The 48,261-nt window shown below is 63.4% G+C and carries 35 protein-coding genes; 14 read left to right on the top strand and 21 right to left on the bottom strand.

Translation table 11 applies throughout. From position 1 onward, the window contains the following. Positions 1-353 precede the first annotated feature (353 nt). Positions 354-1,130 (top strand): VOC family protein, encoded by a 777-nt coding sequence (locus ASD64_RS16950; protein ID WP_056107612.1) that lies wholly within the window; start codon positions 354-356, stop codon positions 1,128-1,130. 177 nt (positions 1,131-1,307) lie between these two features. Next, positions 1,308-1,898 carry a hypothetical protein gene (locus tag ASD64_RS16945; RefSeq protein ID WP_056107287.1) on the top strand — a complete coding sequence of 197 codons (591 nt, stop codon included), beginning with the start codon at positions 1,308-1,310 and terminating at the stop codon, positions 1,896-1,898. 89 nt (positions 1,899-1,987) lie between these two features. Here the strand turns inward: ASD64_RS16945 and ASD64_RS16940 are convergent, their stop codons facing one another. From ASD64_RS16940 to ASD64_RS16915, 6 genes are all read right to left on the bottom strand, one after another. After that, complete coding sequence (locus ASD64_RS16940; RefSeq protein ID WP_082550029.1) at positions 1,988-4,381, bottom strand: ABC transporter ATP-binding protein; 2,394 nt, start codon at positions 4,379-4,381, stop codon at positions 1,988-1,990. A 12-nt stretch (positions 4,382-4,393) separates the two neighbouring features. Continuing rightward, a complete protein-coding gene (locus tag ASD64_RS16935; RefSeq protein WP_056107284.1) occupies positions 4,394-5,551 on the bottom strand; it encodes an ABC transporter permease in 1,158 nt (385 codons plus the stop codon). 12 nt (positions 5,552-5,563) lie between these two features. After that, complete coding sequence (locus tag ASD64_RS16930) at positions 5,564-6,565, bottom strand: ABC transporter permease (protein WP_056107281.1); 1,002 nt, start codon at positions 6,563-6,565, stop codon at positions 5,564-5,566. Positions 6,566-6,677: 112 nt separating this feature from the next. Then, positions 6,678-8,330 carry an ABC transporter substrate-binding protein gene (locus ASD64_RS16925; protein WP_056107278.1) on the bottom strand — a complete coding sequence of 551 codons (1,653 nt, stop codon included), beginning with the start codon at positions 8,328-8,330 and terminating at the stop codon, positions 6,678-6,680. Positions 8,331-8,777: 447 nt separating this feature from the next. After that, complete coding sequence (locus tag ASD64_RS16920; RefSeq protein WP_056107274.1) at positions 8,778-12,953, bottom strand: translocation/assembly module TamB domain-containing protein; 4,176 nt, start codon at positions 12,951-12,953, stop codon at positions 8,778-8,780. A 20-nt stretch (positions 12,954-12,973) separates the two neighbouring features. Next, positions 12,974-14,902, bottom strand: a complete 1,929-nt coding sequence (locus tag ASD64_RS16915; protein WP_156460197.1) for an autotransporter assembly complex protein TamA — start codon at positions 14,900-14,902, stop codon at positions 12,974-12,976. Between the two features lie 269 nt (positions 14,903-15,171). Between ASD64_RS16915 and ASD64_RS16910 the strand changes: the two genes are divergently transcribed. From ASD64_RS16910 to ASD64_RS16875, 8 genes are all read left to right on the top strand, one after another. After that, positions 15,172-20,640 (top strand): alpha-2-macroglobulin family protein, encoded by a 5,469-nt coding sequence (locus tag ASD64_RS16910; protein ID WP_056107268.1) that lies wholly within the window; start codon positions 15,172-15,174, stop codon positions 20,638-20,640. Positions 20,641-20,697: 57 nt separating this feature from the next. Continuing rightward, positions 20,698-22,779: a penicillin-binding protein 1C gene (gene pbpC, locus ASD64_RS16905; protein WP_056107265.1), complete on the top strand. Its 2,082-nt coding sequence runs from the start codon at positions 20,698-20,700 to the stop codon at positions 22,777-22,779. Positions 22,780-23,041: 262 nt separating this feature from the next. Next, positions 23,042-24,070 (top strand): sulfate ABC transporter substrate-binding protein, encoded by a 1,029-nt coding sequence (locus tag ASD64_RS16900; RefSeq protein ID WP_056107263.1) that lies wholly within the window; start codon positions 23,042-23,044, stop codon positions 24,068-24,070. Positions 24,071-24,097: 27 nt separating this feature from the next. Then, positions 24,098-24,949, top strand: a complete 852-nt coding sequence (cysT, locus tag ASD64_RS16895; protein ID WP_056107260.1) for a sulfate ABC transporter permease subunit CysT — start codon at positions 24,098-24,100, stop codon at positions 24,947-24,949. Beyond that, a complete protein-coding gene (gene cysW / locus ASD64_RS16890; protein WP_056107257.1) occupies positions 24,942-25,823 on the top strand; it encodes a sulfate ABC transporter permease subunit CysW in 882 nt (293 codons plus the stop codon). The genes cysT and cysW overlap by 8 nt, the downstream gene beginning before the upstream one ends. A 12-nt stretch (positions 25,824-25,835) precedes the next feature. Beyond that, the gene (locus ASD64_RS16885; protein WP_056107251.1) at positions 25,836-26,882 is read left to right on the top strand and encodes a sulfate/molybdate ABC transporter ATP-binding protein; all 1,047 of its coding nucleotides are present in this window, start codon (positions 25,836-25,838) and stop codon (positions 26,880-26,882) included. A gap of 144 nt (positions 26,883-27,026) precedes the next feature. Beyond that, on the top strand, positions 27,027-28,013 hold the full coding sequence (cysP, locus tag ASD64_RS16880; protein WP_056107249.1) for a thiosulfate ABC transporter substrate-binding protein CysP: 987 nt from the start codon (positions 27,027-27,029) through the stop codon (positions 28,011-28,013). A gap of 246 nt (positions 28,014-28,259) precedes the next feature. Further along, the gene (locus tag ASD64_RS16875) at positions 28,260-28,721 is read left to right on the top strand and encodes an RrF2 family transcriptional regulator (RefSeq protein WP_056107247.1); all 462 of its coding nucleotides are present in this window, start codon (positions 28,260-28,262) and stop codon (positions 28,719-28,721) included. A gap of 26 nt (positions 28,722-28,747) precedes the next feature. Here the strand turns inward: ASD64_RS16875 and ASD64_RS16870 are convergent, their stop codons facing one another. The 3 genes from ASD64_RS16870 to ASD64_RS16860 form a co-directional block, all read right to left on the bottom strand. Further along, positions 28,748-29,899 (bottom strand): MFS transporter, encoded by a 1,152-nt coding sequence (locus tag ASD64_RS16870; RefSeq protein WP_244480837.1) that lies wholly within the window; start codon positions 29,897-29,899, stop codon positions 28,748-28,750. 213 nt (positions 29,900-30,112) lie between these two features. Next, complete coding sequence (locus ASD64_RS16865) at positions 30,113-31,663, bottom strand: alkaline phosphatase family protein (RefSeq protein WP_056107241.1); 1,551 nt, start codon at positions 31,661-31,663, stop codon at positions 30,113-30,115. A 54-nt stretch (positions 31,664-31,717) separates the two neighbouring features. Continuing rightward, the gene (locus ASD64_RS16860) at positions 31,718-32,731 is read right to left on the bottom strand and encodes a sugar-binding transcriptional regulator (protein ID WP_056107238.1); all 1,014 of its coding nucleotides are present in this window, start codon (positions 32,729-32,731) and stop codon (positions 31,718-31,720) included. Positions 32,732-32,887: 156 nt separating this feature from the next. Between ASD64_RS16860 and ASD64_RS16855 the strand changes: the two genes are divergently transcribed. Next, positions 32,888-33,694 carry a hypothetical protein gene (locus tag ASD64_RS16855; protein WP_056107235.1) on the top strand — a complete coding sequence of 269 codons (807 nt, stop codon included), beginning with the start codon at positions 32,888-32,890 and terminating at the stop codon, positions 33,692-33,694. A gap of 101 nt (positions 33,695-33,795) precedes the next feature. On the opposite strand, the gene ptsP is transcribed toward ASD64_RS16855, so the two are convergent. From ptsP to ASD64_RS16830, 5 genes are read right to left on the bottom strand one after another with little or no spacing between them, the layout of a single operon-like run. Next, positions 33,796-35,790: a phosphoenolpyruvate--protein phosphotransferase gene (gene ptsP, locus ASD64_RS16850; protein WP_056107232.1), complete on the bottom strand. Its 1,995-nt coding sequence runs from the start codon at positions 35,788-35,790 to the stop codon at positions 33,796-33,798. 32 nt (positions 35,791-35,822) lie between these two features. Then, a complete protein-coding gene (locus tag ASD64_RS16845; protein ID WP_056107230.1) occupies positions 35,823-36,203 on the bottom strand; it encodes a PTS glucitol/sorbitol transporter subunit IIA in 381 nt (126 codons plus the stop codon). Between the two features lie 22 nt (positions 36,204-36,225). Further along, positions 36,226-37,233, bottom strand: a complete 1,008-nt coding sequence (locus ASD64_RS16840; protein ID WP_056107227.1) for a PTS glucitol/sorbitol transporter subunit IIB — start codon at positions 37,231-37,233, stop codon at positions 36,226-36,228. Positions 37,234-37,250: 17 nt separating this feature from the next. After that, positions 37,251-38,012 (bottom strand): PTS glucitol/sorbitol transporter subunit IIC, encoded by a 762-nt coding sequence (locus ASD64_RS16835; protein WP_156460196.1) that lies wholly within the window; start codon positions 38,010-38,012, stop codon positions 37,251-37,253. A 54-nt stretch (positions 38,013-38,066) separates the two neighbouring features. Beyond that, positions 38,067-38,504: a transcriptional regulator GutM gene (locus tag ASD64_RS16830; RefSeq protein WP_056107222.1), complete on the bottom strand. Its 438-nt coding sequence runs from the start codon at positions 38,502-38,504 to the stop codon at positions 38,067-38,069. A gap of 161 nt (positions 38,505-38,665) precedes the next feature. Here ASD64_RS16830 and ASD64_RS16825 point away from each other — a divergent pair, with 161 nt between their 5' ends. After that, on the top strand, positions 38,666-39,316 hold the full coding sequence (locus ASD64_RS16825; RefSeq protein ID WP_056107219.1) for a hypothetical protein: 651 nt from the start codon (positions 38,666-38,668) through the stop codon (positions 39,314-39,316). Between the two features lie 76 nt (positions 39,317-39,392). After that, the gene (locus tag ASD64_RS16820) at positions 39,393-40,067 is read left to right on the top strand and encodes an HAD family hydrolase (RefSeq protein WP_056107216.1); all 675 of its coding nucleotides are present in this window, start codon (positions 39,393-39,395) and stop codon (positions 40,065-40,067) included. Positions 40,068-40,082: 15 nt separating this feature from the next. On the opposite strand, the gene ASD64_RS16815 is transcribed toward ASD64_RS16820, so the two are convergent. The 5 genes from ASD64_RS16815 to ASD64_RS16795 form a co-directional block, all read right to left on the bottom strand. Continuing rightward, complete coding sequence (locus tag ASD64_RS16815; protein ID WP_056107213.1) at positions 40,083-40,820, bottom strand: 5'/3'-nucleotidase SurE; 738 nt, start codon at positions 40,818-40,820, stop codon at positions 40,083-40,085. After that, positions 40,817-41,986 carry an MBL fold metallo-hydrolase gene (locus tag ASD64_RS16810; RefSeq protein ID WP_320410201.1) on the bottom strand — a complete coding sequence of 390 codons (1,170 nt, stop codon included), beginning with the start codon at positions 41,984-41,986 and terminating at the stop codon, positions 40,817-40,819. Before ASD64_RS16810 ends, ASD64_RS16815 begins: the two co-directional genes overlap by 4 nt. Continuing rightward, complete coding sequence (locus tag ASD64_RS16805; protein WP_056107210.1) at positions 41,983-43,062, bottom strand: ABC transporter ATP-binding protein; 1,080 nt, start codon at positions 43,060-43,062, stop codon at positions 41,983-41,985. The genes ASD64_RS16810 and ASD64_RS16805 overlap by 4 nt, the downstream gene beginning before the upstream one ends. Continuing rightward, complete coding sequence (locus tag ASD64_RS16800; protein ID WP_056107207.1) at positions 43,050-44,753, bottom strand: ABC transporter permease; 1,704 nt, start codon at positions 44,751-44,753, stop codon at positions 43,050-43,052. The genes ASD64_RS16805 and ASD64_RS16800 overlap by 13 nt, the downstream gene beginning before the upstream one ends. Before the next feature lie 154 nt (positions 44,754-44,907). Next, on the bottom strand, positions 44,908-45,894 hold the full coding sequence (locus ASD64_RS16795) for an ABC transporter substrate-binding protein (protein WP_056107204.1): 987 nt from the start codon (positions 45,892-45,894) through the stop codon (positions 44,908-44,910). Positions 45,895-46,126: 232 nt separating this feature from the next. On the opposite strand from ASD64_RS16795, the gene ASD64_RS16790 reads away from it, so the two are divergent. Next, the gene (locus tag ASD64_RS16790) at positions 46,127-47,098 is read left to right on the top strand and encodes a sugar-binding transcriptional regulator (RefSeq protein ID WP_056107202.1); all 972 of its coding nucleotides are present in this window, start codon (positions 46,127-46,129) and stop codon (positions 47,096-47,098) included. Here ASD64_RS16790 and ASD64_RS16785 read toward each other — a convergent pair. Together ASD64_RS16785 and ASD64_RS16780 are read right to left on the bottom strand one after the other, a co-directional pair. Then, positions 47,095-47,463, bottom strand: coding sequence for a hypothetical protein (locus ASD64_RS16785; protein WP_056107189.1), 369 nt, complete (start codon positions 47,461-47,463; stop codon positions 47,095-47,097). The genes ASD64_RS16790 and ASD64_RS16785 overlap by 4 nt on opposite strands. Before the next feature lie 149 nt (positions 47,464-47,612). Then, the coding region (locus tag ASD64_RS16780; protein WP_200957843.1) for a 2-oxo acid dehydrogenase subunit E2 at positions 47,613-48,261 on the bottom strand (649 nt) is incomplete at its 5' end.

Genomic DNA, 48,261 nt, shown 5'->3' with positions numbered 1-48,261 from the left:
TCATGCGACCAATCCGGCACCGACGCTTCTCCTCGATACCCGGTGCGCACCGAGTTTCCCGCAGAAGCGATGGCACCGATTATGGAAGAGGTTGAGAGGGCGTGGACAAGAATATCGAGGGGTTCTTGTTGAAGTGACCGGAGTCAACGGCTTGGCAGAGCGAAGGAGGCCGTTTGATCCACGATTTCTTCTCGCCCGCCAGCGTCAGCGCGCTTGTTGCGGACGGGATCCCGATGAACAGACGCTCCCGAAAATACTCCCGGCCGTGCTGCAATGTCGGATTTCCGTCGCGATGATCGTCCTATGATGGGAACCGTGATCGATCCCGCACCCCAGCCATGGAGCACGTCATCATGCCAAGCGCAGCGAAATCCTTCTTCTGGTACGAGTTGATGACCACCGACGTGGACGCCGCCGAGGCGTTCTATACCAAAGTGATCGGCTGGAAGGCCGAGCCGTTCGACGGTGGGTCTGCGATGCAGCGATATGTCGTCGTGAAGGTCGGCGACAGGGGCGTCGGCGGGATCATGGCCTTGCCCGAAGAAGCCAGGAATATGGGCATGCCCCCGGCCTGGGTCGGTTACATTCAAGCCGACGATGCCGATGCCACGACCGATGCGGTCAAAAAGGCGGGCGGCAAGGTGCACCGCGAGCCATCCGACATTCCGGGCGTCGGCCGTTTCTCCGTCGTTTCAGACCCGCAAGGCGCGGTCTTCATGCTGTTGCAGCCGAACGGCCCCGACCAGCCGCCGGTCGCCATGGGTACGCCCGGCCATATCGGCTGGCGCGAACTTTACGCCAATGACTGGCCTTCGGCGCTGGAGTTCTATTCCGGCCAGTTCGGCTGGGAAAAAGACATGAGCGTCGACATGGAAGAGATGGGCATCTACCAATTGTTCTCGGTCAACGGCGAACAGAACGGCGGCATGATGAACCGGCCGCCTCATCTACCGGTGCCGGTGTGGCAGTTCTACTTCAACGTGCCCGCCATCGACGCTGCCGCCAAACGCGTGACCGACAATGGCGGCAAGGTGGTGTTCGGACCAATGGACGTGCCCGGCGGCCAGTGGGTAGTGAATTGCACCGACCCGCAAGGCGCGCATTTTGGCATGGTTGCGCCGATGCGGTAGGTCAGGATCGGGCGGCCAGGCGCAACTTCGTTCGGGCCCCGGAACTGCCATGTTCTCAATATGTTGCGCCGAAATTGAGAATCAGCACATCAGGATATTGGGCGGAGCGCTCGCTCCGCCCAATTCGTTAACATCCAGTGCAAGATTCCCTTTATCAATTGCGCCTAAAGCTGCAGCATGTCTGCGTACAGTTTTAGTCGAATTGTTCCTGTCCTTGCCCTGCTGGCGCTTGCCGCCTGCGCGACGCCGCCGCGCCACATCAACAATGTCTGCGCCGTCTTCGACCAGCGCGACGGCTTCATCGGCGACTGGCGCTCCGCCGCCGAACGCACCGAGCGCAAATATGGCGTGCCGGTGCCGGTGCTGATGGCGACGGTGCGCAAGGAATCCGGCTTCAAGGGCAATGCCAAGCCGCCCCGCACCAAACTGCTCGGCTTCATTCCGTGGAAACACCAGTCCAGCGCCTATGGCTACTCGCAGGCATTGGACGGCACATGGAACCAGTATCGCACCGAGACCGGCAACTTCGCGGCCCGCCGCAACAGCTTTGCCGACGCCATCGACTTCGTCGGCTGGTATCACGGCAAGACAGCCGACACGCTTGGCGTGGCGAAAAACGACACCTACAATCTCTATCTCGCCTATTATCTCGGCTGGAACGGCTACCGGCAGGGCGCGTGGCGCAGCAAGCCCGGCATCGTGAAATACGCCCGCGAAACGGACACCATGGCCCGCAATTACGCTGGGCAATTGCAGAACTGCGAGTAGTCGAGGCCGCCGCTACCGCCCCAAGTGTTTGTTTTCATGCATGTCGTTATCCCGAAACCGGTTCCCACTTTCGGGCGACATGCATCAAGCTACTTGTCTTTCGCTGGCTTTGGCTTGACCTTGCTGCTGCCTGCGGAACGTGACGCCTTTGACGTTGCCGGCTTCCCGTTTGCTTGACGCTCGGCGGTTTCATCCCGACGCTCGTGGGTGCGGGCGCGCGCCGTCGCCTTGCGCTCGATTGCCTTGCCTGCCGCCTTGCCGACCTCAGGTGCGACCCGCTTGCCGCGCGGCCGCTTCGGCGCATCGTGGGCCGCCGGTTCATCGGCCGGCCGGTCATCCAAATCCTTCGGCAGATCGCTGGCGGGCGCGGCCTTGTCGTCGCCGTTCTCAAAGCTGATCACCGGCTCCATTTTTGCCAGAACCTCATCGGACAGCCAGCACAGGCTCTTGTGGCCACCGCCGAGTTCCTTCACCGGCGGCACCTGCGTCTCGCACAGATTGTCCGGCACCAGGTGCTTGTAGCGGCAACGGGTCTGGAACGGACAGCCGCTCGGCGGGTTCATCGCGGAGGGGATGTCGCCTTCGAGCACGATGTGCTTCTTGACCACCGACGTGTCGGCGATCGGGATCGCGGACAAAAGCGCCTCGGTGTAGGGATGGTAGGGCGGCGAGAAGATCTGGTCGGTGGTGCCTTGCTCGACGATATAGCCCAGATACATGACGACGACGCGGTCAGCGATGTAGCGCACGACCGAAAGGTCGTGGCTGATGAACAGAAGCGTCGTCTTGTTCTTGCGCTGGATGTCCATCAACAGTTCGGTGACGGCGGCCTGCACCGACACGTCGAGGGCCGAGACGGGCTCGTCCGCCACCACCACCCTGGCATTGCCGGCAAAGGCGCGCGCCACGCCGATGCGCTGCTTTTGGCCGCCGGACAATTGGCGCGGCTTGCGCTCGGCGAAAGCGCGCGGAAGCTTCACGAGATCCAACAGTTCCAGCATGCGCTGCTTGCGATCGGCGACGGTGTTGCCGACGTGGAATTTCTCCAGCGTGCGGACGATCTGCGAACCGACGCTGTGGCTGGGGTTCAGCGTATCGAACGGGTTCTGGAACACCATCTGGATGGACGATACCGTTTCGACATCGCGCCTTTCGATGGATGTCGACTGGATCTCGGTGTTGCCCAGCGATACGTCGCCGTCGCTTGCCGTTTCCAGCCCGAGCAGGACCTTGGCCAGCGTCGACTTTCCACAGCCGGATTCACCGACGATGGCGACGGTTTCGGATTCGCGCGCCTCGAAGCTGATGGTTTCGTTGGCCTTGACGGTGCGCCCCTCCCCGCCGCCGAATATCCCGCCCGCGCCGACCTGGTAATATTTCCTGAGGTTGTCGACCTTGAGCACCGTGGCGCCGGGCTTGACCGGCTCGCTGGTCTTCTTGGCCCCCGGCGGGAGCGCTTCCCAGTCGATCTCGTTGAAGCGGACGCAGCGGCTGAAGTGGCCTTCGTGTCCCTCGACCTCGATCATCGGGATTTCGGCCGCGTTGCACACGCCTTCGACGAAGTGGTGGCAGCGCGGGCCGAAATTGCAGCCCTTCGGCCGCTCGTGCGGCAGCGGCAACTGGCCTGGAATGGCAATCAGCGGACGCGCATTCTTGTCGGCGCCCGGCAGCGGAATGGACCGGAAAAGCCCTTGCGTATAGGGGTGGCGCATCCGGTCGAACACGTCCTTGATGCGGCCGGTTTCGACCGCCTCGCCCGAATACATCACCGTGATCCTGTCGCACGTCTCCAAGATAAGGCCGAGATTGTGCGAGACGAAGATCATCGACGTGCCGAAGCGCTGGCCCAGCCCCTTGACCAGTTCGACGATGCCGGCCTCGACGGTGACGTCGAGCGCGGTGGTCGGCTCGTCGAGCAGAAGCAGCGCCGGGTTCGACAACAGCGCCATGGCGATGACGATGCGCTGCTGCTGGCCGCCTGAAAGCTGATGCGGGAAGGAGCGCATCATGCGCTCGGGGTCCGGCAATTTGACCGCCCGCACCATCTCCAGCGCACGGCTATGGGCCTCCTCCCTGGAAACCTTGTCGTGGATCAGCGGCACTTCCATCAGTTGCTGGCCGATCTTCATCGCCGGATTGAGGCTCGCCATCGGTTCCTGGTAGATCATGGCGATCTTGTTGCCGCGGATGGAGCGCAGTTCGTCTTCCGACAACTCGCCCATGTCGCGGCCCTGGAACTTGATGCGGCCGCCGACGATCCTGCCGACATTGGAAAGGTCGCGCATGATGCCGAGCGACACGGTGGACTTGCCGCAGCCGGATTCACCTACGATGCCCATCGCCTCGCCGGGCATGACGGTGCAGGAAAAGTCCATCACCGCTGGTATTTCGCCCTTGCGGGTGAAGAAGGAGATCGACAGGTTCTCGATCTCGATGATGGGCTTGGCATCGGCTGTGTTCGTGGCTTTGACGGCTTCGTTCATGGCTGACGCTCCTCAATCCTTCATCGACTGCTCGCGCAAGGAGTCGGCCAGGAGGTTGAGGCCGAGCACGAACGACATCAGGGCGATCGTCGGCGGCAGTGCCGGATGGATGGTCTGCCGCAGCAACCGGCTGGCGTCCTTGATCGCCGTGCCCCAGTCCGGGCTCTCCGGCGCCAGGCCAAGGCCGAAATAGCCCAATGTGCCGAGCAGGATGGTGGTGTAGCCGATGCGCAGGCAGGCATCGACGATGAGCGGCCCGCGCGCATTGGGCAGGATCTCCCACAGCATGATGTACCACGGGCTCTCGCCGCGCGTCTGGGCGGCGGCGACGTAGTCGCGCGTCTTGATGTCCATGACGAGGCCGCGCACGATGCGGAACACACCGGGCGAGGAAGCGAACACCACCGCCACGAAGATGTTCAACTGGTTCGGAGCGATGCTGACGATGTCCAGCGGGTCGGCGTCGAACACCAGCCCGGCATAGACCCAGCCGCCGATGACAAGCGTCAGCCCGAGCAGGATGTAGAGCCGGTCCGGCCTGTTCTTGTAGCGTGTCCAGAACAGGACGCTGAAAAAGACGATCGGGAACAGGAAGAACACGCCGGCCAGTCCGTAGGGAATGGGCGTGTCCATGATGCCCGGCGTCACCAGCAGGTAGAACAGGAGGATGACGGGGAAAGCCAGTACCAGGTTGGCCAGGAAGGACAGGATCGAATCGATCTTGCCGCCGTAATAACCGGCCGGCAGGCCGAGCGTGATGCCGACCATCAGCGCGAAGCCCGTTGCGGCAGGCGCGATGATCAGCACGATGCGGCTGCCAAATACCATGCGCGAGAAGACGTCGCGAGCAAGCTTGTCGCCGCCGAAGAGATAGACCTGGCCCGAATTCGCATCGATGGCCCCCGGCAAGGCATCCTTCATCACCGGTATCTGCGCCAGCGGATCGAAAGGCGAGACGGTGGCGGAAAAGACCGCCGTGAACAGCCAGAACAGGCAGATGCCGACGCCGGCGAGGCCGACGCCGCTGTCGTAGAGCTGGCCGTAGAGGCCGAGCCGCCGCCTGGCCACATAACTTGGCACCATCACCACGGCCAATGCCAGCCACACCGGCCAGAAGCGCACCAGCACCCCGACGATTATCTGGAAAGCGCCGACATATTCGATCTGCATCCTGAGTTCTCCCTATTGAACCCGGATACGCGGGTTGAGATAGGCGTAGCCCACGTCGGATATGAGTTGCGTTATCAAAACGATGAACACCGACACCAGCGAGCAGCCGAGCAGGAGGTCGATGTCGTTGTTGCTGGCCGCCTCAACCAAAGTGTAGCCGAAACCCTGGTAGCGGAACATCACCTCGACCACGACGACGCCGGTGAGCAGCCATGGAAACTGCAGCATGATGACCGTGAACGGCGCAATCAGCGCGTTGCGCAGGGCATGCTTCATGACCACCGCCGAGAAACTGAGGCCCTTCAGCCGCGCGGTGCGGATATATTGCTGCGTCATCACCTCCACCATGGAGGCCCGCGTCATGCGCGCGATGTAGCCGATGCCGTAAATGGCCAGCGTCATCACCGGCAGCGTGAAATTGTAAAAGGTTATGCCGCGGGAAGCCGAGGCGGCCGAACCGTTGAACCAGCCCAGCCACGACGCAAAGATGACGGTGAATATGACGCCAGACACATATTCAGGCGTCGCTGTCGAGGCGATCGAGGCCACCGAAAGCGTTCGGTCCGTTCGTGACCCCTCGCGCATGCCGGCCAGCACGCCGATCAGCAGCGAGATCGGCACCATGACCGCCAGAACCCAGAACATCAGCACCCCGGTGGCACCAAGCGCCGGGAACAGCTTCTTGGCCACCGTCTCCCTGAATTTGGTCGAGCAGCCGAAATCGCCTTGCAGGACGCCGGAATAGACCGGCACCGCCGGGTCATCGCAGAAGGTAAAGCGCGCCGTCGGATTGCCCGTGGCCGGGTTAATGATCGGCTGCTTCTTGACCACGCCGATCCACTGACCGTAGCGCACGAAGAAATTCTGCCGGTAGCCGTTCCGTTCCAGCCACTTTTCCTGGTCGGCGCGCGTGGCGCGCATGTCCATCTGGCTGAGTGCCAGCTTGGTGAGGTTCGGTTCCAGATTCACCATATAGAAGACGACAAGCGTCAGGCACAGCATCGTGACGGCCATGACCCCGAGGCGTCGCAACATGAAAATGAGCACGGTGCTACCTCTCATCCGGCGGGGTGATTATCGTTTGCGAACGGGATGGGGCCGCGCGGCCCCATCCCGTCGACGCCGATCAACCCTCGTCGAGCCAGACCTTCTGCAGGTCGAGTTCGAACATCGGATGCATGCCGTGGTTCTTCACCGCCGGCACGGAGTGGTCGTAGAGCTTGCGCCAGTACGGCTGGATGAGAATGCCCGAATCCTGGATGATCTGCTCGATGTCCTTCATCACCGTCTTGCGCTTTTCATTGTCGCCGATGGTCAGCGCCTGATCGATGAGCTTGTCGAGATCGGGATTTGAGTAAGCCGTCTCGTTCCAGCTGCCGCCGGTGCGGTAGGCAAGCACGATGACCTGGATGCCCAGCGGGCGCATGTTCCAGTTCGTCGCCGAGAACGGATACTTCGTCCAGTCGTTCCAGAAAGTTGAACCGGGCAGCACGGTGCGCTTGACCTTGAAGCCGGCGTCGCGCAACTGGGCCGCGACGGCGTCGCAGGTGTTCTTGTGCCAGTTTTCGTCGACCGAGATGATCTCGTGCTCGAAATTCTCCTGGCCCGCTTCCTTGATCAGCGCCTTGGCCTTTTCCACGTCGCGGTCGAAGGCCGGGATTTCGGCCCAGTCGGGCTGGATCGGGGCGACGTGGTAGTTGTCGGCCTTGGTGCCGGCATTGTTGATGCCAAGCTGCAGGCAGACATTGTTGTCGACGGCGTACTGGACGGCCTGACGCACCTTCTGGTCGTCATAAGGCTTGTTGGCCACGTTCATGCGCACCGTAAGCGTGGTCGAGGTGCCGACCTCCGACTTGACCAGGTCCATGCCGTCGAGGATGTCGACATAGTCGGCCGTGGTCTCGTAGTTGGTGTGGATTTCCCCGGCCTCGAAGGCACTGACCTCGGCTGACGGATCGGTGCCGTAGTCGATGAACTCGATGCCGTCGAGATAGGCCTCGCCGCCCCACCACTGGCCGTTCTCGCGCCGCTTGTAGACGACGCGGTTGCCGACGTCATAGGATACCAGGTCGAAGGGGCCGGTTCCGATCGGGTTCTTGACCCAGTCCGCGCCGGTTTCGTCGAAGGACGGATGCACGAGCAATGCCGGATAGTCGGACATGCCGGCGATGATCGTCACGTCCGGCGCCTGCAGCTTCAGCTTCACCGTATGGTCGTCGACCTTCTCGACCGCGCCTTCGCGCAGCTTCTTGGTGTCCGGATCGATGAGCGAGGCGAGGCGCTGCGTCATCGAGTTGCCTTCGACCGTCTGGTCGCACCAGCGGCCCATATTGAAGATCACATCGTCGGCGCTGAACTTGTCGCCATTGTTCCAGGTGACGCCCTGACGAACATGGAAGGTATATTCCGTTGCGTCTTCGTTGACCTCCCAGCTGTCGAGCAGGCGGCCTTCAAACGTGAATTCGCGCGTGAACTTGACGAGCGGCTCCAGCGACTGGCGCATCGCATTGGCGATTTCCGACCAGTCCGCCAGCCGTGGATCCCTGTTCGCCTTGACGAACATCGAAACCTTCAGCACCCCGCCCTTCTTCGGCTCCTGGGCCAAAGCCTGCGTCGGCGCGGCGATGCCCAGCATGCCGTAGGCCATTGCAGTCGAGGCGCCGAACATGCTGGCCAGCGCCAGGAATTCGCGGCGGTCCATTCCACCCGCTTTGGCGTCCTCGGCCATTTCCACGATATGAGCCGGAACTTGGTCGCCGTTACTTTTGTAGGTTTTCATTTGTAACTCCCATTTTTGGCTTTCCGCCTTTTAGCATTTCGCATCAGACCGATGATGTCAAAACCGACCTGATGCGGATCCCATCTGGAAATGTGCAACTTTGGGAAGGACACAGTACGCGCAAATGCGACAGGCTTGGCGTAAATTTGTTATCAGTCAAGGGATTCAGCGAAACGCCGGCACACGAAAAATCAAAGATCAGCGAAGATTACAGAGGGTCCGTTCGCGACGTTTCCAGAGATGGAAATAAATATCTTTCAACGCGAATCACCACGGCAAATTCAAGTAAGCAACTTCGCACATCGCCTCAAGGCGATAAATCACCAAATCAATATATATGCCAAAATCAAGGACAATATAATCTGAACAAAATCTATATAAATCGACTCATAAAAGGTTTTATCTCAGGAAATAAAGGCCGGCATTCCGGAACGCGCAGAAAAAACCTCAGTATTCCTTCTCATAGAAGATGCCGCCCTTGGCTTCACCGGCATCGGAGGCCTCGCCGCGCAGTTTCACGCCGCGCCCGACATTGAGGTCGATGCGGGCCTTGCCGGAGCCCGGCTTTTCGCCCTTCTCAATAGACAAATAGGTGCGGTCGTTGAGGTATTTGCCGGCCGAAACCGCAGTGCCGCCCTTCTCGTCGGTCGTCACGTCGAGGTCGTCGATGCCGATGGCGTTGCGCAGGTTCTGCAACAGCGAAGTGGAACCGCCGACGCCGGCAAGCTGGGCGGCGGCCGACGCGAGCTGGGCGATCTGCAGCGGCGACAGGTTCGACATGGAGCGCCCGAAGATCAGCCGCGCCAGCACCTCGTCTTCCGGCAGGGCCGGCACCGATGAGAAGGTGAACTTCGGATTGGTCGCCTCGCCGGAAACGGTGATGGTGACCGTCGCATCCGAGGCGGTCGATTCAGCGACGAGGTTGAGATAAGGCACCAGCGAACCGGAAAAGCTCAGGCTTCCCTCGGTGAAGTTCAGACGCTTGCCAAGGATTTCGAGGCGGCCGCGCCGCAACTTGAACTGGCCGACAGCCTGCGGCGACGAGGTCGGGCCGGTGAGTTTCAGGGACCCGCCCAGTTCGGCATCCACGCCCCTGCCCTGCACGAAGATCGCGTTCGGCGCGTTGATGGTGAGGTCGAGCGTGACCGCACCGCTGCCGCTGGCGCCGCCGCCGGCAGGGCGCAACGCCTGATCCTGCTGTCTGACCGCAGCCGGCGCATTCTTGTGCTGCACATCCAGTTCCGACAGCGAACCCGGCAACTTGTTGGGGACGGTGATGACCGTGCGCGCCAGATTGATCGTGCCGGAAAGAACCGGGGAAGCCGTCAGCTGGCCCTTGATCGCAAGATCGCCGGCAAGATTGGCCGTGACGACGCGGCCATCCGTATAGCGCCCGTCCGTCAGCTTGAGATTGAGATCGGCCGGAAAGCCGGAAGCCGGATCGATGCCGACCGTGCCGCCGCCGGACAGGCTTCCGCCGGACGAAAGCGCGCCGGTGAGCCTGTTGATGGTGGCCACGCCGTTGCCGAGGCCGATGTCCAGCGCAATGTCGTTGATGGCGATTCCGGCCTGAGCCGCAACGAAACGTGCACCGCTGGAGCGCACCGACCCGCTGATGACGGGCGCAGAGGTTGGCCCGCGCACCTGGACGGCGATATTGGCGGTACCGCTCAACGACAGGCCCTGCGCCGCCATCTTGCGGGCAAGGAAGGCGAACGGCACGTCGCCGTTGAAATCGAGCGACAGGTTTGGCGCACCGGCAGTCGTCACCGTTCCGCCCCCCTTGAGGCCAAGGCCGGCGCCATCGGCAATATCGGCGGTGAAGGTCAGCTTGCTGGCCTGGAAGGTGCCTGAGGAGCCGACACTCAAGGCACCGAAGCCGGCGCTGCGCGTCTGCGCCACCTGCACGCCAACGGTCTTGATGTCATACGATACGGCAGGGTTTGACGGGGCGCCGGTGACCTTGACCGCGCCGGACATCGAGCCGGAAGCATCGAGGCCCCGGGCGAAATTGTTGGCGACCGCAATCGGCACGCCGGCAAGAGCAGCATTGAGATCGAGCGCTTCGCCGACCGAACCGGTGACGGTGGTCGTGCCGCCGCCGATGGCAAGCACGAGCTTTTCCAGCGTCATCTTGCCGTTGGCGACGGCGATTGTCGAAGGTGATGAGATGCTGGCCTTGACGCCGCGGAAGGTGGCGTCGCCCGACGCGAATTCGATGGTCGTCGTGCCATCGGCGACTTTGACGCGGCCCTTGGCCTTCGCCGGAATGTCCTTGACCGTCGCGCCGCCGGAAAACGCCGTCCAGTCGCCGTCGCGCGCCAGGTCGACGGCGATGCCGCTGACGACGGTGCCGCCGGAGGTGACACCCTCGGCGCGAATGGTGCCGGAAATCGCGGGTGCGGCAGTGTAATTGGCGACGAGCGCATCAATGGTAACGCCCTTGGCCGAAAGATCGCCACGGGTGATACCGGCAGTTTCTGCCTTGACCGCAACCTGCGGCACGCCGTCCTGCTTGGAGAAAATGACCTTGCCGCGCACCTCGCCCTCGGCCTTTTCCAGCGCAAGGGCGGCCAGCGGGCCGACGTCGGGCAATTCGAAGCTGACCTCGCCTTCGGGCAGGAAAGCGTCGTCGAGAACGAGGTCGCCGGAAACCTGGTTCTGTCCCAGCGACAGCGTCAGCCCATCGATGACGCGCCGGCCATCGGTGGTCTTCAGCACCGCCTTGCCCTGCAAGGCCTGGCCGGCCACGTCGGCGGCAAGCGTCACCTCGGCTGCTGGATTGGCGGCGTCCGCCTTGCCGTTGGCGGTGAGCTTGAGACCGGTGATCTCGCGATTGGCGACGATGAGCTTATCGCTGTTCAAGGTCGCCGAGACATCAGGCGCCAGCGGCGAGCCCTTGGCTGTCACCGCAAGCGCGATGGCGCCCTTGGCATCCTTGGCCAGCGTCGAGATGTCGGACAACGCGCCGTTGAGGTCGGCGGCAATCTGGCCGTTGATGAAGGAACCGCTGCCGCTGGCCGAAAGCGGGCCGGACAACAGGTCGAGCTGGTTTGCGGTGACATTGCCGTTGGCATCGCGCTTCAAGGCAACCGACAGCGTCGTGCGCTCGCCGAGCATCGGGTGCGCGGCGACAGGCAGCGCCGCCGAAGCGGCATCGGCCTTGACGTTGAGTTCGATTGAGCCATCGGCAAGCGAGACCTGGCCGTCGAAGCCGCCTTGCAGCGCATCGCTGGTGATGAGGCCCCTTGAGACCGTGATGGTGTCCTTGGTGAGATCGCCATCCACCTGCGCCGTGATCTTGCCGGCGATGAGCGGCGCGATGGTCGGGTTGTCGAGCCCGATCTTGTCAGCCGTCACTGTACCCGAGATGGGGCCGCTGCGGCTGGCCACGTCGAAGGCGTCCGAATGCAGGGCCAGCGCGATGTTGTCGACCTTGGTGACGTTGGTGCTCACCTTGGCAAGGCGTGCCTCGATATCGACGGCCGGCGCGTTGCCTTCGCCGAATGCACGCAGCGACGCCGATTTCAACTCGATATCGATCGGGCTTTCCTCGCTGCCGAGCGACAAGGGAACGGTCGGGCCGGTCGAGGTGAATTCCAGGGCAAAATCACTGGCGCCCTTGGGATTGATGCTGCCCTTGGCCTCGCCATGCACGGCGGCGGTGTCGATGGTGGCGCTTTCGATTTCGATGCCGCCTTCGTTGGTGGCGGTGCCGGCAAGGTTGAAACTGGTCTGTCCGGCGAGCAGCGACTTGAAGCGGGCCGGCACGAAACGCGCGAAATCGCCGTCGCCCTTGGCCTCTACCCGGCTGCCATTGGCGGTGAATTGGTGGCGGCCGGTGATCTGCGTGATCAGTTGGCCATCGACGTTGAAGGCACCGCGGCCGCTCCAGTCGGCGAGCGCGCCGTTGCCGGACACGACGATGTCGACCGGCGGTGCGTCCGGCAGCTTGAGCAAATTGGCGATGATGCCGCCGGCCGGCTCGGCAGCCCGCACGTCGAGGTCGAGCCGATTGTCGCCGGGCAGGAAGTGCACCGAGGCATCGACCGTGCCTTCTTTGCCATCGTGGCGCGCCACGTTGAGGTCGGCCTCGACCGCCAGCGGCGAACGCTCTGCCCGCACTTTTCCCTTGGCGGCGAGTTCCGCAATGCCGGCCCCGGCCAGCGCCTCGCCCAGCGCGATTTCAGGCAGGTCGATTTCGCGGATCTCTACCGATACGGGCAGCGAAAAGCCGCCGCTATTCTTTGGCTCGGCTTGCGGATCGGCCTTCGGCGCACGCGCCGCCTCGATGCGCCCGACGGCGACACGGTCGGCCCGGAAGGTGCGCGACAAAAGCGCCAGCGGCGACCAGTCCACCGCCACCTGGCGCAACACCAGCCAAGGCCCCTCGGCGTCTTCCAGCACGACGTGATCGACGGTCAGGTTGCCGGACCAGATGCCGTCGATGCCGCTGACGGTGACCTTGCCGGCTTCCGACGAGGCGGCATTTGAAATCAGGCCGGCGAGGTTGTCGCGGCCGCGCTCGGTAGTGGTCAGCACGACAAGCGCGCCGATGGCGGCAGCCACGACGACGAGGGCCGCATAAAACAACACGCGCAGGATGCGTCTTACGATTGCCATTTCAGAGCCGCCCTGTCGCGTCAGAATGCCTGGCCGATGCCGGCATAGATGCCGAAACGCGGATCGCCCGGGTCGCGGTTCAGCGGCACAGCCGCATCGACCCGAAGCGGTCCGAACGGTGTGAGATAGCGCACACCGATGCCCGCGCCCACCTTCACGTCGGAAAAATCGGGAAATTTCCGGGTCGAAACCGTGCCGGCATCGATGAACGGCACGATGCCGATGGTGTCGGTGACGGCAACGCGCATTTCGGCCGAGGTTTCGAAATAGGACAGGCCGCCGGTCGGCTTGTTGTTGATGTCCTTCGGCCCGATGCCCTGATAGGCATAGCCGCGCACCGAGCCGCCGCCGCCGGAATAAAAGCGCCGATCGGCGGGTATATCGTCAACGCTTGCGCCAAGAATTGAGCCGATCGCGGCACGGCCTGCAAGCACGAACTTGCCGGAGTCGGTGAGCGAATAATAGGCCGAACCCTCGCCCTTGAGCTTGACGAATGCATTGCTGTTTTCGATGTCGTAGCTCGGCTCGGCGAAGGCCAGCGCCCGGAACCCCCTGGTCGGGTTCAACTGGTTGTCGCGCGTGTCGTAGACATATTGCAGCGGCACCGAGGCGATCAGGAATTCCTTCTTGCCGAAGCTGTCGGTGATCTTCGAATAATCGAGCGAAAGCTCGGCCGAAACCGTCTGGTATTTGGTCAACTCGTAAGAGAGCCCCGCCCCGCCTTTCACCGAGAAGCGGTCATAGGCATCCGGGTGCTCGTAGACGGTCTTGAGGTTGGCGAAGAATTTCGAAGCTGGCCCGACCACGCCCGGCTTCTCGAACATGATGCCGGCATTGTAATTCAGCTTCGAGATGTCGTTCGAGCCGATGCCGCTGATCGAGCCGTCGATGCGCAGCTTCTCCGCGCGCCCGAACAAATTGCGGTGGCCCCAGTAGCCTTCGAGGCCAAGCCCTTCGGTGTTGGACACGGTGCCGCCAATGCCGAAATAGCGCGGCTTGCGCTCGCTGACCTCAACGCCGATGGGAATATTGCGCTCGGCATCGAGTTGACCGGCTTCTCTCAGCGTCACGCTGTTGAACACTTCCAGCCCAAGCAGGCGATCCCGTGCCTCGTCGATTTCCTCCGGCGAATACCGGGCTCCGCGCTTTAGCCCGGTCATGTATTCGGTGAACTCGCGGTCGACCTGCTCGGTGCCCTCGACGGTGGTGTCGCCATAGCCGGCGACGGGGCCGGCTGCCACGGTCAGCGTCACGTCGAGCGTGGTGGTGTTGTGATCGGCAACGATCTCGCGGTCGGTGATCCGGGCGAGCGGCCTGCCCTCCTCCTTCAACGCGCGAACGATCAGGCCTTCCGCCTTCAGGATCGCGCCTGAGCCGGCTTCGCCGCCGGCAATCAGACCGAAATCGGCGCTGGCAAGGCCAGCCGCATCGCCTTCCAGCCTTATATCGCCGAGAGTGAATTTGGGGCCTGGCACGACATCGACGACGACCGGGATCGGCTGCGGGCCTTTGAACTCGGCGTCTGGCGGCAGATCGTCGATCGGCTGGCCGGCAATGGTGACGTTGACCACGCCTTCATAGCGGGCATCGGCATAGAGGGCCGCGACCAGTTGCTCGCGGTCGCCGCGCGCCTTGGTGAGCAAGCCCAGCGAACCGGAAACCGGCCTGTCCTCGTCGCTCTTGAGCGCCGAGGCGGCTTCCAGTTTCTTGTTGAGGTCCTTGTCCGCATCCGGCGCGTTGATGGTGACGGCGTAGCGCAGCGGATCGACGATATCGGCGTCGTCCTCGTCGGACGCGCCCCACAGCTTGATGCCGAACAGTTCGAAGGCGGCGACCGGCTGGGCGAGTGGCAGCAAAAAGGTAGAGCCAAGAAGCGCGAGCACAAGCGAGCGCGCAAGCCGAAGCTTCACGTTCTGCCCGCCTGATCTGAACTCAATACTCTTCAGCATCACCCCTGTTTAACGCATAAAGTTAAAATTCGACTGAAGTTCCAAGGCATTCGTAAAGCGGCCACAATCCACTTGTCTGAAATGACAGAGTGTTGGAATTCACACCTTCTGACCAGCCGCAAGAATGCGTGACTTCAATTTAAGGCTGCATAGCGACGAACGGACCAGAAAGAAACCGTTACATCGTTACCTAGGGCGGCCACCGCATTGACAAGCAGGGTCGATACTAGAAACCTGCCTTTATGGCAGGAGCATCAAGAGGGAATGCGATGACAATGCGCGCGGCTCGTGGTCTCTCCGTATTGATCGCCCTCTTTTTCGCCTTGATGGGGTTAGCCCACGCGGCTGAGACCCGGCGGATCGCCACCACCGACAATGCCGATTATTTCGGCTTCGATCTGCGCTCAGAACAGAACGTCACTCTCGACCAGTGCGAAAGCACCTGCCTCGGCGACACCGCCTGCCGCGCCTTCACCTACAACAACAAGGCGAAGTGGTGCTTTCTGAAATCCGATTTCAACGTGGTGAAGCCGTTCAACGGCGCTACCGCCGGCAAGGTGGTGGTGCTGGACAGTGACCCCGATATCGGCGCGCCGCCAGCGCTTTCCTTCTTTCCCGCCTGGATGGCCGATCAGGCCGACCAATACCGCAACAGGCTGATTGGGCCGAACTATCCCAAGCCGAGCGAAGGATTGGCCGAACTGGCGGATGAAGCGAAGCAGACGGCGCTGACCGGCGATCACCGCGGCGCCATGCAGAAATACGAAGCGGCCGTCTCGGCGATGCCCGACGACGGCAAGCTTTGGCTTGAACTGGCCCGCGAAACGCTGGCCACGCAACCGGCAAACGGCCAGGAGACGGCGAACTTCCAGGCCAATGCCACCTCGGCGGCGCTCAACGCATACAGGCTGTTGCGCACCCAAACGACGCGCGCCGACGCGCTTGCCGTGATTGCGGCCGGTCTCGACCGCCGCGACCTCTACCGCCCTGCCCTGCAAGCCTATGAGGCGAGCCTGGCGCTGATGAACTCGGCTTCGGTCCGCGCGGCCTACGAGGACCTCAAGGCGCGCAAGGGCTTCCGCATCATCGAGCACAGCGTGGACGCCGACACCAGCGCACCACGCATCTGCGCGCAATTCTCGGAAGATCTGGTCAAGACCGGCGTCGACTACACGCAGTTCGTGCGCGTGGACGGCGGCCCGCCGAAGGGCATCGAGGCCAAGGAACGCCAGATTTGCGTCGAAGGCCTGCAGCACGGCCAGCACTACGAAGTGACGTTCCGTTCCGGCCTGCCGGCGGCCATCGGCGAGGTCATCTCCGCACCTGCCGTGCTATCGATCTATGTGCAGGACCGCGCGCCATCGGCCCGCTTCACCGGCGACAGCTTCGTGCTGCCGGCCGGCGCGCGGCGCGGCATCCCGCTGGTCAGCGTCAACATGGCTGCGGCCAATATGAAGCTCTACCGCATCGGCGACCGCGCGCTGACGCAGCTTCTGTCCGGCTACCAGTTCCTGCGGCAACTGGACGGCTACGACATTTCCAGCATCACCGACCAGATGGGCGCGCCGGTTTGGGAAGGCCAACTCGAAATCGCCAACGACCTGAACAAGGAAGTGACGACTTCCTTCCCGATCGATGAAGCGCTGCCGCAACGCAAGCCGGGCGTTTATGTGCTGACGGCCCAGCCGCTCGACGACCGCAGCGACGAATGGAATTCGCGCGCCACGCAATGGTTCGTCGTCTCCGACATCGGGCTTTCGACCTATACCGGCCAGGATGGCCTCACCGTTTTTGCCCGCTCGCTGGACAGCGCCAAGCCGCTGGCGGGAGCCGACCTGACCCTGCTTGCCCGCAACAACGAAATCCTCGGCGCCGCGACGACCGACGCGGACGGCCGCGCCACCTTCAATCCCGGCCTGTCGCGCGGTGAAGGCGGCATGGTGCCGGCCGTGCTGATGGCCAAAAAGGGCGACGAGGATTTCGTCTTCCTAGACATGGCCCGCGCCGGCTTCGACCTTTCAGACCGCGGCGTCACCGGCCGTGCGGCCCCCGGCGCGCTGGACGTCTATGCCTGGACCGAGCGCGGCATCTACCGGGTCGGCGAAACGGTGCATGTCGCAGCTCTTGCCCGCGACGACACCGCCAGGGCGGTCGACAATCTGCCGCTGACCTTCATCTTCACGCGGCCTGATGGCGTCGAAGATCGCCGCGTCGTCAGCGACGGCGCCACCGCCGGCGGCCATGCGGTCGATCTGGCGCTTGAGCCCAACGCCATGCGCGGCACCTGGACGGTTGCCATCCACACCGATCCCAAACAGGCCGCCCTTGCCAGCCAGATGTTCCTGGTCGAGGATTTTGTCCCGGACCGCATCGAGTTCGACCTCACCGCCGACAAGACCGAGATCGCCGCTGGCGAGACGGCGAACGTCACCGTGGATGGGCGCTTCCTTTATGGCGCGCCGGCGGCAGGCCTTGCCATCGAAGGCGAGCGCACGCTTTCAACGACGCGCGAGTGGGAGCGCTTCAAGGGCTTCGTTTTCGGCCTTGCCGACGAACAGGCCGGCGAACCTTCGGTGACGCCGCTGGCCGACCTGCCCCTGTTGGGCGATGACGGCAAGGCGACCTTCCCGGTGGCGGTCGATCAACTGCCTTCGACGACGCAACTGGTCAGCGCCAAGGTGACGGTGCGCATGCGCGAAACCGGCGGGCGGGCCGTCGAGCGGTCGCTGACACTCAGCATTCGCCCGCAAGGCGCGATGATCGGCATTCGCCCGGACTTTGAACAGGTGCCGCAAGGCGGCACGGCAAAGCTCAGCGTTATCGCCGTCGATCCGGCCGGCAAGCGCGAGGCCTTGCCCGGCGCCAACTGGTCGCTGGTCCGGGTCGAGCGGAACTATCAGTGGTACCGGTCCGGCAATTCGTGGAACTACGAGCCGGTGACCTTCACCAAGGCCGTCGCCAATGGCGTGGTCGACATCGCCGCCGACAGCGAAACGTCGATTTCGCTGCCGGTCGACTGGGGCCGCTACCGGCTGGAGGTGGATTCGCCCGATCCGGATGGGCCAGCCACCAGCTATGAGTTCGATGCCGGCTGGTATGTCGAGGCCAGTTCCACCGAAACGCCGGATGGACTGGAAATCGCGCTGGACAAGGACAGCTATGCCGCCGGCGACGTGGCCAGGCTCAAGGTAGCGCCGCATTTCGCCGGCGAGCTTCTGGTCGTCATCGGCGCCGACCGGCTGTTGAAGACGGTGACGGCGACGATCCCCGCCGAAGGGGGCACCGTCGACATTCCGGTCGATGAGGATTTGGGCGCCGGCGCTTATGTCACGGCGACGCTGTTCAGGCCCGGCGACGCGCAGGAGACACGCATGCCGGCCCGCGCAATCGGCGTGAAATGGCTGAAAATCGATCCCGGCGCAAAGAAACTTGAAGTAGCGCTCACACCACCGAAAAAGACCATGCCGCGCCAGCCGCTGGAGATACCGGTGCAGGTGTCCGGCGTGGAAGCCGGCACCAAGGCCTATGTGATGGTTGCTGCGGTCGATGTCGGCATCTTGAACCTCACCAACTACAAGGTTCCCGATCCTGAGGACTGGTTCTTCGGCCAGCGCATGCTGGGCCTGGAAATGCGCGACCTCTATGGCCGCCTGATCGACGGTTCGCTGGGCACGATGGGCCGGTTGCGCACCGGCGGCGATGGCGCCGCTATGCAATCGCAAGGCAGCCCGCCGACAGAAAAGCTGGTCGCTTTCTTCTCCGGCGTGGTGGAACTCGATGCCGATGGCAAGGCGAATGTCGCCTTCGACATTCCGCAGTTCAACGGCACTGTGCGGGTGATGGCGGTCGCCTGGACCAAGGAGGCGGTTGGCCACGCTGCGAGCGACGTGATCGTGCGCGATCCGGTCGTCGTGACCGCCGGCCTGCCACGCTTCCTCGCCCCCGGCGATGCGGCCACGATGCGCCTCGACGTCGCCAATACGGACGGTCCTGCCGGCGACTATGCGCTGAACATCACCACCACCGGCGACATCACCATCGGCGACGATGCGGTGCCGCAGAAGCTGGCGCTCGAGCAAGGCAAGCGCCAGACGCTGACCGTGCCGCTGATCGCGGTGGCGCCCGGCGATGCGTCGATCACCGTCAGTCTCGCACATGCCGACGGCCCGACCGTCGAGCAGACGCTGTTTCTGCCAGTGCGGCCCTCGCAACTGCCGGTGACCACACGCATGGTGGTCGACCTTTCGCCCGGCAAGTCGCTGCGCATCGACAAGGAACTGCTGGCGGCAAGCCTGTTGCAGGGCGCGTCGGTCAGCGTCGGCGTTTCGCAATCGTCGGCGCTCGATGTGCCGTCGCTGCTGCTCGCGCTCGACCACTATCCCTATGGCTGCGCCGAGCAGACCACCAGCCGCGCGCTGCCGCTGCTCTATGTCGGCGAACTGTCGAAGGGTTACGGCATGAGGGTAGATGCCGATCTGCACGAGCGGGTGCAGCAGGCGATCAACCGGGTGCTGAACTATCAGGCCTCGGCGGGCAGCTTCGGCCTGTGGGGACCAGGCTCCGGCGATCTGTGGCTGGACGCCTATGTCACCGACTTCCTGACGCGCTCCCGCGAACAGGGCTATGCCGTGCCGGCGCAAGCGATCGGCCAGGCGCTGAACAACCTGCAGAACTCGCTCGGCTACGATCAGGACGTTCAGGACCGCGGCAGCGATATCGCCTACGCGCTTTATGTCCTGGCGCGCAACAAGAAGGCGTCCATCGGCGACCTGCGCTACTATGCCGACACCCAGCTCGAAGCCTTTTCCAGCCCGATGGCGGTGGCGCAGCTTGGCGCGGCACTTGCCCTTTACGGCGATGCGCAGCGCTCCGAAGCGACGTTCGAGGCAGCGCTCCATCTGGCCAACAACACCACCGAGTTCGACTATTACCGCGCCGACTACGCCTCGCCGCTGCGCGACGGGGCGGCGATGCTGGCGCTTGCCGCCGAGAGCAAGCCGGCACCCTCGGTGGTGCCGCAACTGGTGAAACTGGTGGCCAGGGAGCGCGAGGCAACGCGCTGGGCAAGCACGCAGGACAATGCCTGGATGCTGCTGGCCGCACGCGCGCTGAAGGACGGCAACGAGGCCATCTCGCTCAATATCGATGGTAACGCCCATAGCGGCGCTTATTCGAACGAGATCGCCGGCGGCAACCTTGCCGAAAATCCGCTCACCATCGCCAACACAGGCAAGGTGCCGCTGGAGGCGGTGGTAACCACGGTGGCGGCGCCCAGCCAGCCGCTGCCGGCGGGCGGCGACGGATTTACCATCGAGCGCACCTACTACCGGCTCGACGGCTCCGAGGCCAACGTCACGGAAGCGCAGCAGAACGAGCGTTACGTTGTCGTTCTCAAAGTGCGCGAACTGAACGACTGGCCGTCGCGCGTCTTGGTGACCGACCTGTTGCCGGCCGGCTTCGAGATCGACAATCCAGGCCTCGTTTCGAGCGCCCAGCTCTCCAATTTCGGCTGGCTGGGGCAGACCGAGGCTGCGCATCTCGAATTCCGAAACGACCGCTTCGTCGCGGCCTTCAATCCGAACGATGGCGACGGCAACCGCGATATCACGCTTGCCTATGTGGTGCGCGCAGTGACGCCCGGCGTCTATGCCCACCCGGCGGCGAGCGTGGAGGACATGTACCGGCCGCAATATTCGGCCCGCACCGCGACCGGCATGATGGAGGTATTGGCGCAGTAGGAAGACGTTTGTGCTCTACGTCACCCCCTCATCTCCACCTTCCTGTGGGGCAGGTTGATGACCCGTCTCCGCAGGCTTGCCATTGGTGCTGTCAGTATTACCGCCTTTCTGGGCATGGCCTCCCTTTGCCTCTGGCAACTCGACCGCGCCTATCCGCCGCCCTTGCTGGAAAAGCTCACCGTCTCGGCGGAAGTGCTCGACCGCGACGGCCAGTTGCTGCGGGCCTTCGCGACACCGGACGGCTACTGGCGGCTCGAAACCGGCATCGACAAGGTCGACAGGGCATTCGTCGACATGCTGGTCGCCTATGAGGACAAGCGCTTCTGGGACCACAAGGGCGTCGACATTCTCGCGCTCGGGCGCGCCGTGCTGCAATTCGCCGGCAATGGCCGCATCGTATCCGGCGGCTCGACGCTGTCGATGCAATTGGCCCGCCTGATCGAGCCGCGCGAAAGCCGCAGCGTCTGGGCCAAGCTCCGCCAGATCGCGCGGGCCGTGCAGATCGAGCGGCGGCTTTCCAAGCGCGAGATATTGGAACGCTACCTGACGCTGGCGCCATATGGCGGCAATCTGGAAGGCGTGCGCGCGGCATCGCTGGCCTATTTCGGCAAGGAACCGAAGCGCCTTACCGTGTCGGAAGCCGCCCTGCTGGTCGCCTTGCCGCAACTGCCGGAAAAGCGGCGGCCCGACCGCAATCCCAAGGCAGCGCAGTCGGCGCGAGACCGCGTCCTGTCACGCATGGTTTCGGCCAGACTGCTTGGCGAGCGCGAGGCCGCGCGGGCGGCTTTGGAAGATGTGCCAGCCTTGCGCCGCGACCTGCCGGCGCTCGCCGCGCATGCCAGTTTCGCAGCACTTCGCACCGCCAAACCGGATACCCCTCCCCAACTGACCATCCGCAGAAGCGTCCAGCAGGGGCTGGAAGCGGTGGCGCGCGAGGCGGCAAGCCGGCTCGGCCCGAAACTGTCGGTGGCGATGGTGCTGGCCGATTCCCGCACCGGCGACATTCTGGGCGAAGTCGGCTCGCCCTCCTTCACCGATTCCAGCCGCGCCGGCTGGATCGACATGACCCGCACCTTGCGCTCGCCCGGTTCGACCCTGAAGCCGTTCATCTACGGCCTCGCCTTCGAGCAGGGACTGGTTGCTCAAGAGACACTGATCGAGGACAGCCCCGCCGACTTCAGCGGCTACCGGCCGAAGAATTTCGACATGGGCTACCAGGGCGATGTCAGCGTGCGCCAGGCCCTGCAATTGTCGCTCAACGTGCCGGCTGTCCGCATTCTGGACGCGGTCGGTCCGGCACGGTTGACCGCGCGGTTCAGGCAAGCGGGCGCGACGGCGGTGCTGCCTCCCGACGAGGCGCCGGGGCTTGCCATCGGGCTCGGCGGCGTCGGCATTACCTTGCGCGATCTGGTGCAGCTTTACACCGGCTTGGCCAATGGCGGCAAAGTGCATCCGTTGCGCGACGGCACCGAAGCCGCGCCGGTGACAGGCGAGGCCACGACCCTGCTCGAACCGGCGGCCAACTGGCAGATCACCGACATATTGGCCGGGGTAAAGCCGCCGGAAGGGTCGTCGGTGCGCGGCATCGCCTACAAGACCGGCACGTCTTACGGCTATCGCGACGCATGGTCGGTCGGCTTCGACGGGCGCCATGTGCTGGGCGTATGGGTCGGCAGGGCTGATGCCGGCGCGGTTCCCGGCCTGTCGGGCTATGTATCGGCGGCCCCCATCCTGTTCGAGGCCTTCGCCCGCTCCGGCCTTGCGGCCGTGCCGCTTCCGAGCCAGCCGGCCGGCACATTGCGGCCAAGACGCGACGAACTGCCGGTGACGCTCGCCCGCTTCGGCGTCGGCGGCGATGGGCTGGTCGCCTCCGGGGCCACCGAGCCTGCGCCGCACATCGTTTTTCCGCCCGACGGCGCCCGTGTCGATCTGGGCGTCGCTTCAGCTGCCGCAACGCCGCTGGTGTTGAAACTGCAAGGCGGCCGCGCCCCGTTCCGCTGGCTGGCCAACGGCAAGCCGCTGACCGGGCAAGACCGCCGGCGCACCGCGACATGGCAGCCGGATGGTGCCGGCTACGCCACCTTGACCGTCATCGACGCCGCAGGCCGCGCGGCGAGCGTAAAAGTGTTCGTGGAATAAAGCCCGGCAAGCGACCCACAAGATTCAGGAATTTCCGCCCGGACTTGCCTGTTCCTCCAAGGTCCAGCAGGGGAAATTACGTCCCCTGCCGCTTGGTCAGCGGTGGTCCGCCGGCACGCACCGACCCAACTGGAGCAAAAATCTCCCTCTTCCGGCTGAATTTTGGGAACAGAAGCGCCCTCTCAACCGTAAAAACGCAATGCTGAGCGCATCCAATCTCTACAAAATCAGTAGAGTAAAGCTGTGATCAACGGAGGGTTCCATGACCCATTCTCACATCAACAAGTGGCTCGGAATACTGGTTGCCGGCTCGGTCCAGTTCGGCACTTTGGGCTTCGCTCTGGCCGACACGACCATCCTCAACGTTTCCTACGACCCCACCCGCGAACTCTACAAGGCCTATGACGAAGCCTTTGCCAAGCACTGGAAGGCCGAAACCGGCGAAACCGTCACCATCCAGCAGTCGCATGGCGGCTCCGGCAAACAGGCTCGCGCCGTCATCGACGGCCTGGATGCCGACGTGGTGACGTTGGCGCTGGAGAGCGACATCAACGCGATCGTCGAGAACTCCAAGAAGATCGATCCGAACTGGCGTTCGAAATTCGAGAACAATTCCGCCCCCTACACCTCGACGATCATCTTCCTGGTACGCAAGGGCAACCCCAAGGCGATCAAGGATTGGGGCGATCTCACCAAGGAAGGCGTCGAGATCATCACGCCGAACCCGAAGACTTCCGGCGGAGCCCGCTGGAATTATCTTGCCGCATGGTCCTGGGCCAACACGCAGTTTGGCGGCGATGAGGCCAAGATCAAGGAATATATCGCCAACCTCTTCTCACACGTGCCGGTGCTCGACACCGGGGCGCGCGGCTCCACCGTCACCTTTGCCGAGCGCGGTCTGGGCGACGTGCTGCTGGCATGGGAAAACGAAGCCTATCTGGCGCTGGACGAGTTTGGCGCCGACCAGTTCGACATCGTCTTTCCGCCGACATCGATCCTTGCGGAACCGCCGGTGGCTATCGTAGACGCCAACGTCGATGCAAAAGGCACCCGCAAGGTTGCGGAAGCCTATCTGAACTATCTCTATTCCGCAGAGGGCCAGACCATCATCGCCCAGAACCACTACAGGCCGGCCAAGCGCGACCTGGTTCCGCCGGAAGCACTGGCTGCCCTGCCCGACATCAAGCTGGTCACCATCGACGACCCGCTCTTCGGCGGCTGGAAAAAAGCCCAGCCTTATCACTTCGGCGATGGTGGTATATTCGACCAGATCTACAAGCCTGCACAGTAACCTGAACGAACGAAAGCAAGGGGCGGCATGACCACAGCTTCCGCGCAAGCGGGGTGGAGATTCAAGAAACCGAGCGTCATTCCGGGCTTCGGATTGACGCTCGGCTTTGCGCTCGTCTACCTCACCCTCATCATCCTGATCCCGCTGTCGGGCCTGGCCTGGCGTTCCGCCTCGCTGGGCTGGGCAGATTTCTGGGCCATCGCCATGGATCGGCGGACCCTGAACGCGCTGAAGATCAGCTTCGGCACGGCGCTCGCGGCTGCCGCCGTCAACGTGGTTTTCGGAACCATCGTGGCATGGGTTCTCGTGCGTTACCCATTTCCGGGCCGGCGCATCGTCGATGCCATGGTCGACCTGCCCTTTGCCCTGCCGACTGCCGTGGCGGGCATAGCGCTGACAACGCTCTACGCACCCAAGGGCTGGATCGGCTCACTGCTTGTTCCGCTTGGCATCAAGGTGGCCTATACGCCGCTCGGCATTGTCGCGGCGCTCGTTTTCATCGGCCTGCCGTTCGTGGTCCGTACCGTCCAGCCGATCATCGAGGAAATCGACAAGGAGATCGAGGAGGCTGCCGCAACCCTTGGCGCGACCCGGTTCCAGACCATTTCGAGGGTCCTGTTTCCCGGCCTCGCACCCGCGATCGTCACCGGCTTCGCGCTGGCCTTCGCGCGCGGCGTCGGCGAATACGGCTCCGTCATCTTCATTGCCGGCAACCTGCCCAACGTGACCGAGATCGCCCCGCTGCTCATCATCATCCGGCTGGAAGAGTTCAACTATCCGGCGGCGACTGCGATTGCGGCGATCATGCTGATCATCTCGTTCGTCATGCTTCTGGTCATCAACCTCCTCCAGGCGTGGAGCCGCAAGCGCTATGGCTGATCCGGTCCTGTTCGCCGCCGACACCGACCTCGAAAGCGCTTCCGGCATAACGGAATCGCGGCCTGCCCGCTGGGCTTTGATGGGCATCGCCTTCGCGTTTCTCGCACTGTTCCTGGTTTTGCCGCTCGTCCTGGTGTTCATGGAAGCGTCGCGCAAGGGGCTGGAATATTTCCTGCAGACGCTGACAGAAACGGACACCCGTTCGGCCATTCGCCTGACGCTTACGGTCGCCGCCATTTCCGTGCCTCTCAACCTCGTTTTCGGCGTGGCCGCAGCCTGGGCCATCGCCAAGTTCGAGTTCAAGGGCAAGGCCTTCCTGACCACGCTCGTCGACCTGCCCTTCTCGGTTTCTCCGGTCATTTCCGGCCTCGTCTACGTGCTTCTGTTCGGCGCGCAAAGCACGCTCGGGCCATGGCTGAAGGACAATGGAATCGAGATCCTGTTCGCCGTGCCGGGCATCGTGCTGGCGACTGTGTTCGTCACCTTCCCCTTCGTGGCGCGCGAACTGATCCCGCTGATGGAAGCCCAAGGCACCGGCGACGAGGAGGCGGCGATTTCGCTCGGCGCCAATGGCTGGCAGACCTTCTGGTATGTCACGCTGCCCAACATCAAATGGGGCCTGCTCTATGGCGTGCTCCTATGCAACGCGCGCGCCATGGGCGAGTTCGGCGCGGTCTCGGTGGTGTCCGGCCACATTCGCGGCCAGACCAACACGATGCCGCTGCATGTCGAGATCCTTTATAACGAATACAACGCCGCCGGCGCCTTTGCCGTCGCCTCGCTGCTGGCCGGGCTGGCGCTGGTGACGCTGGCGCTGAAATCGCTTCTGGAATTGCGCTACGGCGCTGAACTTGCCGCCACTCGCGGACATTGACGGGGTACTCACATGCAAGTTCGCGTAGAAAACGTCCGCAAGGAATTCGACACCTTCCCTGCCCTGCACGATGTCTCGCTGGACATCCGTTCCGGCGAACTGATCGCGCTTCTGGGACCGTCTGGCTCGGGCAAGACGACGCTGCTGCGCCTGATAGCCGGACTCGAGCAGCCGACCATCGGCAAGATCTTCTTCGGCGAGGACGATGCTTCCGAAAAATCGATCCGCGAGCGCAATGTCGGCTTCGTGTTCCAGCACTACGCGCTGTTTCGCCATATGACCGTGGCCGACAATATCGGCTTCGGCCTGAAGGTCAGGCCAAACGCATCGCGCCCGCCGGCAGACGAAATCCGCAAGCGCGCCTCCAGGCTGCTCGACCTCGTGCAATTGTCCGGCCTCGAGAAGCGCTATCCGGCGCAATTGTCCGGCGGCCAGCGCCAGCGCGTCGCACTTGCCCGCGCCATGGCCATCGAGCCGAAGGTGCTGCTGCTCGACGAGCCGTTCGGCGCGCTCGACGCCCAGGTGCGCCGCGAACTGCGCCGCTGGCTGCGCGAAATCCACGAGGCCACCGGCCACACCACCGTGTTCGTCACCCACGACCAGGAAGAAGCGCTCGAACTGGCCGATCGGGTCGTGGTCATGAGCCAGGGCCGCATCGAACAGGTCGGCACCGCGGACGAAGTCTACGACGAACCGAACTCCCCCTTCGTCTATGGCTTCATCGGCGATTCCAGTTCGCTGCCGGTCAAGATCGAGGATGACCAGCTCTGGCTTGCCGACCGTCCGATCGGCCTTTCCGCAGCTGGGGCGCCAAGCGGTCCGGCGACGCTGTTCTTCCGCCCCCACGATGTCGAATTGCTGGATGGCTGTTCCGGTTGCCTCGCCGGCACCGTCGCCGCCAGCCGCCGCGTAGCCGGCACCAAGCGGGTGGAACTCGAAATCGGCGGGCACCGCGAGCGCGTCGAGATCGAATTGCCGGTCGACCATCCCTCCGCGCAGAAGAGCCGCATCGCGTTCAGGCCGCGGAAATGGAAGGTTTTTCCGACCGCCGGAGCCTGAGTAACCCGAGGGAGAATTTCCATCTTCGTCTGCCGGTTTTTTGAGACGGAAATTCTTCCCATTCGAGTTCGATAGCAGCGGCATGCCTCGCGGGCCGATACCGGCTCCAGCTATATGATGGAACCACTTTCACCGGAGCCTGTCATGAAACGCCTTCTGCTTGCCGCCACCGCCGCTGCCGGCCTGCTATTGTCTTCCGCCTCGGCATGGTCCGCCGACAAACTGCTCAATGCCTCCTATGACGTTGCGCGCGAATTGTTCGTCGAGATCAACAAGGCTTATGTCGCCGAACATCCCGGCGTCACCATCGACCAGTCTCATGCTGGAACCTCGAAGCAGGCCCGCTCCATCGTCGAGGGGCTGGCCGCAGACGTCGTCACGTTCAACCAAGTGACCGACATCGATTTCCTGGTGAAGAACGGCCTGGTCTCGGACGACTGGCAGAAGGATTTCGCCAACAACGCCTCGCCCTTCTATTCGCTGCCGTCCTTCCTCGTGCGCGCCGGCAATCCCAAGAACATCAAGGACTGGGACGATCTGGTGCGCGACGACGTGCAGGTGATCTTCCCCAATCCGAAGACCTCGGGCAACGCGCGCTACACCTATCTGGCGGCAACCGCCTTCGCCAAGGAGAAGTTCAACAATGACGACGCCAAGGTGAAGGAGTTCATCACCAAGATCTTCGATCACGTGCCGGTGTTCGACACCGGCGGCCGCGCCGCCACCACGACCTTCGTGGAGCGCGAACTGGGCGACGTGCTCATCACCTTCGAATCCGAGACCTATGGTGTGCGCAAGGAATTCGGCGAGGGCAATTTCGAGCAGGTCACGCCGTCCGTCAGCCTGCTGGCCGAATTCCCGGTCGCCATCGTCGACAAGGTGGCGGACGCCAACGGCTCGCGCGACCTGGCCAAATCCTACCTCGAATTCCTCTACTCGCCGGCTGGCCAGAAAATCGAGGCCGTAAACGGATTGCGTGTCCACGATGAGGCTGTGAAGGCCGAATTCAAGGCCAATTTTCCGGAAGTCAGGCTGGTTACGGTCGAGGACGTGTTCGGCGGCTGGGATAAGGTCCAGGAGGAACATTTCGCTTCCGGCGGTCTGCTCGACCAGATCTACGGCAATCGCTGAACGCATTCCTTCAAAGAATGAAAGAGCCGGCCCTGCGCCGGCTTTTTTATTGATGGCCAGCCTCGCCCCACTTTAGCGAATTCCTGCCGCAGCACGAAAAGTCACGAAAAATCAATACGTTTTGTATTGTATATCAGTTCTCTGGATTCTATCTTGTGTGGCTTGGCGGACCAATTCGGGCCCAGGCTTCTGCACAATGCCGGCTGACGATATCGCCGCATGGCTACTCCAAGAACTGGCACGGGCATGCTCACGAAAAAAGGCAAATACGGTCTGAAGGCACTCGTTCACCTGTCGCGCCTGCCGCCCGAACAACTGGCTTTCGTGAACGATATCGCAGTGGCCAATCACATCCCCAAGAAGTTCCTCGACGCCATACTGGGTGAACTGCGCAATGCCGGCTTCGTCCAGAGCCGCAAGGGCAAGGACGGCGGCTATCGGCTGGCTCGCCCGGCCGCCGACATCAAGATCGGCCACGTCATCCGCGTGCTCGACGGGCCGCTGGCGCCGATCTCGTGCGCCAGCCGCACGCAATACCAGCGTTGCGAGGACTGCGACGAAACGACATGCGAAGTCCGCCACATGATGCTGGAAGTGCGCGAGGCCATCGCCGAGGTCCTCGACAACCGCAGCCTTGCAGCGATGCGCGACGCCGACAATGACGACTTCCCGGCCGACCTTGCCTCCAGGCTGCACGCGGGAACATAAGATTTAGAACCTGAGCGTTCCTGCGCTCACGCAGTCAGCGCAACGGCGCGGCGCGACTTCCACAACAGCGTCACCATGACGAGGACATTGAGCAGGTTCCAGGCGATGCCGTTGAGGAACGCCGCCGCATACGATCCGGTCAGATCGTAGATCCAGCCGGACATCCATCCGCCTATCGCCATGCCCAGGATGGTCGCCGTGATGACGATGCCGACGCGCTGCCCGGCTTCGGAGGCGGGCATGTATTCGCGCACGACGACCGCATAGCTGGGAACGATGCCGCCCTGCGACAGGCCGAACACCAGCGACACGACGTAAAGCGAAGCAAGGCCGTCGAAGGGTATGTAGAGCATCAACGCAAAACATTGCAGGACAGAGCCGAGCAGGACGGTCCTGACCCCGCCTATGCGGTCGGCGATGAAGCCGGAAGCGATGCGGCTGACAATGCCTGCAGCCATCATCATTGCCAGCATCTCCGACCCCCGCGCCACGCCGTAGCCGAGGTCCATGCAATAAGCCACCAGGTGGACCTGCGGCATCGACATGGCCACGCAGCAGCCAAGCCCGGCAATGACGAGCAGCACCTGCAAAGCGCGCGGCGACAGCGAGATCGGCTGCGCACGCCGCGCATTGCCAAGGCCGGCAAAGGCCTCGCGCGGCGCCGGGCGGCGCAGCGCCAGGATCAACGGCACCATGGTGACGAGGCAGATCACGCCGATGCCGGCATAGACGAAGCGCCAGCCTTGCGCCGCCATCGCCATCGGCATCAATGCCGGCCAGATGACCCCGGCAAGATAATTGCCGGCCGCCGCAATCGCCACGGCAACGCCTCGGCGGCGCTGAAACCAGTGCGAAATATCGGCAATCAGCGGTCCGAAGATGCAAGCCGTGCCTGTGCCGATGAAAAGGCCATGAACCAGCGAGAACTGAAGATTCGACTGCGCCAGCGAGGCAAGCAGGAAGCCGGTGCCAAGAGCGAGCGCCGAAACCAGCGCAGGCACCCAGTAGCCCATGCGGTCGATGGCGCGCCCGATGACGATATTACCGACGGCAAAGCCGACCATGGCGGCGGTGTAGGGCAGCGAGGCACTGGCGCGGTCGACGCCGAACTCGGCTTGTACGGAAGGCAGCACCACGACCACCGCCCACATGCCGACGCCGCCAATGGTGCCGAGCATCAGCGAAATGATCAACCGCAGCCAGGCATAGGGGCCGTCGATGGGCGAAACCTCGGAGGCAGGCGAAGAAGTGTGCAAGGTAGCCGCCATCCGGTTGCGTCATTTCAACGTTCACATCAAGCATAGCTGCTTGCAGCGCAGCACTGCTACGCCACGGACGGAAAGCCGTCGCTCCAACTCGACCTGTCGGAATTTGTGCCCCGCTGCCGCGGATCAGGCGCGGGAGAACACGCCTTCGCTGGTCAATTGCATGTTGGTCAAGGTGCGCTCGGCGTGGGTAAGACGCCAGTTGAGCATCTTTTGCGCATAGTCGCGCACGGTCGCCGCCATGTCCGGCCGGTCGGCAAGATTGTGCATTTCATGCGGGTCCGCCGCGAGGTCGAACAGAAGCGGCGGCAGGGCGGCGAAGTGCACGTACTTGTACCGCGCATCGCGGATCACCGCATAGCTGCATTCGTCGGAACTGATGCCAAGCGCGGCCTCGGCCCGCTGGGCCTTCACGGTGCGGAAGTCGTGCTCGAAAAACACCTCGCTGCGCCACACTTCCGGCGCGGCGCCGCGCACATGGCCCATCAGGGAAGCGCCGTCGCAACTGCGCGGCGTCGCAAGGCCCAGCCAATCCAGGATTGTCGGCATGACGTCGACCGCCTCGGTAAAGGCCTCGACCCGGCTTCCGCGCGCGGCATCGGCCTCCGGTCGTGGGTCGCGGATCACCAATGGCAAATGGAATGCCTGGTCGAAGTAGATTTCCTTGCCCCAAGTGTGATGCTCGCCCAGCATCTCGGCGTGGTCGCTGGTGACGACGATCAGCGTCCGCTCGTACTGCCCCGTCGCCTTGAGATGAGCGATGATGCGGCCGAGGTGGTGGTCCACTTCCGAGACCAGCCCGTAATAGGCGGCCCGCATCTGGCGGATTTCGAGGTCGTTGGCCGAAACCGGATCGAGCGGGCTGTGATCGTCGTATTTTCCCGGCTCGCTCAACCGTTCCAACTCGTAGGCGAGCAGCGGGTGCTGCCGCTTTTCCTCGGCAAGCGACGGCGCCCGTGCCGGGAATGCCACATCCTTCGGATCAACGAGCGCATTGTAGGGTTCGGGCGCAATCAAGGGCGGGTGCGGCCGGTAGAAGACGAAATGCGCAAACCATGGCGTTTGCTCGCGCTCCGATAGCCAATCGATGAAGCGATCGGTGAGGAAGGCGGTCTCGCTCTGCTCAGCCGGATATATGGCCGGAATGAAGCGGAAGCCGCGATCCTTCGGTAGATCGAAAGGCTGGCGCGGCTGAAAGGCATCGTCGCGGCCGTTGGGCAGGTTGTAGCCCTTCGTTTCGAGATCGGCCACCCAGGCCGCCATGTCGTCGGGCAGATGCAGCGCGGCATCGAAGCCGGGCATGACGCCCTTGTCGTAGCCGGTCAGCACCGGATCGTCCGGGTCGCGCCCGCGCGGATCCATGCTGGTGTCGGTGTAACCGAACAGGGCGGGTTCGTAGCCGGCCTTGCGCGCCTCCACCGCCACGGTGGTGTGACGGGCGTCAAGCGGCGTGCCGTTGCGGCCGGAGCGATGGTTCATCAAATAAAGGCCGGTGAGCAGGCTGGTGCGCGACGGACCGCACGGCGTGCACTGGCCGAAATGATTCTGGAACAGCACGCCGTCGGCGGCGAGCGCATCGAGGTTCGGCGTGCGGACATTGGGATGGCCAAGTGCCGAAATGCAGTCGGCCCGCCACTGATCGGCACAGATGAACAGGACATTCGGCTTCTGTGTCAAAGGCTTGGCCTCGTTTGCGGAATCAGGAGCGCAATTCAACCAACAGCTGAACTGTCAGGCAAGAGCCCTGTGCGCCTCAAGCATGCGGCGCGCGCTTTCCTCGTCGGTGATCAGCACGGTAGGCGCGAACAGGTTCATCGCACCGAGCAGCGCCTCGATCTTCTCCCGCCCGCCCGAGGTCAGGATGCGCATCGGCGCACGGCGCAGCCGCTTCACGTCCACGGACATGACGAGATCGTTGACCGGATGGTCGACGAGATCGCCGTTCTTGTCGAAGAAGTGGAACAAGAGGTCGCCGACCGCGCCGCGCGCAAGCAGCGCCTCCCGTTCGGCCTCCTTGAGGAAGCCGCCACGGTAGAACGTGGTCGCCGACGCAATGCCCCCGATGCTGACCAGCACCGCATCCAGGGAATCCGCCAGTTGGAAGATTTCCTGCAGGCCGCAGCGTTCGACCAGCGCCACCTTGGTTGCAACACTGTCCACCACCGCCGGCGTCGGGATGAGATAGCCGTCGCCCTGGAACACCTGGGCGAAGCGCCAGGCGAATTCGGCGGGGTTGAACCGGCGCGCCACACCGACGCCGCCGAGAAGCGAGATGACCTTGAAGTCGCTGAGCGACTTGGAATTGATGAACGGCAGGCTGCTGAACAGGGTCTGGCCCCAGCCGACCCCCACCCGCATGCCCGATTTCATCGTTTCGGACACGAAGCTTCCGGTTTTGGCCGCGATGGCCGGGATCGGATCTGCCTCAGGCGCCGACAGCGGCGCCACGATGGCCTGTTCGAGGCCGAAGGCCTTCTCCAGCGCCCGCTCCAGCCTGACGATCTCGACCAACTCGCTTTCGATGGCGATCTTGACCTCGGCGCGGGCCCGCGCTTCGGCCAGCATGCGCACCACCGTCACCCGGCCGACGCCCAGCACGTCGGCGATTTCGTTCTGGGTCATCTGCTCGATGAAATACATCCACGCGGCGCGAATCCGGAGACGGTCGCTGCGGTTCTCGCTGGCTACATGGTTGCCCGCCTGGACTTCGGCCGACTCAGAACTTTTGCGCGGCTTTCTTGCCAAAGCTTTGCTCTCCCCGGAAATTCTCTAGCCAAGACCCTTAGCGATTCAGCGCGCGTGCACAATATGGTCTATTGACCCCGCGGGCGCGATGGGAACAATCCTACTTTCGACGTTGCGCAAGTTCGGCGCGCCGTCCAGACCAAGCAGAGGCGTGAAATGCTGCGTGAAATCTCCGAAGAGGTGCGCATCAACCTGAAGGACCGGCTGCGCGACGTTCGCCACGCCATCCGCCAGCACCGCCATGACGGCGGCCGCTCGAATGCGGTGCCGCCGGCGGCGGGCAACAGTCCCGTGCCGTTTCCATTGCGTGAACTGGAGGGTCTGCTGGGCCATGCGGTCAGCGCCTTCGACGACGTCATGACGGCGGCCGAAACGCTGGTGCCGCATGAAGGACGCGCTGCGGCGCAGCCACGTTCGTTCGAAACCTATTTTCCGCTCAGGGGCAAGCAAAAAGCCCTGGCCGGAGAGCGGGCTTTCCGCCGCGACATGTATTACCTGGTCAAGGCAATGCTGGCGCGCAAGAACGCCAGCGCCGACCGCGTGCATGAGGCAAGCTTCGCCGCCGTTCACGCCGCAATGCTCAAGCGTTACCCCGACCTGATCGCGGCGCTCGGCAATGCAGCCGGCGAGACGGACCGCACCGCACAGGTGACGCAGATGTGCGCGGCTCTGGTCCTGGAATTTCTGCATCAGCGCCCGTTGCGCCTCGACATAGTGGAAGGCGCGGCCAAAAACCTGATCGAGGCCGAAAGCGCCTTGATCGTCTCGCTGCTGGCGCCGGCGGCGCTTGCCTGCGGGCTGGCCAGCATGGGAACGGCCGACGAACCGGACTGCGACCCGCTGGAAATCGCGGCGCTGGCCGTCGAAGCCAGGCTGGACCGGATCATTTCGGCTTGCCGCGCCACCGATCCGGTCGCCGAACTGACGCCTATCTTCGCGATGCTGCTGTTTCACCTGCGCTGAAACAGGCCCGCGGGCCGCCCTGGGATTCAGAAGCAAAGCCCTTTGAAAACAAGCAGGTGGCTTGGTCCGTTGAATCGGTTTCCACCAACGCCGGCATCTCATCAACTCGCCTTGCCCAATTCGGAGACGATTTTCTTGGCGCGCGGGATCGAGGCCGGGCTCATGCTGAGTTCGCTCAAGCCCATGCGCAGGAAGGCAGGAATGAGGTCGGGCCGGCCCGCCGCCTCGCCGCACATGCCGACCATGATGCCGGCTTCGACCCCGGCGCGCACCGTCATTTCGATCGCCGCCATCACAGCCGGATTGGCGACATCGTTGAGCTTGGCCACCGTCGGATTGAGCCGGTCGGCGGCCATGACATATTGGGTGAGGTCGTTGGTGCCGATGGAAAAGAACGCCACTTCCCTGGCCAATGCCGGCGCAATGAGCACCGCCGCCGGCGTCTCGATCATGACGCCGAGCGTAAACGGCGCGAACGCCGCACCCTGTGCTTTCAATTCGGCAGCGCATTCGTCGATCAGCAACCGCGTCCGGCGCACCTCCTCGATGTCGGAGACCATCGGCAGCATCACCTTGACGTTGCCGTGAACGGCGGCGCGCAGCAGCGCGCGAAGTTGCCGCTTGAAGATATCCGGCCGGTCGAGGCACATGCGGATGCCGCGCCAACCGAGAAACGGGTTCTCCTCCTCCGGAAACTCGATGCCGGCGATCGGCTTGTCGCCGCCGATGTCGAGCGTGCGCACGATGACCGGATAGGGCGCGAACGCCTTGGCCAGCGCGCCATAGGTTTCGGCCTGCATGTCTTCCGATGGCAGGTGCATGTGGCGCATGAACAGAAGCTCGGTGCGGAACAGCCCCACCCCCATCGCGCCGGCCTCTTTGGCCGCTTCGATTTCTTCCAGCGAGCCCAGATTGGCCGCCACTTCGATGATTGTGCCGTCGGCAAGCGTCGGCACGGTGTCCTTGAACACCGAAAGCGCATCGCGCTCGGTCGTCGCCTCGCCCATGCGTCTTTCGTAGTGGGCACGCGTTGCGGCATCGGGATCGGCAATGACCGCCCCGGAATTCCCGTTGACCGCGACCGTTTTTGCCGAACGCAGTTCGGCGACCCGCTCTCCAAGCCCGAGCACCGCCGGGATGCCGTGCGAGCGCGCGATGATGGCGATATGCGACGTCGCCCCGCCGTGACCGCAAACGATGGCGCCGATTCGCTTCAACGGCGCACGCGCAAGATCCCACGCGCCGATATCGTCGGCGATGAGCACAGCGCCTTGGGCAATCCGTTCGAGGCTGACATCGTCCTGGCCAAGCAGGGCGAGGCAAATCTGCCGCCCCACCGCCTGCATGTCGTCGGCGCGGGCGTTGAGATAAGGGTCTTCGACCGCACCGAATTCGTCGGCCAGCCTTGAACTGACGGCGATGGTGGCGGCAACCGCATCGGCGCGATCGCGGATCATGGCAACCGTGTCGCCAACCAGCGTCTCGTCGCCAGCGATATCGCGCAGTGCCGCAACGATGCCGCGATCGCCGCCCGCCAGCGTCTCGTCGGCCAGGACCTTGTCCATGCGCGCCCGCACGGCGGCGATTGCCGCCATGAAGCGCTCGATCTCTGGCTCGATCTCATGCGCCGCCAATGTACGCGCTTCAGTGCCGATTTCCGGCGGGAAATGCGCGAAGGCAGGTCCCAGATGCACACCCTCGCTGGCGGCGATGCCGACAAGCCCGGCTTCCGTGGTTGGCCCGGCTTCCGTGGTTGGTACGGCTTGAGGTTCCGGTGAGGCAAGCTGTGGCGCCTGAACCGGCGCGCTGTCGCCCTTGAGCGCGTCCTGCTCGTCCAGCCCGGCCAGCGGATTTTCCAGATAGCCGATCAGCGCCTCGACAGCCTCGATGGCGTCCGCTCCATTGGCCCGGACGGTGACTTCCTGCCCTTCCTTGACGCCGAGCAGCATCAGCTTGACGGAACTCTTGGCGCTGACGGCCTTGCCGTCCTTGACGATATCGACATCGGATTCGAAGCTCTTGGCGAGTTTGACGAACCTTGTGGCCGGACGGGCGTGCAATCCTTCGTGCACTCTGACGATCGTCGAGCGTTCCATACAAATACTCTGCTTCTTCATACCGCCTGATTTCAGGCCGCGATGGTGATGACCGTGTCCAGCTTCAATGCCGCGACAAGTTCATCCGTCTCGACCGGCGACGCGCAGATCTCGCCCGGTCTTTCGGCGCTGTCCGCGCCGTTGAACGAAATCACGACGTGCCCCATCTCGCGCACCTTGGCCCAGGCGCTCGGCCCGATGGCGGTGATGGTGGCGGAAACGGACCCGATGGCGATCGACGCACCGACCGGCGGTGCGCCGTCGCTGGGCCCTTGCTCCGTTTTGTGCAGAACGGACACTTCGGCCAGTTCCGGCGGCGAGCCATCCGCAAACAGGATGATGACGCCGCCTTCGGCGAGGTCCGCCACTTCGGGCCCGATGGCCGTAACCCGTGTTCTCAAGAGAACTGTCATGTGGCGAACCTCTTTTGGTTTCTTAAAGGACGAACAGGCTGACCACCCATGCGAACAGCACGGAGACCGGACCCATGACCTGGCGGCTGATCAGCACCGCCGGCACGCCGATCTCGATCGTCTTGGGCTTGGCTTCGCCAAGCGCCAGTCCGACCGGCACGAAATCGCAGCCCACCTGGGTGTTGTAGGCAAACAGCGCCGGCAAGGCCATTGCGGGCGAGATCGTGCCGTTGGCGATCTGCGGGCCGATGATGGCGACGCCGATCACCTGCGCGATCACCGCGCCCGGTCCCAATATGGGCGACAGGAACGGCAGGCCGCAGATGGCCGAGATGATCAGGAGGCCGATGATGTTGTTGGCCAGCGGCCCCATCGGTTGCGCCAGCACGTCGCCGATGCCGGTATAGAGGATCAGGCCGATCAGCATGGTCACGAACGCCATGAACGGTAGGACGTTCCTGATGATCTGGTCGATGGTGCGGCGGCCGGCATTGAAGAAGATGCCGACCACGCGGCCCATGACGCGGCCGATCGAACTGATCAGGTTCACGAAGCCGCCCTCGTTCGGCAACGCTGCCGGTCCGGTGGAAGCCTTGTCGCTGTTGCTGGAAACCATGGATGCTGCTCCCCCTGCAGTCGTCGCCGCTTCGGACCCGTCCGCCATGGTCACATTGGCGGCTTTAACGCCGGAAACGTAGATGTCTTCCGTGATGAACTGGGCCAGCGGCCCGGCTTGTCCAACCGGCGTCAGGTTGACGGTCGGGATACGCTTGCGCGGATAGACGCCGCACCGCGCCGTGCCGCCGCAATCGACGACGACCACTGCCATCTCGCTTTCGATGGGCGGCGCCTTGAAGCCGTCCACGGCCTCGGCCCCGGTCATTTCCGCAATCAGCGCGGCGACCGGATGAATGCCGCCGCCGGTGACCGAAACCACCTTGCTGCGCTGCTCGGTCGGCTGGATGACGAGCGGGCCGCCCCAACCACCGGAGCCCTTGGAGATCTTTACGGCTTTATATGTCTTGGCCATATTGTCCTCCCGCCCGCTCACAACTCAACGCCCTGGCGGCGTGCCATGATCGCTGTGATGCGTTCGGTCAGCATGCCCTTGAACAGGATGACGACGAGGCCGACGATGGCGTACCAGATCGCCACCTGGATGTGGTAACCGCTGGCGACTGCGCCTTTCTTCTCAAGTTCGAGAAGCGCCACCAGAATGCCGCCCCAGACGAAATATTCGCCCGGATTGATGTGCGGAAACAGGCCGAGCGGCGGGTGCACGTAGGACACGGCCGCGTCGTAGAAGGCCGGCTTGTGCTTTTCTTCCAGGAACGATCCGAAGGTATAGGCCATCGGGTTGGTCAGGAAGAACACGGCCAGCAGCGGCAGAACCGTGTAGCGGGTCAGCGCAATCCTGCCGGCGCCGCGCGCAAGGCCATGCACGCGCTCCTCGCCGACAAGTTCGGTGATGGCATAAAATGCCGTCATCAAAACCACGAGCGTGGGGATGATGCCGGTGACGAAACCGGCAAAGACCTCGCCGCCCTTCTGGAAGATGCCGATGAAGTATTTGCCGATGGCAGTCAGCCAGCCAAGCTGTTCTTCCTGCTGCACCTCACTCAGTTTTTCCCTGAACTGGTCGACCGTGATATTGCCAGTGTCGGCTTGAGCCAGGATGACGAGATGGTCTGAAGCATGCTCCAAGGCAAGCTTGCCGTGCAAAGCAGCATCCTGGGCCATCGAGCCTGCGACATGCAGGTTCTGCACGGCCATGTCGGCATGCTGCGCCAACATTAAAAATACAGACATTTTTCCTCCTAATGCCGCGCGTTCCGTACGATTTCGGCCGGCTTGCGGCGCCCTCTATGCGCTTGCTGCACTCAAGCCGGGCGAACCCGGCTTTCTCCCCGGCTCCGACCGTGCCCGGTCGACCTGCTCGATCGCCCGCTTCACGGCCTCGGCCACACCGGGCTCCCCCTCCCCGAAAATCGCGGGGCTGGACCGGATGCTGTCGAGGGTTGCCCCTTCGAATTCCTCATGGCGCTTGAACTTGGTGAACACCGACCGGCCGCTCATGACCAGCAGCCTGCGCACGATCAGATCGGGCGTCACCACCAGCAGGACGATCGTGCCCTTGCGGAAGCGGCCGCGGCTGTTGCCCGCGCCGACGAAACCGTCCCTGTACTTCTCGGTGATGCCCTTGAAGACGTCGGTATAGTGGCGCATCTGCAGCCAGACGCCGAGCGCCTGCAGCCCCCAGACCACCGCCAACAGCAACAACGCCCATTGCCAGATTGCCATCAGGCCCTTCCTCCCAAGCCACCGCGCGGCCGCACGCTCGTTGGCGAAACATGCCTAATTAGAGAACATTTGTTTTCTTGAGTGTCAATATGTATGATTTAACAGCACGGTTGGCATGGCAGATCGGCATGTTAGAATCACCCCGCAACAGGGATTTGGCGATGGATATTCGGTTCAAGGACGAGTTGGCGTCAATGCCCGACCTGCGCCATCGGCTGAGGCGATTGCGCTGGTTTCGCGCCACTTTTCGCGCCAGCGCCCGCGCAGTGACGGAGGCGTACGGCGTCCGCTTCGCCATCGACGACGCCAGGCTCACCCGCGCCTTCCTCGACTGGATCGAGATCGCGGAGGCTGAGAAACGGTTCGCCGAAATCAACCGCGCCGATTTCATCGTCTTTGCCGCCGGGCTCGTTTTGCGCGAATTGATTCGCCACGATCCGGCCAAGGCAACCGGCGAAGCGGCGCACCCAAACGAAGGGACCGCAGTCCCGCAGAGCACGGAGGAAATCGTGCGCTTCTGGCCCGAAGGCTTCCTCTATACCAACTACTGCGTCTCGGCAGTGGCGGCTATCCACGAACAGGAATTCGGCGCCGCTCCAGCCATCGACAAATGCGCCGACGACCTGCGCACCTGGTGGTCGTATAGGGAAAACGTCACCGAAATGCCGGCCTATGCGGTGGCTTTCCTCGACCGCTTCCTCGGCAGCGAGCCGAACTGGATCGCGCCCGACCATGTGCCATCGCGGCGCGCCATGCAGCAGGTGCTGCAATCGCTGTCAGGTGGAACTCCGGCAGGGTTGCCCACACGGTAATCCGCCGGCGCTATTGAACATTCGCCTTTTCACCGATAGCGATGTTCATGGTTTCCCGGCATGGAGAAGGTCGCGCGTGGCTGCACCCCAACTGATCATTTTCGACTGCGACGGCGTGCTGGTGGACAGCGAGCCGCTGGCGGCAATCGCTTATGAACGCGTCTATGAGAAGCACGGCATGAGCGGCGTCACAGCCGACGTCATTGCCCAGTGCATCGGCATGAAGCAGGCCGACATCATCGTGCGCATCAAGGAACTCACCGGCCATCAGTTTCCGGCCGACGCCGACGACGATATATGGGCCGAGACAAAGGCCCTGTTCACCGAGCAATTGACCCAGACACGCGACCTCGCCGCATTCCTGTCGTCGCTGAAAGCGAAGCGCTGCGTGGCGTCGTCCTCGTCGCTGGAGCGCATCCATCACAGCCTCGACGTCACCGGGCTGGCGCCATTCTTCGGCGACGCGATCTTTTCGTCGTCGATGGTCAAGCGCGGCAAACCCGCGCCCGACATCTTCCTGTTTGCAGCCGAGAAGATGGATGCCGATCCGGCCAATTGCGTGGTGATCGAGGATTCGCCCTTCGGTGTTGAAGGCGCGGTCGCCGCCGGCATGGCGGCACTCGGCTACACAGGCGGCGGCCACAGCTATCCCGGCCACGGCGAAGTGCTGTCTGCGCGGGGTGCGACGGCGATTTGCAAGGACTGGATCGAAGTTGGCAACCAGCTTGGCAGACTGGGCTTTACCGCCTGAACCAGTCTCTTCGCTTCAAAGGCTGGAGATCAAGCCGTCGCCAAGGCGCGTTTCGCCGAACCAGTTCAGACGGTTGATGCTGACCGAGCCGGTGTCGATAACGCTGTTTTCGTCGCCCGGCATGGTGGCATGCGCCCGCCCGCGCGGCACAATTATGACAGTGCGGTCGCCGTCGCTTTCGACCACTTCGGCAGTGCCAGCGATCTTGTCGCGCCCGATGCGCGGCTGGCGGATTTCAGCCGGCAAGGCGGTCGGCAGGTTGATGCTGAGCCAATGGCCTTCGACCGCCCATTCTGCCCGCCGTTTCCACAGCGAACCGACGAGATTTGCCAACCAGGCCTCGTCATCGGCACCGATGGTCGGGTTCTTCACGCGCGAGAAACCGATGGCGGGAACGCCCCAGAAGGTTGCTTCGCGGGCGATGCCGAGCGTGCCGGAATAGGCGAGGTCTTCGGCCACGTTGCGGCCGTCATTGACGCCGGCGAGCACGAGGTCCGGCTTGCGCTCATCCTTGAACAGCCAGGCCATTGCCGCCACCACGCAGTCGGCGGGCCGGCCCGAGCAGGAGAAACGGCGTTCGTCCCGGCGTTGCATGACAAGCGGCTGGGCGAGCGTGAGCGACGGCCCCGCAGCGGTGTGCTTCTTTTCCGGCGCCACCACCCAGACGTCGTCGCTTAGCCGCCGCGCCGCATCCGCAAGGCGAGCGATACCCGGCGCATCGATCCCGTCATCGTTGGAAATCAGGATTCTCACGCGGTTTCTCCTTCCGTTACGACCAGCCGGTCGCCAGTACGGCACCCGGTCCGCAGGGCGGCAATGTATTGTCCAAGCCGCGCCAGATCTTCCGGCCCGCAGGAATGGCCAAGCACCGGCGGACGACCCGCTTTTTCCCATATCGCAACATTGCCCGACACGGTCGGATGCGTCGGCATCCTGATCCAGTCGGCGCGGCCCTTGGCATGGAGGACGTCGCCCGGCGTTCCAGCCGGCAGATGACCGCTGAGCAGGATCGGGAAGCCGGATGCATCGGCCAGCGCAATGAGCCGCGAAGAGGGTCCTGCGCGCCCCATCCCGTCATCGGCAAGCAAGGGACACTCCGGCAAGGGCTGGCCGTCCGTCCAGTCGACAGCGTGAACGAGGCGCTGGCGCAGCACCTCGCCGATACCCGACTTGAGCGCCGCCCCCGCTTCGATCTGCGCCTGCAAGGACGCGCGCATCGAGGCATGGATGGCGAAGCGGCCCGGCATCGCGGCGATCAGTTCGAGCGAGCGTCCCGACAGCGGCGTCGGCAACAGGCAGCCGCTGCCATGTGCCTTGATCCACCCGGCAATTTGCGCAGCGCGTTCGGTGCCCGATACCGGGTCGGCACCGTAGGACGCATCCAGCATCACCAGATCGCAAGGCGGGATGGGGTCCATGACAAAGACGGCGCTGTCGGGCACCACGTCGGCGCAATAGACGACGCTGCTTTCCTCGTCTTCCACCGCAAACCAGACCCCGCCGACCACGTGGCCGGAGCGTCCGGTGCGGATGCCGAGACCGGCGACATCCAGAACGTCGCCCGGTTCGAACAACTCAATGCGCCGTTCAGGAAACGGAAATGCCCGCAAAAGCTCTGGCTCGGCATAGGCTTCGAGTGTCGCGGGCGCTTCGTCCATCGTTTCCGCCGTCATCAGGATGCGGCCGGAAAAGCCCTTCGACAGCAGCCAGTTCAGCGCCCCGACGTGATCTTCATGCGCGTGCGAGATGAGCACCGCATCAAGATCGGCAATGGACTCTGCGTGCGGATAATAATCCTCGCCGCTCGCACCGACCTTGATGCCGGCGTCGAGCATGACGCGACGCCCGTCACGGCCGACGACGACGCTGGTCCGGCCCTTTTCGCCAAACCCGCCGGCAAGTTCTATCGCCAGCGTCATGCCGACTTTCCGTTCGGAATGAGCCAGCCGGAAACGATCTTCAGGCGAAGTTGCGATCCGGCTTCGAACGCCCCCGGCTCCGGTCGCTCGACATGCAGATTGAGGTTTGGGTCAAGGGTTGGCGAAAGCTCCACACGCACCGCACCGCCCTTGTAGATGGCGCGTGTGACGGCGGCGTCGAAACCCGCCTCATCCTTGCCGGCGATCTCCAGTTCGGAGGAGCGTATGCAGATTTTCGCATCCGTGCGCGGCTGTTCGCCGGGGCGGCAGCGGATCACGACCTCATGCCCCAGCACCTCGACGCGCGCATGCCCGGTCTGTTCGGCGCTCAGCACCTTGGCCGGAAGAACGATGCCTTGCGCGATGAAGGAGGCCACCATTTCGTTGGCCGGCTCGCGGTAGAGGTCGCGAGGGGTGGCAAGCTGCGCCAACCGGCCGTGATCCATGACCGCGATGCGGTCGGCCAGCGCCATCGCCTCCGCCTGGTCGTGGGTGATGTAGACGATCGTCGTGCCGGTGCGCTTGTGGAAATCGGCGAACTCGTCTTCCATCGAGGCGCGCAGATGAACGTCGAGATTGGCCAGCGGTTCGTCGAACAGCACCAGCGAAGGTGTTGCGACCAGGCAGCGCGCCAGCGCGACTCGCTGCCTTTGCCCACCGGACAGATTAGCGGGCCGGCGGTCGGACAGGCCGTCCAGATTGACCAGCGCCAGCGCGTCCGCCACCCTTTGGCGCGCGACGGCCTTGTCCACCTTGGCCACTTTCAGCGAATAGCCGACATTCTCGGCCACGGTCATGTGCGGCCACAAGGCATAGTTCTGGAAGACGATGCCGACCCGCCGCTTTTCCGGCGGTACGCTGCCGCTGGCATCGGAGACGACATCGCTGCCAATACGAATCTGACCCGAACTGATTTTCTCGAAGCCGGCGACGAGCCTGAGCAGGGTCGTCTTGCCGCAGCCGGAAGGGCCGAGAACGGCAAGGAATTCGCCGTCGCGAACGTCGAGCGACACATCCTTGACGGCATCGTAGTCGCCGAAGGTCTTGGTCACATTGGCGATGGTCAGTCCCGCCATGGCAGCACTCCGCTGGGAAGATAAGGGGCAAGCAGGTTGGTCACCAGCATGAGGACGAACGTGATCGCCACGGTGATGGCCGACATTGCCGCCGCATAGTTGGAATCGCCGCCCTGCTCGAAGGAGAACATTACCACGCCGATGGTCTCAGAGCCGGACGACCACAAAAGCGCCGAGACCGTCAGTTCGCTGAGCGCGGTCATGAAGATGAGCAGGCCGCCCGCAATCGCCGCCGGCGCAACCAGCGGAAACACGATTGTTCGCAGCCGTATGAATAACCCTGCCCCGGCAACCTGGGCCGCTTCCTCAAGCGCCCGGTCGATCTGGTGGTAGCCGCTGACGGTGGGCCGCAGCGCCAGCACTAGGAAACGGGCGAGATAGGCGTAGAGGATGATCCAGACGGTATTGTAGAGTTGGATGCCGGTGAACGGGATCGGCCGCAGGAACATCAGCAGCGCTGCGATGGCGAGCACCACGCCGGGCAGCGCATAAGGCAGTTCGATCGCTAGGTTGACCAGCCTGATCCACCTTTGCCTGCCCCAGGCGATCAGATAGCCGACGGGCACGGCAACGAGAACGGCGAACGCCGCCGCCGCGATCGACAAGGCGAAGCTGTTGAAGAAGGCGCGCCGCGACCCGGCATGCTCGAACAGAATGAAACGATAATTGTCGAGCGTGGCGGTCGCGGTTGAAAGCGGAATGCCATAGCCGGGCACCAATGACGTCAGCATCAGGCCGAACAGCGGCAGGACGAGGATCAGAACGATCAGCAGCCATATGCCTGCTTCGACCGGCGCTCGCCAGCGCCCAAGTTCGTATGGCTCGGCCGGCAGCGAGGTGGACGAGATGCGGTAGTCGCGCCTGCGGCTCATGATTTCCTGGGTAACGATGCCGGCCATGGCGATGACGCCGATCAGGACGGAAAGGAACGCCGTCTCCCCCAGTACCGCCGGGCCGCCGCCGGCAAGCTTCTGGTAGATCAGCGTCGGCAGGACGAGATAGTTGGCGGGAATGCCGAGGAAGGCAGGAATGCCGAAATTGCCGACGCATGACACGAAAGCCAGCGCCGCAGCCGCCATGATCGACGGCGTCATCAGCGGCAGCACGACCGTGCGCAGCACGGTGAACCAGCCGGCACCGCCTGCCCGCGCGGCTTCGACCAGTTCACGCGGCAGCTTGCGCAAACCGGCACGCACGAGAAGGAACACCAACGGCCCATACTGCACGCCGAGCAAAAGGATGATGCCTTGCGTGGAATAGAGCGGATTGCGGGTGCCGAGCGGCGGCGCGATGCCGAGCAGCTTCAGCAGGGGACTTGCCGGGCCGAACAGTTGCAGCCAGGCCAGCGCCGTCACCTGCGGCGCGATCATCAGGGGCATGACATAGCAAAGGATCAGCGCGCCGCGTCCGCGAATGTCGGAAAGCGTCACCAGAAGGGCAACGAAGGTGCCAAGCGCGACGGCGAGCACCGTGCCGCCGATGCCGACGACAAGTGTGTGCCATGTCGCCACCCAGGTCGCGGAACTTGACAGACCCAACCGGATTGCGGTGTCGGACACCACGCCCCCCGGTGCCACGACCTCCTTCAAGAGGCGCAGCATCGGCAGCAGCGACAAAAGCACGATGACAAAGGCTACCGCCGCCGTCAGGGCCATTTCCTGGCCCCGGCTTTCCTTCACCCTTGCGGTCATGGTTGCGTTCCTAACGAATGCGTGACGGCTGCACGGCAAACCGGGAGCTTTGCCCGTTTGTGTTTGCCGAGGGATCATGCGTCGTTCCTGCGCGGAAACGATGCGGCGTTCGCTGCGGCAACACCATGCGCCGCAGCGAACAGCTAACGATCGGTCAACCGCCGAACATCTCCGAGAACTTGGCCTTGTCGGCCTCGGTTGCGCCGACGATCGCCTTGGTGTCGAACGACATCACCTTGACGGCAACGCCTTCAGGCAGCCAGGCTGGACGGCCGACAGACGCCTTGGCCGGCAGGTAGCCCATGTCCAGCGCCAGCTTCTGGCCTTCATCCGAGAGGATGAAATCGACGAAAGCCTTGGCGCCTTCGGCGTTCTTGGCGGTCTTCATGATGGCAACCGGCTCGGTCACGGCAGGCACGCCTTCCTCAGGGAACACGAACTCGACCGGAGAGCCTTTCGCCTTCGCATTCATGGCCATGAAATCGACCAGGATACCGTAGGGCTTCTCGCCGCTCGCCACCGACTTCAGCACCGCGCCATTGCCGCGAACGCTGACGGTGTTGTTGTCCTTGAGCTTCTGGAAGAAGTCCCAACCATAGTTGCTGTCGCCGGTGAAGCCGGACAGAAGATATGCGGCCGCGCCCGAATAGAGCGGGCTCGGCATGACGAGGCCATCCTTGTATTCCGGCTTGGCAAGGTCTGCCCAATGCGCCGGCTTCTCGGCCGCGCCGGTGTTGTAGGCGATACCGGTGGTGATCAGCTTGGAGCCGAAATAGGTCTTGTCTTTGTCATAGGCGTCGGCCTCAAAGCCATCGAGCTTGGCCTCGGGATACGCGAGCAGCCTGTCGTCTTTCTTCAGCAGTTCCATGCTGACCGCATCGGCGATCAAAAGCACGTCGGGCTGCGGGCTGTTGGCGGCGAATTCGGCGGCCAGCTTGGTCATGACATCGCTGGTGCCGGAACGGTAGATGTTCACTTCGGTGCCGGGATGAGCGGCCTTGAAGGCATCGACCGTCTTGGCCGCATCCGCTTCTGGCTGCGACGTGTAGAGGGTGAGCGTATCGGCGCTGGCCGATCCTGAAACGAGCATGGCGGCAACCGCGACCTGGCTTGCCAATAGGGTGATGAAACGCGTCTTCATAGAGACCTCCTGATCCTTTGTGCATGGCGTCTCCGGTTCCTGGCCCGGACAAAGCCTGCTCCTCCCTGCACGGCGTATATGACCCGTGGATGACAACACGCCTGCCTTCATATGATATGTTCATTTGTTCGTTGTCAAATACAAATGAACATTGTTAGAGTGACAAAATCGTCACGCGCGAAGTTCACAATAAGCGCAACGATAAGGCGCGAATGCGCAGGAGCAAAGCGCGATGGGCAAAGACAGACCGAGCGAGGCCGATGGCGGCGTGCCGATGGTGTCCTCCGACCTGAACGTCAAGACGGCCTGGCTCTATTATGTCGAGGGACTGACCCAGGAACAGATCGCGGCGAAGCTGAACGTCAGTCGCGTGAAGGTCATGCGCACACTTGCCGCCTGCACCGCCGAAGGGGTGGTGGTCACCACCATCAATGCGGAAACGGCCGGACAGGTTGCGCTCGAGCGCGCCCTTGAAAAGCGCTGGAAGCTTGACGCTGCCGTGGTCGTGCCGACGCCATCGGGCACGGAACATCTGGAAAAGGCGATCGGCCATGCCGTCGCCCTTTATCTCGGCGAGCAAATGCAGGACGGCATGACGCTGGCCATTGGCGGCGGCGCGACGCTGCACGCCAGCCTTGCCTTCATGGCCAGGCGGCAGCTCAGGTCCGCCTCGGTGATCGGCCTGGTCGGCAGCCTGCCGCACTCGCAGTGGATCAACCCGTCGATCGTTGCCGCCAAGGTGGCTGAAGTGTTCGGCGTCGACAGCTACCAGATCACCGCGCCGGTGATGGTTCACGACCCGGCTTTGCGCGACCTTTTGTGGGCACAGCCGGAACTGCTCGATGTCAGACAGCGTGCCGCCGGTGCCGACATAGCGCTGATCACCGTCGGCGAGGTATCGCCCGACGCGACCATATTCCGCCATGCGATTGCACCGGCAGCGCTCATCCCCTCGCTGAAGGCCAAGGGCGCGGTGGCCAACATCCTGTCCTACTTTATCGATGCGGCCGGCAAGCTGGTGGAACACGAGGTCAACGACCGCGTCATGGCTATTGGCCTCGACGTCGTAAGCGCCGTTCCCAATGTCGTTCTGGCCGCCGGCGGGCGGCACAAGATCGCGGCGATACGCGCGGCGCTGAAAGCCGTCGACGCCAATGTGCTGATCACCGACAGCGAGACGGCGAAGGCGCTCAGCGAAGGCTAGATCAAGCCGCGCTCGCGCAGGAAATCATCGACGCCGACATGCGTCATTTCCTCGAATTCCTCGATCGCCTCGGCCATGCGCCGGCGCTGGCTGGCCAGCAGCGTGAACACCTGCCGCATCTCGCCCGAGACGCCAAAACGGCTCCAGCGTTCGGCAATATGGGCCGGCAGCCCGATTTCAGTGCAGAATGCTTCCAGGCTGTCATAGCCCAGGCCGCGCACGAACGCCTTGGTGTCCTCCGGCGACATGCGTTCCTCGAAGGCGTGGTCGTGCAGGCGCTGGGCCATCAACCTGATGTCGGCCGGCGACGCACCCATGACCTTGGAAACAAAATTCCTGACTTCCAAAGGGCTGAACGGAGGCATGGACAGAATTCCTCTTGAACCAATCGCCGCCCGCAGAGCCGGGAGGCATTCCATATCGTCAACCCAATATAGCCGATCTTGCAGATCGGTCACTGTGGAAGATCAAACGGCGGCCAGAAAGATGGCCCGCAGATCGACTGTGCCCTGCCCTACACCAGCATGGCCATCGGGTTTTCGATGAGGCGCTTGAAGGCGCCGAGCAGTTCGGCGCCCAGTGCGCCGTCGACCGCCCGGTGATCCGTCGACAAGGTCACCGACATGATGGTGGCTATTCTGATCTCGCCGTTCTTGACCACCGCCCGCTCCTCGCCTGCCCCGACCGCAAGGATCGTCGCATGCGGCGGGTTGATGACGGCGGCAAAATCCTTGATGCCGAACATGCCGAGGTTCGACACAGCCGTCGTGCCGCCCTGGTATTCCTCCGGCTTCAGCTTGCGGGTCCGGGCCCGCGCGGCCAGGTCCTTCATCTCGTTGGAGATYRCMGACAGGCTCTTTTCCTCGGCCCGCCGCACGATCGGCGTGATCAGTCCGCCSGGGATCGACACCGCCACCCCGACATCGGCGTGCTTGTGCTTGACCATGGCGCTTTCGGTCCAYGACGCATTGGCGTCCGGCACCTGCGCCAGCGCCAGCGCCATCGCCTTGATGATCATGTCGTTGACCGACAGCTTGTAGGCCGGCGCCTCGCCCTTTTCGGTCTTSTTGACCGGGGCTGCATCGTTGAGTTGCTTGCGCAACGCCAGGAGCGCGTCGAGTTCGCAGTCGAGCGTCAGGTAGAAATGCGGGATGGTCGACTTG

Origin of the sequence: Mesorhizobium sp. Root157, assembly GCF_001427385.1 — a bacterium.
Taxonomy (GTDB): domain Bacteria; phylum Pseudomonadota; class Alphaproteobacteria; order Rhizobiales; family Rhizobiaceae; genus Mesorhizobium.
Note: the sequence above shows the minus strand (reverse complement) of the source record. Positions and strands in the feature narration are given on the sequence as shown.

Coding starts and splice junctions, on each gene's coding strand:
- ASD64_RS16950 (WP_056107612.1), top strand. CDS start 354: ATGCCAAGCGCAGCGAAATCCTTCTTCTGGTACGAGTTGATGACCACC.
- ASD64_RS16945 (WP_056107287.1), top strand. CDS start 1,308: ATGTCTGCGTACAGTTTTAGTCGAATTGTTCCTGTCCTTGCCCTGCTG.
- ASD64_RS16940 (WP_082550029.1), bottom strand. CDS start 4,381: ATGAACGAAGCCGTCAAAGCCACGAACACAGCCGATGCCAAGCCCATC.
- ASD64_RS16935 (WP_056107284.1), bottom strand. CDS start 5,551: ATGCAGATCGAATATGTCGGCGCTTTCCAGATAATCGTCGGGGTGCTG.
- ASD64_RS16930 (WP_056107281.1), bottom strand. CDS start 6,565: ATGGCCGTCACGATGCTGTGCCTGACGCTTGTCGTCTTCTATATGGTG.
- ASD64_RS16925 (WP_056107278.1), bottom strand. CDS start 8,330: ATGAAAACCTACAAAAGTAACGGCGACCAAGTTCCGGCTCATATCGTG.
- ASD64_RS16920 (WP_056107274.1), bottom strand. CDS start 12,953: ATGGCAATCGTAAGACGCATCCTGCGCGTGTTGTTTTATGCGGCCCTC.
- ASD64_RS16915 (WP_156460197.1), bottom strand. CDS start 14,902: ATGCTGAAGAGTATTGAGTTCAGATCAGGCGGGCAGAACGTGAAGCTT.
- ASD64_RS16910 (WP_056107268.1), top strand. CDS start 15,172: ATGACAATGCGCGCGGCTCGTGGTCTCTCCGTATTGATCGCCCTCTTT.
- pbpC (WP_056107265.1), top strand. CDS start 20,698: ATGACCCGTCTCCGCAGGCTTGCCATTGGTGCTGTCAGTATTACCGCC.
- ASD64_RS16900 (WP_056107263.1), top strand. CDS start 23,042: ATGACCCATTCTCACATCAACAAGTGGCTCGGAATACTGGTTGCCGGC.
- cysT (WP_056107260.1), top strand. CDS start 24,098: ATGACCACAGCTTCCGCGCAAGCGGGGTGGAGATTCAAGAAACCGAGC.
- cysW (WP_056107257.1), top strand. CDS start 24,942: ATGGCTGATCCGGTCCTGTTCGCCGCCGACACCGACCTCGAAAGCGCT.
- ASD64_RS16885 (WP_056107251.1), top strand. CDS start 25,836: ATGCAAGTTCGCGTAGAAAACGTCCGCAAGGAATTCGACACCTTCCCT.
- cysP (WP_056107249.1), top strand. CDS start 27,027: ATGAAACGCCTTCTGCTTGCCGCCACCGCCGCTGCCGGCCTGCTATTG.
- ASD64_RS16875 (WP_056107247.1), top strand. CDS start 28,260: ATGCTCACGAAAAAAGGCAAATACGGTCTGAAGGCACTCGTTCACCTG.
- ASD64_RS16870 (WP_244480837.1), bottom strand. CDS start 29,899: ATGCTCGGCACCATTGGCGGCGTCGGCATGTGGGCGGTGGTCGTGGTG.
- ASD64_RS16855 (WP_056107235.1), top strand. CDS start 32,888: ATGCTGCGTGAAATCTCCGAAGAGGTGCGCATCAACCTGAAGGACCGG.
- ptsP (WP_056107232.1), bottom strand. CDS start 35,790: ATGGAACGCTCGACGATCGTCAGAGTGCACGAAGGATTGCACGCCCGT.
- ASD64_RS16845 (WP_056107230.1), bottom strand. CDS start 36,203: ATGACAGTTCTCTTGAGAACACGGGTTACGGCCATCGGGCCCGAAGTG.
- ASD64_RS16840 (WP_056107227.1), bottom strand. CDS start 37,233: ATGGCCAAGACATATAAAGCCGTAAAGATCTCCAAGGGCTCCGGTGGT.
- ASD64_RS16835 (WP_156460196.1), bottom strand. CDS start 38,012: ATGTCTGTATTTTTAATGTTGGCGCAGCATGCCGACATGGCCGTGCAG.
- ASD64_RS16830 (WP_056107222.1), bottom strand. CDS start 38,504: ATGGCAATCTGGCAATGGGCGTTGTTGCTGTTGGCGGTGGTCTGGGGG.
- ASD64_RS16825 (WP_056107219.1), top strand. CDS start 38,666: ATGGATATTCGGTTCAAGGACGAGTTGGCGTCAATGCCCGACCTGCGC.
- ASD64_RS16810 (WP_320410201.1), bottom strand. CDS start 41,986: ATGACGCTGGCGATAGAACTTGCCGGCGGGTTTGGCGAAAAGGGCCGG.
- ASD64_RS16805 (WP_056107210.1), bottom strand. CDS start 43,062: ATGGCGGGACTGACCATCGCCAATGTGACCAAGACCTTCGGCGACTAC.
- ASD64_RS16800 (WP_056107207.1), bottom strand. CDS start 44,753: ATGACCGCAAGGGTGAAGGAAAGCCGGGGCCAGGAAATGGCCCTGACG.
- ASD64_RS16795 (WP_056107204.1), bottom strand. CDS start 45,894: ATGAAGACGCGTTTCATCACCCTATTGGCAAGCCAGGTCGCGGTTGCC.
- ASD64_RS16790 (WP_056107202.1), top strand. CDS start 46,127: ATGGGCAAAGACAGACCGAGCGAGGCCGATGGCGGCGTGCCGATGGTG.
- ASD64_RS16785 (WP_056107189.1), bottom strand. CDS start 47,463: ATGCCTCCGTTCAGCCCTTTGGAAGTCAGGAATTTTGTTTCCAAGGTC.